Origin of the sequence: Actinospineispora acaciae DSM 45401 (assembly GCF_000620785.1) — a bacterium.
GTDB lineage: Bacteria > Actinomycetota > Actinomycetes > Mycobacteriales > Pseudonocardiaceae > Pseudonocardia > Pseudonocardia acaciae.
In genome coordinates this window covers 1-55,714 of sequence record NZ_JIAI01000021.1, presented here as the reverse complement: position 1 = coordinate 55,714, position 55,714 = coordinate 1, and the positions used below count along the sequence as shown (strand labels likewise).

At 71.8% G+C, this 55,714-nt stretch carries 56 protein-coding genes and 1 pseudogene (1 of these 57 cut by a window edge); 38 read left to right on the top strand and 19 right to left on the bottom strand.

The annotated features are described in order from the left end of the window. Window positions 1–185, bottom strand: the start of a protein-coding gene (locus tag N912_RS0144305) for an acyltransferase (protein WP_169748060.1). Its footprint begins 1,318 nt before the window's first position; only the first 185 of its 1,503 coding nucleotides appear in the window; the start codon lies at window positions 183–185; its stop codon lies beyond the left edge, outside the window. A gap of 238 nt (window positions 186–423) precedes the next feature. Here N912_RS0144305 and N912_RS0144300 point away from each other — a divergent pair, with 238 nt between their 5' ends. Both N912_RS0144300 and N912_RS0144295 read left to right on the top strand, forming a co-directional pair. Next, window positions 424–1,437 (top strand): TIGR03617 family F420-dependent LLM class oxidoreductase, encoded by a 1,014-nt coding sequence (locus tag N912_RS0144300; protein ID WP_028927507.1) that lies wholly within the window; start codon window positions 424–426, stop codon window positions 1,435–1,437. A gap of 149 nt (window positions 1,438–1,586) precedes the next feature. Then, the gene (locus tag N912_RS0144295; RefSeq protein WP_156994381.1) at window positions 1,587–1,967 is read left to right on the top strand and encodes a hypothetical protein; all 381 of its coding nucleotides are present in this window, start codon (window positions 1,587–1,589) and stop codon (window positions 1,965–1,967) included. A gap of 21 nt (window positions 1,968–1,988) precedes the next feature. Here the strand turns inward: N912_RS0144295 and N912_RS0144290 are convergent, their stop codons facing one another. Beyond that, window positions 1,989–3,239, bottom strand: a complete 1,251-nt coding sequence (locus N912_RS0144290; protein WP_028927505.1) for an FAD-dependent oxidoreductase — start codon at window positions 3,237–3,239, stop codon at window positions 1,989–1,991. A gap of 131 nt (window positions 3,240–3,370) precedes the next feature. Here N912_RS0144290 and N912_RS58530 point away from each other — a divergent pair, with 131 nt between their 5' ends. Next, window positions 3,371–4,024 carry a TetR/AcrR family transcriptional regulator gene (locus N912_RS58530; RefSeq protein WP_037069857.1) on the top strand — a complete coding sequence of 218 codons (654 nt, stop codon included), beginning with the start codon at window positions 3,371–3,373 and terminating at the stop codon, window positions 4,022–4,024. 85 nt (window positions 4,025–4,109) lie between these two features. Next, window positions 4,110–4,973, top strand: coding sequence for a siderophore-interacting protein (locus N912_RS0144280; protein WP_028927504.1), 864 nt, complete (start codon window positions 4,110–4,112; stop codon window positions 4,971–4,973). Here the strand turns inward: N912_RS0144280 and N912_RS0144275 are convergent. From N912_RS0144275 to sfnG, 3 genes are all read right to left on the bottom strand, one after another. Beyond that, window positions 4,953–6,269, bottom strand: coding sequence for an MFS transporter (locus N912_RS0144275; RefSeq protein ID WP_028927503.1), 1,317 nt, complete (start codon window positions 6,267–6,269; stop codon window positions 4,953–4,955). The two genes, N912_RS0144280 and N912_RS0144275, sit on opposite strands and share 21 nt — an antisense overlap. Further along, window positions 6,266–7,426 (bottom strand): LLM class flavin-dependent oxidoreductase, encoded by a 1,161-nt coding sequence (locus N912_RS0144270; protein ID WP_028927502.1) that lies wholly within the window; start codon window positions 7,424–7,426, stop codon window positions 6,266–6,268. Before N912_RS0144270 ends, N912_RS0144275 begins: the two co-directional genes overlap by 4 nt. A gap of 62 nt (window positions 7,427–7,488) precedes the next feature. Next, window positions 7,489–8,589, bottom strand: a complete 1,101-nt coding sequence (gene sfnG, locus N912_RS0144265; protein WP_028927501.1) for a dimethylsulfone monooxygenase SfnG — start codon at window positions 8,587–8,589, stop codon at window positions 7,489–7,491. A gap of 257 nt (window positions 8,590–8,846) precedes the next feature. On the opposite strand from sfnG, the gene N912_RS0144260 reads away from it, so the two are divergent. After that, window positions 8,847–9,281 (top strand): SRPBCC family protein, encoded by a 435-nt coding sequence (locus N912_RS0144260; RefSeq protein WP_028927500.1) that lies wholly within the window; start codon window positions 8,847–8,849, stop codon window positions 9,279–9,281. On the opposite strand, the gene N912_RS0144255 is transcribed toward N912_RS0144260, so the two are convergent. The 4 genes from N912_RS0144255 to N912_RS0144240 form a co-directional block, all read right to left on the bottom strand. After that, window positions 9,278–10,744, bottom strand: a complete 1,467-nt coding sequence (locus N912_RS0144255) for a peptide MFS transporter (RefSeq protein ID WP_028927499.1) — start codon at window positions 10,742–10,744, stop codon at window positions 9,278–9,280. The genes N912_RS0144260 and N912_RS0144255 overlap by 4 nt on opposite strands. A 142-nt stretch (window positions 10,745–10,886) precedes the next feature. Further along, window positions 10,887–12,092, bottom strand: coding sequence for a class I SAM-dependent methyltransferase (locus N912_RS58525; RefSeq protein ID WP_037069855.1), 1,206 nt, complete (start codon window positions 12,090–12,092; stop codon window positions 10,887–10,889). Further along, window positions 12,061–13,737 (bottom strand): class I adenylate-forming enzyme family protein, encoded by a 1,677-nt coding sequence (locus tag N912_RS0144245; protein WP_028927498.1) that lies wholly within the window; start codon window positions 13,735–13,737, stop codon window positions 12,061–12,063. Before N912_RS0144245 ends, N912_RS58525 begins: the two co-directional genes overlap by 32 nt. Next, a complete protein-coding gene (locus N912_RS0144240; RefSeq protein ID WP_028927497.1) occupies window positions 13,734–14,687 on the bottom strand; it encodes a cyclase family protein in 954 nt (317 codons plus the stop codon). Before N912_RS0144240 ends, N912_RS0144245 begins: the two co-directional genes overlap by 4 nt. Before the next feature lie 149 nt (window positions 14,688–14,836). On the opposite strand from N912_RS0144240, the gene N912_RS58520 reads away from it, so the two are divergent. From N912_RS58520 to N912_RS58515, 3 genes are all read left to right on the top strand, one after another. Then, window positions 14,837–15,814, top strand: a complete 978-nt coding sequence (locus N912_RS58520) for a TetR-type transcription factor C-terminal domain-containing protein (protein ID WP_064745555.1) — start codon at window positions 14,837–14,839, stop codon at window positions 15,812–15,814. Window positions 15,815–15,870: 56 nt separating this feature from the next. Continuing rightward, window positions 15,871–16,095, top strand: a complete 225-nt coding sequence (locus tag N912_RS0144230) for an FmdB family zinc ribbon protein (RefSeq protein ID WP_028927496.1) — start codon at window positions 15,871–15,873, stop codon at window positions 16,093–16,095. A 165-nt stretch (window positions 16,096–16,260) separates the two neighbouring features. Next, window positions 16,261–17,223 (top strand): glycoside hydrolase family 43 protein, encoded by a 963-nt coding sequence (locus N912_RS58515; protein ID WP_169748059.1) that lies wholly within the window; start codon window positions 16,261–16,263, stop codon window positions 17,221–17,223. Between the two features lie 44 nt (window positions 17,224–17,267). On the opposite strand, the gene N912_RS58510 is transcribed toward N912_RS58515, so the two are convergent. Continuing rightward, window positions 17,268–18,215 (bottom strand): right-handed parallel beta-helix repeat-containing protein, encoded by a 948-nt coding sequence (locus tag N912_RS58510; protein WP_169748058.1) that lies wholly within the window; start codon window positions 18,213–18,215, stop codon window positions 17,268–17,270. Window positions 18,216–18,264: 49 nt separating this feature from the next. Between N912_RS58510 and N912_RS0144210 the strand changes: the two genes are divergently transcribed. The 4 genes from N912_RS0144210 (at window position 18,265) to N912_RS58500 (ending at window position 21,641) form a co-directional block, all read left to right on the top strand. Continuing rightward, window positions 18,265–19,155: a hypothetical protein gene (locus tag N912_RS0144210; RefSeq protein WP_028927495.1), complete on the top strand. Its 891-nt coding sequence runs from the start codon at window positions 18,265–18,267 to the stop codon at window positions 19,153–19,155. Window positions 19,156–19,236: 81 nt separating this feature from the next. Continuing rightward, complete coding sequence (ku, locus tag N912_RS58505; protein WP_037069893.1) at window positions 19,237–20,061, top strand: non-homologous end joining protein Ku; 825 nt, start codon at window positions 19,237–19,239, stop codon at window positions 20,059–20,061. Between the two features lie 137 nt (window positions 20,062–20,198). Further along, on the top strand, window positions 20,199–21,011 hold the full coding sequence (locus tag N912_RS0144200; protein WP_037069854.1) for a hypothetical protein: 813 nt from the start codon (window positions 20,199–20,201) through the stop codon (window positions 21,009–21,011). 93 nt (window positions 21,012–21,104) lie between these two features. Then, entirely contained in the window at window positions 21,105–21,641 is a 537-nt protein-coding gene (locus N912_RS58500) for a DUF4188 domain-containing protein (RefSeq protein ID WP_064745553.1), read from the top strand. A gap of 66 nt (window positions 21,642–21,707) precedes the next feature. Here the strand turns inward: N912_RS58500 and N912_RS0144190 are convergent, their stop codons facing one another. Continuing rightward, window positions 21,708–22,466, bottom strand: coding sequence for a GntR family transcriptional regulator (locus N912_RS0144190; RefSeq protein WP_281176391.1), 759 nt, complete (start codon window positions 22,464–22,466; stop codon window positions 21,708–21,710). A 118-nt stretch (window positions 22,467–22,584) separates the two neighbouring features. Between N912_RS0144190 and iolC the strand changes: the two genes are divergently transcribed. The 8 genes from iolC to N912_RS0144150 all read left to right on the top strand — a co-directional run bounded on the left by iolC (window position 22,585) and on the right by N912_RS0144150 (window position 31,056). Beyond that, the gene (gene iolC, locus N912_RS0144185) at window positions 22,585–23,532 is read left to right on the top strand and encodes a 5-dehydro-2-deoxygluconokinase (protein ID WP_028927492.1); all 948 of its coding nucleotides are present in this window, start codon (window positions 22,585–22,587) and stop codon (window positions 23,530–23,532) included. Further along, window positions 23,522–24,394 (top strand): Cgl0159 family (beta/alpha)8-fold protein, encoded by an 873-nt coding sequence (locus tag N912_RS64195; protein WP_028927491.1) that lies wholly within the window; start codon window positions 23,522–23,524, stop codon window positions 24,392–24,394. The genes iolC and N912_RS64195 overlap by 11 nt, the downstream gene beginning before the upstream one ends. Further along, window positions 24,391–25,254: a 5-deoxy-glucuronate isomerase gene (iolB, locus tag N912_RS0144175; RefSeq protein WP_037069853.1), complete on the top strand. Its 864-nt coding sequence runs from the start codon at window positions 24,391–24,393 to the stop codon at window positions 25,252–25,254. The genes N912_RS64195 and iolB overlap by 4 nt, the downstream gene beginning before the upstream one ends. Beyond that, entirely contained in the window at window positions 25,251–27,158 is a 1,908-nt protein-coding gene (iolD, locus tag N912_RS0144170) for a 3D-(3,5/4)-trihydroxycyclohexane-1,2-dione acylhydrolase (decyclizing) (RefSeq protein WP_028927489.1), read from the top strand. Before iolB ends, iolD begins: the two co-directional genes overlap by 4 nt. Before the next feature lie 24 nt (window positions 27,159–27,182). Next, a complete protein-coding gene (locus N912_RS0144165) occupies window positions 27,183–28,157 on the top strand; it encodes a substrate-binding domain-containing protein (protein WP_028927488.1) in 975 nt (324 codons plus the stop codon). A 90-nt stretch (window positions 28,158–28,247) separates the two neighbouring features. After that, window positions 28,248–29,222 carry an ABC transporter permease gene (locus tag N912_RS0144160; protein WP_425415392.1) on the top strand — a complete coding sequence of 325 codons (975 nt, stop codon included), beginning with the start codon at window positions 28,248–28,250 and terminating at the stop codon, window positions 29,220–29,222. Window positions 29,223–29,230: 8 nt separating this feature from the next. Next, entirely contained in the window at window positions 29,231–30,049 is an 819-nt protein-coding gene (locus tag N912_RS0144155) for an ATP-binding cassette domain-containing protein (protein WP_028927486.1), read from the top strand. Beyond that, window positions 30,046–31,056 (top strand): Gfo/Idh/MocA family protein, encoded by a 1,011-nt coding sequence (locus N912_RS0144150; RefSeq protein WP_245645910.1) that lies wholly within the window; start codon window positions 30,046–30,048, stop codon window positions 31,054–31,056. Before N912_RS0144155 ends, N912_RS0144150 begins: the two co-directional genes overlap by 4 nt. On the opposite strand, the gene N912_RS58495 is transcribed toward N912_RS0144150, so the two are convergent. Then, window positions 31,053–32,072 carry a LacI family DNA-binding transcriptional regulator gene (locus tag N912_RS58495; RefSeq protein WP_245645908.1) on the bottom strand — a complete coding sequence of 340 codons (1,020 nt, stop codon included), beginning with the start codon at window positions 32,070–32,072 and terminating at the stop codon, window positions 31,053–31,055. The genes N912_RS0144150 and N912_RS58495 overlap by 4 nt on opposite strands. A 107-nt stretch (window positions 32,073–32,179) precedes the next feature. Between N912_RS58495 and N912_RS0144140 the strand changes: the two genes are divergently transcribed. From N912_RS0144140 to N912_RS0144105, 8 genes are all read left to right on the top strand, one after another. Then, a complete protein-coding gene (locus N912_RS0144140) occupies window positions 32,180–33,190 on the top strand; it encodes a Gfo/Idh/MocA family protein (RefSeq protein ID WP_028927484.1) in 1,011 nt (336 codons plus the stop codon). Further along, window positions 33,187–34,191, top strand: coding sequence for a Gfo/Idh/MocA family protein (locus N912_RS0144135; RefSeq protein WP_028927483.1), 1,005 nt, complete (start codon window positions 33,187–33,189; stop codon window positions 34,189–34,191). The genes N912_RS0144140 and N912_RS0144135 overlap by 4 nt, the downstream gene beginning before the upstream one ends. Continuing rightward, entirely contained in the window at window positions 34,188–35,066 is an 879-nt protein-coding gene (locus tag N912_RS0144130; RefSeq protein ID WP_028927482.1) for a sugar phosphate isomerase/epimerase family protein, read from the top strand. Before N912_RS0144135 ends, N912_RS0144130 begins: the two co-directional genes overlap by 4 nt. Further along, window positions 35,059–36,126: a fatty acid desaturase family protein gene (locus N912_RS0144125; RefSeq protein ID WP_028927481.1), complete on the top strand. Its 1,068-nt coding sequence runs from the start codon at window positions 35,059–35,061 to the stop codon at window positions 36,124–36,126. The genes N912_RS0144130 and N912_RS0144125 overlap by 8 nt, the downstream gene beginning before the upstream one ends. 10 nt (window positions 36,127–36,136) lie before the next feature. Continuing rightward, window positions 36,137–36,445: a MocE family 2Fe-2S type ferredoxin gene (locus N912_RS0144120; RefSeq protein WP_028927480.1), complete on the top strand. Its 309-nt coding sequence runs from the start codon at window positions 36,137–36,139 to the stop codon at window positions 36,443–36,445. Then, window positions 36,445–37,530, top strand: coding sequence for a phytanoyl-CoA dioxygenase family protein (locus N912_RS0144115; protein ID WP_037069851.1), 1,086 nt, complete (start codon window positions 36,445–36,447; stop codon window positions 37,528–37,530). Before N912_RS0144120 ends, N912_RS0144115 begins: the two co-directional genes overlap by 1 nt. Window positions 37,531–37,641: 111 nt before the next feature. Then, window positions 37,642–38,406, top strand: coding sequence for an SDR family oxidoreductase (locus N912_RS0144110; RefSeq protein WP_028927478.1), 765 nt, complete (start codon window positions 37,642–37,644; stop codon window positions 38,404–38,406). A 171-nt stretch (window positions 38,407–38,577) separates the two neighbouring features. Then, a complete protein-coding gene (locus N912_RS0144105) occupies window positions 38,578–38,943 on the top strand; it encodes a hypothetical protein (RefSeq protein WP_028927477.1) in 366 nt (121 codons plus the stop codon). A gap of 151 nt (window positions 38,944–39,094) precedes the next feature. On the opposite strand, the gene N912_RS58490 is transcribed toward N912_RS0144105, so the two are convergent. After that, window positions 39,095–40,594 (bottom strand): flavin-containing monooxygenase, encoded by a 1,500-nt coding sequence (locus N912_RS58490; RefSeq protein WP_051581649.1) that lies wholly within the window; start codon window positions 40,592–40,594, stop codon window positions 39,095–39,097. A gap of 142 nt (window positions 40,595–40,736) precedes the next feature. On the opposite strand from N912_RS58490, the gene N912_RS0144095 reads away from it, so the two are divergent. From N912_RS0144095 to N912_RS58480, 3 genes are read left to right on the top strand one after another with little or no spacing between them, the layout of a single operon-like run. Continuing rightward, window positions 40,737–41,666 carry a hydroxymethylglutaryl-CoA lyase gene (locus tag N912_RS0144095; protein WP_028927476.1) on the top strand — a complete coding sequence of 310 codons (930 nt, stop codon included), beginning with the start codon at window positions 40,737–40,739 and terminating at the stop codon, window positions 41,664–41,666. Next, complete coding sequence (locus N912_RS58485; protein ID WP_037069850.1) at window positions 41,663–42,034, top strand: BlaI/MecI/CopY family transcriptional regulator; 372 nt, start codon at window positions 41,663–41,665, stop codon at window positions 42,032–42,034. The genes N912_RS0144095 and N912_RS58485 overlap by 4 nt, the downstream gene beginning before the upstream one ends. Next, window positions 42,031–42,891, top strand: a complete 861-nt coding sequence (locus N912_RS58480; protein ID WP_051581648.1) for a M56 family metallopeptidase — start codon at window positions 42,031–42,033, stop codon at window positions 42,889–42,891. Before N912_RS58485 ends, N912_RS58480 begins: the two co-directional genes overlap by 4 nt. Here the strand turns inward: N912_RS58480 and N912_RS58475 are convergent. The 3 genes from N912_RS58475 to N912_RS0144070 form a co-directional block, all read right to left on the bottom strand. After that, the gene (locus N912_RS58475; RefSeq protein ID WP_169748057.1) at window positions 42,869–43,633 is read right to left on the bottom strand and encodes a carbon-nitrogen hydrolase family protein; all 765 of its coding nucleotides are present in this window, start codon (window positions 43,631–43,633) and stop codon (window positions 42,869–42,871) included. The genes N912_RS58480 and N912_RS58475 overlap by 23 nt on opposite strands. Before the next feature lie 17 nt (window positions 43,634–43,650). Further along, window positions 43,651–44,589, bottom strand: coding sequence for a cyclase family protein (locus N912_RS0144075; protein WP_028927475.1), 939 nt, complete (start codon window positions 44,587–44,589; stop codon window positions 43,651–43,653). 61 nt (window positions 44,590–44,650) lie between these two features. Next, window positions 44,651–45,067, bottom strand: coding sequence for a PPOX class F420-dependent oxidoreductase (locus tag N912_RS0144070; RefSeq protein WP_028927474.1), 417 nt, complete (start codon window positions 45,065–45,067; stop codon window positions 44,651–44,653). 110 nt (window positions 45,068–45,177) lie between these two features. Here N912_RS0144070 and N912_RS58470 point away from each other — a divergent pair, with 110 nt between their 5' ends. The 7 genes from N912_RS58470 (at window position 45,178) to N912_RS0144035 (ending at window position 53,243) form a co-directional block, all read left to right on the top strand. Then, window positions 45,178–46,881 carry an ArnT family glycosyltransferase gene (locus tag N912_RS58470; RefSeq protein WP_051581646.1) on the top strand — a complete coding sequence of 568 codons (1,704 nt, stop codon included), beginning with the start codon at window positions 45,178–45,180 and terminating at the stop codon, window positions 46,879–46,881. 54 nt (window positions 46,882–46,935) lie between these two features. Continuing rightward, the gene (locus N912_RS0144060; RefSeq protein ID WP_028927473.1) at window positions 46,936–47,760 is read left to right on the top strand and encodes an alpha/beta hydrolase family protein; all 825 of its coding nucleotides are present in this window, start codon (window positions 46,936–46,938) and stop codon (window positions 47,758–47,760) included. Beyond that, window positions 47,757–48,884: an ABC transporter substrate-binding protein gene (locus N912_RS64190; RefSeq protein ID WP_051581645.1), complete on the top strand. Its 1,128-nt coding sequence runs from the start codon at window positions 47,757–47,759 to the stop codon at window positions 48,882–48,884. The genes N912_RS0144060 and N912_RS64190 overlap by 4 nt, the downstream gene beginning before the upstream one ends. After that, entirely contained in the window at window positions 48,877–50,592 is a 1,716-nt protein-coding gene (locus tag N912_RS0144050; protein WP_064745552.1) for an ABC transporter permease, read from the top strand. Before N912_RS64190 ends, N912_RS0144050 begins: the two co-directional genes overlap by 8 nt. Further along, window positions 50,585–51,658, top strand: coding sequence for an ABC transporter ATP-binding protein (locus N912_RS58460; protein WP_051581644.1), 1,074 nt, complete (start codon window positions 50,585–50,587; stop codon window positions 51,656–51,658). The genes N912_RS0144050 and N912_RS58460 overlap by 8 nt, the downstream gene beginning before the upstream one ends. A 3-nt stretch (window positions 51,659–51,661) precedes the next feature. Beyond that, entirely contained in the window at window positions 51,662–52,723 is a 1,062-nt protein-coding gene (locus N912_RS0144040) for an ArsR/SmtB family transcription factor (protein WP_028927471.1), read from the top strand. A 247-nt stretch (window positions 52,724–52,970) separates the two neighbouring features. Beyond that, window positions 52,971–53,243 (top strand): hypothetical protein, encoded by a 273-nt coding sequence (locus tag N912_RS0144035; RefSeq protein ID WP_028927470.1) that lies wholly within the window; start codon window positions 52,971–52,973, stop codon window positions 53,241–53,243. 67 nt (window positions 53,244–53,310) lie between these two features. Here the strand turns inward: N912_RS0144035 and N912_RS0144030 are convergent, their stop codons facing one another. From N912_RS0144030 to N912_RS65385, 3 genes and pseudogenes are all read right to left on the bottom strand, one after another. Beyond that, window positions 53,311–54,039, bottom strand: a complete 729-nt coding sequence (locus N912_RS0144030) for a TetR/AcrR family transcriptional regulator (RefSeq protein ID WP_051581643.1) — start codon at window positions 54,037–54,039, stop codon at window positions 53,311–53,313. Window positions 54,040–54,050: 11 nt separating this feature from the next. Continuing rightward, on the bottom strand, window positions 54,051–55,334 hold the full coding sequence (locus N912_RS0144025; protein ID WP_028927468.1) for an acyl-CoA dehydrogenase family protein: 1,284 nt from the start codon (window positions 55,332–55,334) through the stop codon (window positions 54,051–54,053). Between the two features lie 120 nt (window positions 55,335–55,454). Next, window positions 55,455–55,714: pseudogene (locus N912_RS65385) on the bottom strand (hypothetical protein); the annotation flags it as partial.

The window sequence follows — 55,714 nt, the reverse complement described above, 5'->3', positions numbered from 1 at the left end:
AGCGCGTGCACCGCCACCACCGAGAAGCAGCTGAGCACCCGCAGCGCGTCGATCTGGTTGAGCCGCCGGGACCTGGACCGCCCGTCCCGTGCTGGCGCCGCTCCTGACGCAGCCGCCGAGCCGGAGCTCGGTTCGCTGGTGCGTTCGCGCACCGCCGTCGCGTGCTCGGAGAGACCGACCGACATCGTTGCGAGCTCCTCCTTCGCCACACACCGTAGTGGTACGCACGCGATCCGCGACCGAGTGCCTCGCCGACCGCACCAGGTTGCCCTATCCACGCTGTGTGCCAACAACCGGGGAGCTGTGTGTCCGATAAGACTCGACGACCGTGTCCCGCCACCGGATGAACGGCACACGTGTGACGGCAGATGTCGCTGGGACGGGTTAGGGTGCAGCGGCGACGACCTGGAGTGGAGGGCGTGCATGAAGATCGACTTCATCCTGGACGGCAAGCCCGGCGACTGGGACACCGCCGCCGAGGCGGAGCGCCGGGGCTACGACGGCGCCTGGCTCAGCGAGGTCAAGCACGACCCGTTCCCGGCGCTCGCGGTGGCCGCCACCCGCACCGAGCGGATCGAGCTCGGCACCTCGATCGCGCTGGCCTTCGCGCGCAACCCGATGTCGCTGGCGGTGCTGGCCAACGACCTGCAGCTGTACTCGGGCGGCCGGTTCATCCTCGGCGTCGGCTCGCAGATCAAGCCGCACATCACCAAGCGGTTCTCCATGCCGTGGTCGGCCCCGGCCGCCCGGATGCGCGAGTACCTGCTCGCGGTGCGCGCGATCTGGGCGTCCTGGCAGAGCGGCGAGCGGTTGCGTTTCGTCGGTGAGTACTACACCCACACGCTGATGACGCCGTTCTTCGACCCCGGGCCGAACCCGCACGGCAACCCGCCGATCCTGCTGGCCGGCGTTGGCCCTCGGATGACCGGCGTGGCCGGCGAGGTCGCCGACGGGTTCTTCGTGCACGGCTTCACCACCGAGCGCTACCTGCGCGAGGCCACCCTGCCGGCGCTGCTCGAGGGCCGGAAGGCGGCCGGCCACGACGGCCTGGACGGCTTCCAGGTCAGCGGGCTGCCGTTCATCGTGACCGGATCCTCCGACGCCGAGATGGCGGAGGCGGACGCCGCGGTGCGCAAGCAGATCGCGTTCTACGGCTCCACCCCGTCCTACTGGCCGGTGTTCGAGCTGCACGGCTGGGACACGCTCGGACCGGAGCTGAACGGGCTGTCCAAGCGCGGCGAGTGGGACGAGATGGGCCGGCGGATCACCGACGAGGTGCTCGACGCGTTCGCCGTGGTGGCCCCGCCCGACCAGGTCGCGCCCCGCCTCCTCGAACGGTACGGCGACATCTTCACCCGGATGAGCTTCTACACCCCGTACCCCGTGGCCGACGGTCTCTGGGAGCCCGCGATCCGCGATCTCAAGGCGACCGGCTGAGCCGTTCAGGCACCCTCGACCAACCGACTCGGGAATGTGCCGAACACCCCCACACGTGTGAGCGAAAGTGCCACACTTCGAGGCAAATGGCCTGGTGCGAACGCGGGGGCGTGATGGGACGGGTGTGGGCGCTGGCGACGATAGTTCTCGTGCTGTCGCTCGCGGCCGGCACACCGTCGGCGACCGCCGCCCAACCACCGAACCCCGATCCCTTCTCGTTCGAGGCATGCGCTTCAAAGACGAAGCCCGGCTGCGCGAAGGCGCTGGCGGCCGCCGGTGAACAAACGGCACGGCTGCGTCAGCAGATCAAGCAGAGTTCCGACCCGGGTAGGTTCGGCGCCGTTCTCAAGGCGGCCGACGCGCTCGACGAGAGCATCGCGAAGACCAAGGCGCAGGCCTGTGGTGACCTGGCGCCGGGGCCGAGCCCGGACCCGATGGCCGCGGCGCCGTGCTTGGGCCTGACGGGCGACTTGGTACTCGACTGGGGCAGCCTTGCTTCAGCGGTGGACTCCGCCAACTCGGGGAAGTAGCCGCGCCGCTTCCCTGGGACCTCACGAGCCGAGGCCCGCGAACAGGGCGCGCTTGAGCGGCGGGACGGCCTGCGCGATCTTCAGCGTGGTGCCGAACGCCAGGCGGGGCAGCCGGGCGTCGGACGCGGCCTGGCGGGCGTTGCGCAGGGATTGGGCGATTGCGCGGTTGGCGTAGCCGCGCATCTGCTCTTCGTAGGCGGTGACGGCGGCCAGTACGTCGTCGGGGCCGGCGTCGGTGAGCGCGCGGGTGAGCACGGCGGCGTCACGCAGCGCGGTGTTCGCGCCGATCCCGGCCATCGGCGTCATGTTGTGGATGGCATCGCCGATCAGGGTGACGGTGGTGGACGGCCACGGCCGCAGCGTCGGCATGCTCTTCAGCGCGAGCGCGTTCACCGAGGCCAGGTCGGCGCCGGTGACCAGGATCCGCAGCGCGTCGGCCCAGCCGTCGATCCGCTCGCTCACCAGGGCGCGGAGGGCCTCACCGTCCAGGTCGTGCAGGTCCGGCGGGAAGGCCGAGCGCGCGGCGGAGTAGCCCCAGAGCACGTAGTCGCCGGTGTCCACCGAGCCGGCTTTGCCGACACCCGTCCTCGGACCGCCACGCCAGGTGGCCGCGAACAGCGAGTCCGACCTCGGCGTCAGGATGCTCGCCGCACCGCTGGTCAGCTCGACAGGCAGGCGCGCCTCGCTCTCCGCCGTCAACGGATACCGCCCGGCGATCGCAACCACCCCCGTGTCGAACCGCCGCAGCTCCGGCAAATACTGCTGGCGCACCCGAGAGTTGGCCCCGTCCGCGCCGACCAGCAGGTCCCCCACCGCGGTCCCCCCGTCGGCGAAGTGCGCGCGCAGCCGCCCGTCCTCGGTGTGCTCGTACCGCACGAACTCCCGCCCCTCGTGCAACGCCTCCCCCAGCCCGTCCAGCAGCACCTCGCGCAGCCGCATCCGGCTCACCGAACGGTGCCGCCCCACCGGGTCGTCCGCCGCCGGGGTGAGCATCTCCGGTTCGAGCAGGGCCAGCCGCCGCAGCCGCCGGTCGTAGAAGCCGAACCCGCCGCCCGCGTCCCCGGCCGTCGAGTCGAACGCCGCCCACCCCCGCGCCGGCAGGCACCGGTGCAGCGCCCGGCAGCCGTCCGGGTTGATGTGGATCCGATAGCCCTGCAGCCAGTCGGTGCGCGCCCGCGTCCGCTCGTACACCCCCACGTCGATGCCGGCGCCCCGCAGCCCGTGCGCCAGGCACAACCCGCCGATCCCGCCACCAATGATCATCACTCGCATCACACCGCTCCTCACCGCTCGTCGCCGTTGCCTCCACAACTATCAATCGTACGAATGACTCTGTCAATCGTTTAGATGAAACTGTCATCGCGACGACTGAACGGCCCGAGAACGAGCTAGCATCGACATCCGTGCCAGCCCGCCGCCCCGAGACCGACACCGACACCGGCCGCCCGCGCCGCTCGCGCCGCTCGCCCGACGAGACGCAGCGCCGCCGGGACCCGGAGCGCACCAGGGAGCGGATCCTGGGCGCGGCCGTGGAGGAGTTCGGCGAGCACGGCTTCGCCGGCGCCCGGGTGAGCCGGATCGCCGCGCGCGCCGGCGTGAACGCCCAGCTGATCTCGTACTACTTCGACGGCAAGGCCGGCCTCTACCGGGCGCTGATGCGCAAATGGCGGGCGGTCGTGACCGACATCAGCCGCCCGGACCGGCCGCTGGACCAGGTCGCCGCCGACTACGTCATCGCCACCGAGGAACACCGCTCGTGGGCCCGACTGATGGCCTGGGAGGCGCTCGGCGGCACCCCGCCCGTCGACGAGCAGCCCGACGAACCCGACTTCCTGGTCGAGCAGCTCGCCGAGATACGCCGGCGCCAGGCGGCCGGCGAGCTGGCCCCCGACCTGGACCCCGCGCACGTCATGCTCGCGCTGTTCGGAGCGGCGGCCGCACCCACGCTGCTGCCCCAGATCGCCCGCCGGATCGTGGCCGCCGAGCCGGACTCCGCGGAGTTCCTCACCGCGTATCGTGATCAGATAGCACGAATGGTGCGCCACCTGGCGCCATGACCCGGTCGGTGGGTGGCACCCCACGGCCGCGAGCGGGTAGAAAAGAGTGAGTTAGGCTAGCCTAAGTCAACGGATGGGAGCTGGCATGGCGGACCGAGGACCTCGCAAGGCACCAGCCACGACCAGACTACTGGTTCGCCGGACCGAGCGGGTCACCCCGCACATGATCCGCGTGGTCGCCGCCCCGGACGACCCGGGCGCGCTCGCCCGCTTCGCGGAGAGCCCGCACACCGACGCCTACGTCAAGGTCGTGTTCCGCCGGCCCGAGGTCGGCTACCCGGAGCCGTTCGACATGGAGCGGGTGCGCGCCGAGCTGCCCCGCGAGCACTGGCCGGCGCTGCGCACGTACACCATCCGCGCGGTGGACACCGAGGCCGGCGAGGTCACCATCGACTTCGTGCACCACGGCGACGAGGGCCTGGCCGGCCCGTGGGCCGCGACCGCCGGCCCCGGCACCGAGCTGCTGGTGCTCGGCCCCGGCGGCGCGTACTCGCCGGACCCCACCGCGGACTGGCACCTGTTCGTGGGGGACGAGGCCGCGCTGCCGGCCATCGCCGCCGCGCTGGCCAGGGTCCCGAGCGGGGTGCCGGCGTACGCGTTCGTCGAGGTCGAGGACGCCGCCGAGCGCCAGGACCTGCCCTGCCCCGGTGACCTGCGGCTTCGCTGGCTGCTGCGCTCGGAGGCCGGCCAGGACGCGATCCTCGACGAGGTGCGCGGGTTCGACTTCCCGGCCGGCCGGGTGCACGCGTTCGTGCACGGCGAGGCGAACGCGGTCAAGCTGCTGCGCCGCCACCTGCTGCACGAGCGCGGCCTGACCATGGACCAGCTGTCCATCTCCGGCTACTGGCGCCGAGGCTTCGACGACGAGTCCTACCGCGCCGTGAAACGCGCCGACCTGGAGGCCGAGGCCAAGCGCGACGCCGAGCTCTCAGCGGCGGGCCGTCGGTAGCCAGCGGTACATCGCCAGCACGGCGAGCAGGCTGAGTACGGAGACCGCCGCCAGGTACACACCGGGCGCCCAGGGGGCGCCGTTGGCGGCGGCCAGCAGCGCGGTGAGGATCACCGGGGTGAGGCCGGACGCCCACACGCCGGAGCCCTGGAACACCAGCGACATGCCGGTGTAGCGGACCTTCGCGTCGAACAGCTCGGCGAAAAGGGTGGCCTCCGCCCCGGTCATCAGCGCGTAGCCGATGCCGAGCTGACCGACCAGCACCACCGTCGCCAGCACCGTCGACCCGGAGCGCAGCGCATAGAACGACGGCAGCACCGTCACCCCGAACGCCACCACCCCGGCCGCGAACACCGCCCGCCTGCCGTACCGATCCGCCAGCGCGCCCGCGACCGGCGTGAGCGCGGCCATCAGCAACGCCCCCGCCGTGACCGCCAACAGCACGTCCACCTTGTTCAACCGCACGGTCGTGGTGGCGTAGCTGATCGCGAACACCGCCCAGGTGTTGAACGACGCCCCCTCCGCCCAGCGCGCCAGCATGCCCAGCCCCAGCCCGCGCCGATGCTCCCTGGTGCGAAACACCTCCACCGCCGGCACCCGGGCCAGCCCGCCGGACGTCGCCAGCCGCCGGAACTCCGGGGTCTCCAACACCCGCAGCCGCACCACCAGCCCCACCGCGACCAGCACCACGCTGAGCACGAACGCGATCCGCCAGCCGTAGGACGCGAACGCCTCCCGCCCGAGCGCCTCGCCGAGCAGCGCGAACACGCCAGTGCCCAGCGCCAGCCCGAGCCCCAGCCCGACCTGCGGCACGCTGCCGAACCGGCCGATCTTCCCGGGCGGGGCGTTCTCGGTGGCCAGCAGCACCGCGCCGCCCCACTCCCCGCCGACCGCCAGCCCCTGCAGGATCCGCAGCACCACCAGCAGCACCGGCGCGGCCAGCCCGATCGTGGCCACCCCCGGCAACAGCCCGATCAGCGCGGTCGCCGCGCCCATCAGCACCATCGTGGCCACCAGCGTCCGCTTGCGCCCGAGCCGGTCGCCGATGTGCCCGAACAGCAGCCCGCCGATCGGCCGCGCCACGAACCCGACCGCGAACGTGCCGAACGCCAGCAGCGTGCCGACCACCGGATCGTCCGCCGGGAAGAACAGCGCGGGGAACACCAGGCTCGCCGCCGTGGCGTAGAGGAAGAAGTCGTACCACTCCACCGTGGTACCGACCAGGCTGGCCAGCAGGATCGTCCGCGCCGATGCCGGCGGCCGCTCGCCGGTCGCGGGTAAGGCGACGGTGGTCATCGTGCCCGCGCGAACGGGACGGCCGCCGTCTCCGCCCCGGCGTGCGCGACCGACCCGGCCGGCGGCTCCCACAGGCCACGCGCGCGCAGCACCGGCAGCACGCCCTCGCCCACCCACCAGGCCTCCTCCAGGTGCGGGTGGCCGGAGAGCACGAACTCGTCGATGCCCAGCGCGTGGTACTCCGCGATCCGGTCGGCCACCTCGGTGTGGCTGCCCACCAGCGCGGTGCCCGCCCCGCCCCGGACCAGCCCGATGCCGGCCCACAGGTTCGGCGCCACCTCCAGCCGCTCGGTCGAGCCGTTGTGCAGCGCGCGCATCCGCCGCTGGCCCTCGGACTCCGAGCGGGCCAGCCCGGCCTGCACCGCCTCGATCGCGGCCGGGTCCAGCGCGTCCAGCGTCTGCTGGGCCACCGCCCAGGCCGCCTCCGAGGTGTCGCGGGCGATCACGTGCAGCCGGATCCCGAAGCGCAGCGTGCGCCCCCTCTCGGCGGCCAGCTTGCGCACCCAGGCCAGCTTCTCGGCGACCTGGTCGGGCGGTTCGCCCCAGGTCAGGTAGGTGTCGACGTGCTCGGCGGCCACCTCGCCGGCGGCCGCCGAGGACCCGCCGAAGTACACCGGCGGCACCGGGTCCGGCGTGCGCAGCAGCGACGCGCCCTGGACCCGCACGTGCCGCCCGTCGAAGTCCACCGTCTCGCCGCGCCACAGCGCCCGTACGACGTGCAGGAACTCGCCGGTGCGCGCGTAGCGGTCGTCCTTGGACAGGAAGTCGCCGTAGGCGCGCTGCTCGGTCGGCTCGCCGCCGGTCACGATGTTGAGCAGCAGCCGCCCGCCGGTGTGCCGCTGGTAGGTGGCCGCCATCTGCGCCGCCAGCGTCGGCGTCAACATCCCCGGCCGGAACGCGACGAGAAACTTCAACCGCTCGGTGGTCTGCGACAACATCGCGGTCGTCAACCAGGCGTCCTCACACCACATGCCCGTCGGGGTCAACGCCGCCTCAAACCCCAACTGCTCCGCCGCCCGCGCGACCTGCGTCAAATACCCCAAGGTCGCCGGCCGCACCCCACCGGCCGACCCCACCGCCACCCCATGCCCCCCGCCCACCGGCTGCCGCCCGTCCCCGTACGTCGGAAGGAACCAGTGCACCCGCACGCCACTCATGTCCGTACCTCCAAAACCCGCCCGCGAGTCGGGATTTCTGTCAGGGTGAGTCGGGGTTTCCGTCAGACCGACACCGACTCCCGCGCCGGCGACGACGCCTCCAGCTCGCGCACCAGCGGCAGCACCCGACGGCCGAAGTACTCGACCTCCTCGTGGTAGTGCAGGAAGCCGAGCAGCATCAGGTCCACGCCCAGCGCCTTGTAGCGCACGATCCGCTCCGCGACCTGCTCGGGCGTGCCGATCAGCTGGGTCCGGAACCCGTCGTTGTACTGCACCAGGTCCTCGAACGAGCTGTCCGCCCACATCCCCTTGCCGTCCGATGTGGACTTCCCGGCCTGGGTCACCGCGTCCCGGAAGCCCTCCACCGACGGCCGGTGCGCCCTGGCGACGATCTCGCGCAGCGTCTCGCGCGCCTCCGCCTCGGTGTCCCGCGCGATCAGGAACCCGTTCAGCCCGAACCGCACCGACCGCCCCTCCGAGGCGGCGCTGGCGTGGACGTCACGCAGCTGCTCGACCACCCCGTCGAAGTCCTTGCCGTTGCTGAAGTACCAGTCCGACACCCGCCCGGCCATCCGCCGGGCCGCCGTCGAGTTGCCGCCCTGGAAGATCTCCGGGTGCGGCCGGTCGGGACCCCGAACCGGCTTCGGCTTGAGCGAGAAGTCCCGGATCCGGTAAAAGTCACCGCCAAGCGAGAACCCGTCCTCGGTCCAGATGCCGCGCAGCGCACGGATGAACTCCTCGGAGCGGCGGTAGCGCTCGTCGTGCTCCAGCCACGGCTCGCCGAGCGCGGTGAACTCGCCCTTGAACCAGCCGCTGACCACGTTCACCGCGAACCGGCCGTGCGAGAGGTGGTCGGCGGTCGCGCCCAGCTTGGCCAGCACGCCCGGGTGCCACAGCCCGGGGTGCACGGCGGCGATGACCTTCAGCCGCTCGGTGGCAAGCAGCAGCGCGAGGCTGAAGCTGGTGGACTCGTGCTGGTACTCCGCGCCGTAGCTGGCCATGTAGCGGACCTGCGAGAGCGCGTAGTCGAAGCCGTTGTTCTCCGCGAGCACCGCCAGCTCGCGGTTGTAGTCGTAGCCCCAGTCGGTGCGCTGGTCGATCGTGCTGGTGACCAGGCCGCCGCTCACGTTGGGCACCCAGTAGGCGAACTTGATCTCTGACATGTCTGAACTCCCCGGGAGGCGTGTGCCTGATGTGTCGGGTTGGGTTCAGAGACGACAGGCCTGCGAGCTGACCAGCGCGAAGTCGACGTGACGTCGCTGGGTGAGCGGCGGCCGGTGCATGTGACTTAATCCATCAGAATAGTCAACAAGTGTCAACGCCCGGGTGACCGGTCACACCACGGGCTGCCAAAACCCGCGACTCACCCTGACAGAAATCCCGACTCGCGGATGGGGTGGGCGGGCGTAAGTTTGGCGGCGTGCGGTATGAGATCGCGGTCGACGTGGACGGGTCGGTTGAGCGGGTGTGGGACGTGCTCGCGGATGTGGAGAGCTGGCCCGGGTGGACGCCGACGATGACGAGCGTGCGGCGGTTGGAGGACGGGGCGTTCGGGCTGGACAGCACCGCGGAGGTGCGGCAGCCGAAGCTCGGGCGCAACGTCTGGCGGGTCAGCGGGTGGGAGCCGGGGCGGCGGTTCGAGTGGACGACGAACGGCCCGGGCGTCACCACCCGGGCCGACCACCGCATCGAGGCGCTGGACGGTGGCCGGTCCCGGGTGACGCTGGAGGTCGAGATGACCGGCCCGCTGGCCGGGGTGGTCTCGCTGTTGGCCGGCGGCATGACCCGCCGGTTCGTCGACACCGAGGCGGCCAGCCTCAAGAAGCACTGTGAGGCTGGGAGCCCCGGCGCCTAGTGCACGCCCTGCATGTGTCGGGAGATCCACGGGTTGAGGGCGGCGACGATCACGCCGATCACGATGGTGATCGCGCCGCACAGGCCGAAGTAGGCGAACTCGTGCTCCGGTGAGTAGAACTTGGCGAGCACGCCGGCGTTCGAGGTGCCCAGGCCGACGGAGAAGAAGTACAGCGCCATCATCTGCGCGCGGAACGTCGCGGGCGCCAGCTTGGTGGTCACCGACAGCCCGATCGGCGAGAGCAGCAGCTCGGAGATCGCGAACACCAGCATGATCCCGAGCACCGCCAGCGCCGGGCTGGTCTTGCCGGTGCTGCCCGCCATCGGCAGGAACAGCAGGAACGCGACGCCCATGCCGATCACACCCAGCGAGAACTTGATCGGCGTGGCCGGCGCGCGGGTGCCCATCTTGGTCCACATGGCGGCGAACACAGGGGCCAGCAGGATGATCCAGATCGGTTCCTCGGACTGGATCCAGGCCGGCGGCGCCTGCCAGCCGAAGATGTTCCAGTTCATCCGCTCGTCGGAGTACACCGCGAGCATGGTGAACAGCTGCTGGAACAACGACCAGAACGCGGCGTTGGCGATGAACAGCGGGATGAACGCGCGCACCCGCGCGCGCTCGACCGGCTCGACCTTCTTGCTGGTCAGCATCACCACGAAGTAGGCGATCGAGGCGACCGCGATCACCCCGGTGGTGACCCTGGCCAGGTTCGCGAGCGTGACCACGCCGGTGAACAGCACGGCCACCACGACCACCAGGATGGCCACGCCGATCCCGGCCGCCTTGACCCGCGCGGCGTCGGGGAGCGGGTTGGTCGGCTCCCGGCCGGCGGTGCCCAGGTTGCGGCGGAACACCACGTACTGCCCCAGCCCCAGCCCCATCCCGACCGCGGCCAGCCCGAACCCGTAGTGGAACCCGAACTCGATCTGGAAGAACCCGGTGAGCAACGGCCCGAAGAACGCGCCGAGGTTGATGCCCATGTAGAACAGCGTGAAGCCGCCGTCCGCGCGCGGGTCACCGGTGGTGTAGAGCCGCCCGAGCAGCGAGGACGCGTTCGCCTTGAGCGCGCCGCTGCCCAGCGCGACACACACCAGGCCGACCCCGACGCCGGTCATGCCGGGCACCACGGCCAGCGCGATGTGCCCGATCATCACCACGAACCCGCCGTAGAACACCATGCGTTCCATGCCGAGCAACCGGTCGGCCATCCAGCCGCCGAGCACGGTGGCCAGGTAGACCAGGCCGCCGTAGGCGCCGGTGATGCTGGTGGCGGTGGCCTGCGGCAGCCCGAGGCCGCCGTCGGTCAGCGAGTAGTACAGGTAGTAGATGAGGATGCCGAGCATCCCGTAGTACGAGAACCGTTCCCAGAGCTCGACCCCGAACAGGTTGGTTAACCCGATCGGATGACCGAAGACCGTCCGATTCTCCGGACGTTCGACGGTCCCTGCCACATCGGACATGTTGCGTCCTCCCCTCCCCAGGGGCACGGATGTGATTCTCCGCACCCAAAGTGGGACGGAGCGTACTGCCGAGTAACGGAACGCGCATTAGCGGTTACGCGCGAATTGAGGACCGGTGTTGTCGGGTCCGACAACGACGCTCTCAGGAACGCCCGGCCACCGGTTCGCAGAGCAGCGCCCACGGGCGGTCGTTCACCCGGGTCATCACCAGCACCCCTGGTCGGTCGCCGGTGGTCTTGAGCCGCCGCCGCAGCGCGTCGACGTCCCCGGCCAGGCCGCGGCGGCGGATGTCCAGCGGGCCGATGCGGTGCGCGCGCAGCCGGGCGGGCAGCTCCTTCTCCCGCCACGGGCCGTCGTCGAGCACCCGCAGCGTCCGGCCGAACGGGGTGTGCGGGGGGTGTTCGGCGGACAGGAACGCGATCCTCGGGTCGATCTTCCAGGCGCCCAGCTCGCGGGCCAGCTCCTCGACCAGGCCGGCGCGGGTGACCGCCGGGCTCGGGTCGAGGAGGTACGGCCCTGGCGGGCGGCACGGGACCGGGTCGCCGGGTGACGGGAGCAGCTGGTGGCCGCCGGGCAGGACGGTGGCCCTGGTCGCCTTGCCGGTCGCGAAGGCGGGCGACCAGATCACCGCCTCCTTCAGCTCGCGCCCGTCGGCGACGAACTCCGTCTCCCAGCCGGACGGCACCAGCGAGCGGTCCAGGCCGGGCGCGGCCTTGACGGCGACGTGGGGGGTACGGGCGGTCAGGGCCAGGCACCAGTCCAGCGGCGGCTCGCTGTCCCCGGTGCGCAGCCGCCGCCCGCCGGCCCGCCGCGCGGGGTCCACGAACGCCGCGTCCATGCCGTCCAGGTCCGCGTCCCGGACGTCGGCCCGCGAGGTGTCCACCGCGCCCGCCACGTCGTAGGCCGCCGCGTTCAAGGTGGCCATCCGCAGGTGCACCGGGTCGAGGTCCACCCCGCGCACGTCCGCGCCCGCGCCGGCCAGCGCGACCAGGTCACCGCCGATGCCGCAGCACAGGTCGGCCACCCGCACGCGCCCGGCCGCCGCGAACCGTCCGGCCCGGTGCGCGGCCACCGGCTCGGCGGAGGCCTGCTCCAGCCCGTCGCGGGTGAAGAACATCCGCCCCGCCCTGGAGAACTTCGCGCGGGCGCGCACCCGCAGCTCGTGCTGCCCCAGCGCGGCGGTGACCAGCTCGGCCGGGAACTCCCTGCGCAGCGCCGAGGCCAGCCTCAGCTCGTCCGTCGCGCTCACGTCCGTACCGTCCAGCCGGTCCAACAGCGCGCGCCCGGCCGGCGATGTCAGCAGGTCCAGCCCGTCCTCAGCCCGCCGCTGCCCCGTCTCGAAGCTCACGCCGCAGGATCTTGCCAGTCGTGGTCTTGGGCAGTTCGTCGATGAACTCCACCGACCTCGGGTACTTGTACGCGGCCATCCGCTGCCGGCAGAAGTCGATCAGCTCCTGCTCGGTCGTCTCGACGCCAGGGCGCAGCGAGACGAACGCCTTGACGGTCTCGCCCCGGTACTCGTCGGGCACCCCGACCACGGCGGCCTCCCGCACCGCCGGGTGCCCGTACAACACGTCCTCCACCTCGCGCGGCCACACCTTGTACCCGGCCGCGTTGATCATGTCCTTCTTGCGGTCGACAATGTAGAACCAGCCGTCGGCGTCCATGAAGCCGACGTCGCCGGTGCGCAGCTCGCCGCCGGGCAGCGACTCGGCGGTGGCCTCCGGCTTGTTCCAGTAGCCGGGCACCACCTCGGGTCCGGAGGTGGCGATCTCGCCGACCTCGCCGACCGGCAGCTCGTTGCCCTCCTCGTCCAGGATCCGCACCACGGTGTTGAACACCGGCACGCCGATGGACAGCGCCCCGGAGTTCGGGTCCACCGGCGCCCGCGCCCCGAGCGGCACCCCGTGCGAGGGCGAGCTGGTCTCGGTCAAGCCGTAGATGTTGTGGATGTACAGGCCGGTCTGCTCCTCGAAGCGGTCGGTGACCGCGGGCGCGATCGGGGCGCCGCCGGAGTAGAGCATGCGGAACGAGGCGAAGTCCTCCTTGCCCACGCCGTCCACGCCCGCGAGCGCGATGAACACGGTGATCGCGCCGACGGTGAAGGTCGGGCGGTGCTCGCGGATCGCGTCGATCACCACGTTCGGCTCGAACCGGTGCGCGAGCACCAGCGGGCAGGGCAGCAACAGCGCGACCCCGACGTGCCCGACCAGGCCGGTGATGTGGAACAGCGGCGCCACGCCGAGCACGCTGTCCTCGGGCGTCAGGCCCATCCACTCGCGGTAGGTCTGGGAGTTGAACGCCAGGTTGGCGTGGGTGTTCATGGCACCCTTGGGAACGCCGGTGGTGCCCGAGGTGTAGGTCAGGATGGCCACGTCGTCGGGCTGGGGGGCGGGCGCGTGCGGGTGGCGGCCGGCGTAGTCGTCGAGCAGTTCCAGCAGGTCGAACGTGCCGAGCGGGCGTTTCGTGCCCTGAGCGCCGGCGAACAGCCGGGGGTCGCCCCGGGTCTGCCAGTCCAGGGCCGAGCAGGTGATCACGGTGTGTACCTGGACGCCCTCGCCCTCGCGCACCACGTCCCTGGCCACCGACTCGTACAGCTCGTCGAGGCAGAGCAGCGCGCTGGCCCCGGAGTCGGCGAGCAGGTACGTCAGCTCGCGGGCCTTGTTCATCGGGTTGATCGCCACCGCGGCGCCGCCGGCCTTCCAGGCGCCGAGCAGGGCGATCACGAACGCCGGGTTGTTCTGGGTGTACACCGCCAGCCGGTCGCCGGCGGCGAACCCGTGCGCGGCCAGCGCCACGGCCAGCGAGTCGGACGCCGCGTCCAGCTCGGCCACGGTGAGCACGCCGTCGAAGTAGCGGATCGCCTCGGTGTCCGGGGCGCGCGCCACCGAGGCCCGGAACAGCTCCAGCATGGTGGCGTGATCGGCGGTGATGTCCGCCGGCAGCCCGTCGGTGTACCGCCCGAGCCAGGGCCGGTCCGTGTAGACGGTCATTTGATCGCCAGCGGGTTGACCGGCGAGCCGGCGGCGCGGTGCACCTTGAGCGGGGCGGCGGCGTAGAGGAACGTGTACTGGCCGTCCTCGGCGCAGCTCGCGGCCAGCTTCTCCAGGTCGCAGATCTCGGTCAGGGTGACGCCCAGGTTGCGCATGAGCGCGCAGTGCAGGGGCAGCGCGATGCCGGTGGCCGGCTCGTAGGTCACCTCGTTGGCCATGGTGTCGGTGACCAGGTTGGGGATCTCCCGGTCGGCGAACCAGCGGACCAGCTCCGGGCTGTAGGTGAGGCCGGGCTCGACGAAGTCCTGGTAGAACTCCTCGCCCCTGTCGAAGAACAGCTTGAGGAAGTTGGTGCGGATGAGCAGCACGTCGTGCGGCTCGATGGTGTGGCCCTGGGCCTTGGCGCACGCCTCGAGGTCCTCGTGGGTGAACGTCTCGCCGTTGTCCAGGTGCTCCTTGCCCCGGAACCGGGCGATGTCGAGCAGCACGCCCCGCCCGACCACGCCGCGCTCGGCGATCGGCTCGACGCTGGCGATGTCCAGCCCGCCGACGGTGGTGCGCGCGTCGTGCCCGTTCCAGATCGTGCCGTCGTACCAGACGTGGCCCAGCGCGTCGTACTGCGTGGAGCCCTGCAGGAAGGCGTTGATCTTGTCGTCGGCGTAGTGCAGGCCGCCCGGGAAGGCCGGCGCGTCGTCGCCGTCCCAGGTGGACTCGTCGACGATCATCGTGCGCTCCGCCGGCGTGCGGCCGGGCCAGCACGGGTCGCCCTTCGGGTCGTTGATCAGCCGCTGCAGGGTGAACACCGTGCCCGACCTGACGTGCGCGACGCCGCGCAGCACCTCGGCCGGGGTCAGGTAGTTCAGCGCGCCGACCTCGTCGTCGTCGCCCCACTTGCCCCAGTTCTTCGGGGCGTCGCGCAACAGCTCGGACATGGTCTTCGGCTCAGCCACCCCGGCCACCTTCTCCGCTCGTCCAGCACTGACCGACCGCTCGTTCGGCCGGCACTATGACGTGCCACACTTTTCCATCGGCCGGGTGGGCGTGCAATGGGAAGAACGGTGGAGCCGGACGGACCGTGTGTTCAGTTATCCTGAACAGCATGACCGGCCACACGGTGCGGGAGTCGCGGCTGGTCGCCGGGCTGTCGCTGCGCGAGCTGGCCCGCCGGATCGGGGTGAGCCCGGCGACGTTGAGCGCGATCGAGACCGGCAGGACCGGGCTGGAGGTCGGCCGGCTGCACGACATCGCCGCCGCGCTGGGCACCACCCCCGATCGACTGCTCGCCCCCGGCCGCGGCCCGGCCCCGCCGCCCGACGAGACGCCGCCGCCCGGATCGGCGGCGGACTGGCGGACGTTCGCGCCGCTGCCCATCGACCCGGTGCTGGCCGCCGCGATCACCGCGTTCGTCCGCACCGGCTACCACGGCGCCACCATGCGCTCCATCGCCCGGCTGGCCCGGATGAGCGTGCCCGGCGTGTACCACCACTACCGCAGCAAGCAGGAGCTGCTGGTCACCACGCTGGACCTGACCATGGCCGACCTGATCTGGCGGATGCACGCGGCGGACCGGGAGGCCCTCGGCGACGAGCACAGCCGAGGCGGCGTCGCCAGGGTGCGGCTGATGGTGCAGGCGCTCGCGCTGTTCCACACCCACCGCCGGGAGCTGGCCGCGATCGGCGCCAGCGAGATGCGCGGGCTGGAGCCGGCCAACCGCCGCCGCATCGCCGGGCTGCGCAACGACGTGCAGCACCTGCTCGACACCGCCATCGACCACGCCATCGCGGACGGCGACCTGCACACCACCAGCCCCCGCCACGCCGGCCGCGCGATCGCCACCATGTGCACCTCGCTCACGCAATGGTTTCGCCCCACCGGCCCCGACACGCCCGAGCGGATCGCCATCGAGTACGCCCGGTTCGCCCTGGGATTACTCGGCCACCGCAATACCACAGAACACCGGGTGAATGCAGGTCCGTTCGGGGTCAAAGCCGCGACAACAATCCCGGCGAGCCCTCTTGACACGCCGCCGGAAGGTCGGGATCACGAATGCCACACGCGTACCGACCGTATTTCCTGAAAAGAATAACGTTGCACGTCGTCCCCCTGTGAGGCGACCGGCGCTAGGATGCTCGGATGCCCCGCTACGAGTTCCGCTGCCGCGACTGCGTCGCACTCGGCGCCGACGGCGTGTTCGAGGTGTCCCGCCCGATGAGTGCCGCTCGCGAGCCCGCGACCTGCCCTGATGGCCACCAGGACACCGTCAAGCTGCTCTCCACCGTGGCCATGACGGGCACCGCGCCGGCGGCGGTCGGCGGCGGCGGGGGTGGCTGCTGCGGCGGCGCCTGCGGATGCGGCTGACCGGCGGGCCCTAACTCATCGATCGCGGTAAGTAACAGCCCTCAAGCCAAGGTTCATACTTTCGAGTAAAACGACTCAAGTCCGCGTCGACCGGCAAGCTACTGTCTGTTCCTGATGTCTCCCATTCCTCGCGGCGGCTGGGCTCGCCTGCTAACAACCGGTCCCGTGGTCGCAGCCGTTGTGGCCGCCACCACGGCGGCGACGGGCGGGGCAATTCAGCCGGTCATTGCGCGTGACTTTCCCGACCCCGCCGTGCTGGCCGTAGGTAGCACCTACTACGCCTATTCCACCGGGAGCAGCTACAACAAGCAGGTCTGGCACGTGCCGGTGCAGAAGTCCCCGAGCCTGACCGGCAGGTGGACCGAGGTCGGCGACGCGCTGCCCGAGCTGCCCGCCTGGGTGAACAAGGAGGGCGTCGGGCACGGCAACGTGTGGGCGCCCGAGGTGGCCGCGCGCAGCGACGGCAGCTACATCCTCTACTTCACCGCGCGAGCGGCCAACCAGAACGTGCAGTGCATCGGCGTCGCGCTGGCCTCCTCGCCGCAGGGGCCGTTCAAGCCGGTCGGGTCCAAGCCGCTGGTCTGCCGGCCCGAGGACGTCGACAGCATCGACCCGAAGGCGTTCACCGACACCGACGGCAAGCAGTACCTGCTCTACACCAGCGGCCGGGGCAGGTCCACGATCTGGCTGCAGCAGGTCTCGGTCGACGGCATGACCTCGGTGGGCGAGCGGCGGGCGCTGATCCAGTCCGACCGGCCGGAGGAAGGCAACATCATCGAGGCGCCGACCCTGGTCCACCACGGCGACAGGTACGTGCTGTTCTACTCCGGCAACGCCTACAACAGCGGCAAGTACTTCGTGAACTACGCGACGTCGGAGTCGCTGGCCAGCACGTTCGTCAAGCACCCCGGCCAGTTCCTGAACAAGGACACCCTCGGCGGCGCGATGACCAACCCCGGCGGCCAGGACGTGATCCCCGGCTCGAAGCACGACTACCTGCTGTTCCACGCCTACACCGGCGGCGAGTCGCGGGCCATGTTCGCCTCCGGCCTGAGCTGGGACTCGGACGGCAACCCGGTCCTCGAGCTGAACAACGTGGCGAAGGCGCCCACCCGACGTGCCCCCTGACCGTGAGTGGTTAGGGCCGTCATGGCGGCCCTAACCACTCACGACTAGGGGGCGCCGCCCGGCTCCGGTCCCTGGTAGCCGGACCGCGACGAGCGGTCCATGCCCACCTCGTAGCGTACCGACCGCGCCTTGTTTCCGTTGACCACCGCGTTGGTCGCCTTGTTCTGCAGCGCGAACGCGTGGTTGATGTCGCCCACGATCTCGTTGCCGGTGATCACCGCATGGTCGGTGTCGTCGATCAGGACGGCCTGGGCGGCCTTGTTCTCGCAGTAGTTGTTGCTGAACGTGATGTTCCTGGTCTCGCCGTCGCCGCTGCCGTCGCCGGCCTCGCTGTTCGGCCCCTCCACGATCAGGCAGTTGTTGTCGATCTTCTCGCAGCGGTTGCTGTCGATCAGGACGTCCTGGCTGGCCGGGTTGTCGTCGTCGGTGGCGAAGGTCTGCATGCAGTCCGCGTGCGCGCCCTTGGCGTTGCGGGTGTCGGTGATCGTGTTGTGCTCGATCCTGATGTTGCTGCCCCAGAACCGGATGCCGTCCCCGTCGTCGCGGCGCGGGCCGTTGATCGCGGTGTTGCGCAGCGTGATGTTGCTGCCCTTCAGCGACGCGCCCGGCGCCTTGGGCTCGTCGGCCACGAAGCCGTCCACCACCACGTTGTCCGCGGCCACGCTGATGCCCTTGACCTTGGTCCGGCCGTCGCCGAGCACCCGCAGCGGGGACGACTCCGAGCCGCCCTTGTCGATCTTGAGGCGGGCGTCGCCGAGGTCGCCGGTCACGCACACGACGTCGCCGGACGAGGCCTCGGACAGCGCCCGCTCCAGGCCGGAGGCGTCGGTGGCCTTCTTGGTGCAGTTGGTCTGCGGTTCGGGCGTGCCCACGCCGGCGGGGCCGCTCGGGCCGGGCGGCGAGCTGGTCGAGCCGTGCTTGCCGCAACCGGCCAGGACGACCACGGCGGCCAGCCCCACCGCCACCGCCAGGCACCGCCTCCGCAAGGTCACCGAACCGATGCTAGCGGCGTCACATCACGGGACATGACAAGCTGGGCGGGTGGATCTCGACGAGGTGGCCGACGAGCTGTACGGGCTGCCTCGCGACGAGTTCACCAAGGCACGGGACGAGCGCGCCAAGCGGGCGAAGTCCGAGGGCGAACGGGACCTGGCCGCCGCGATCGGCCGGTTGCGCCGCCCGACGGTGGCCGCCTGGCTGGTCAACCAGCTCGCGCGGCAACAACCGGAGCGGCTGGTCGAGCTGGCCGAGCTGGGTGAGGCGATGCGCGGCGCGCACGCCAACCTGGACGGGGCGGAGCTGCGCCGGCTGTCCGGGCGGCGGCGCGAGCTGATCGCGGAGCTGACCGGGCTCACCAGGGAGCTGGGGGAACCGGTCAGCGAGTCGGTCGGTCGCGAGCTGGAGGACACGTTCGCCGCCGCCCTGACCACGCCGGAGGCGGCGCGGGCGCTGGCCCGAGGGCGGCTGGCCTCGCCCAAGGAGCTGGCCGACGCGGACAAGGCCGCCGACCCCGGCGCGGTGACCTGGCCGTCCGCAACCCCCGGCGCCACGCCCGCGCCCAAGCCAGCCGCCGCCCCCAGACCGGCCGAGCGCCCCAAGGAGCCACCCGCCGCGCGCCCGGCCACGCCCAGCTCGACCCTGCTGCGCGCCCGCGCCGAGCTGGACCGCACCGAGTCGGCGGTGGCCGACGCCGAAGACAGGCACGCCGCCGCGCAACGGGCCCACGACGACGCCGCCGCCGAAGAGACCGCCGCTCACCAGAAGGTGGCCGACCTGCGGGCCGAGCTGGTGGCCGCCGAGCGGGCCGAACGGGACGCCCGGCTGCGCGCCCGCACCGCCCGCCGCGACCGCGAGGACACCGACCGCGCCCTGCGCGAGGCACTGCGCCGCCGCGCCGTCGCCCAGGACCGGCTGGCCGCACTGGAGCCCTGAACCCGCCCATTGACCAGGCGGAACGCCCTTGCGCAACCCCCACTGACCCCGGACGCTTGATACAAACGGGAGGAGAGAACCGTGCCACGCGCAATCTGGACCGGCTCGATCACATTCGGGCTGGTGACCGTCCCGGTGGGGCTCTACAGCGCCACCGAGGACCACTCGGTGCACTTCCACCAGTATCAACGGGGCACCACCGACCGGATCCGCTACCAACGGATCAACGAACGCACCGGCGAGGAGGTGGCGTTCCGGGACATCGTGCGCGGCCTCGAGGAGAACGACGGGCAGACGATCATCATCGACCCCGCCGAGCTGGACGACATCGCGCCGGGCCGGTCGCACTCGATCGAGGTGACCGCGTTCGTCGACCTCGACGAGATCGACCCGATCTTCTACCAGAAGACCTACTGGCTGGCCCCGACCAAGGAGGAGAACGGCAAGGTCTACGCCCTGCTCGCGGCCGCCATGGCGGCCACCAACCGGGTCGCGATCGCCACCTTCGTGATGCGCGGCAAGCAGTACCTGTGCGCGGTGCGCTCGGAGAACGGGGTGCTCTCGCTGGAGACGCTGTACTACGCCGACGAGATCCGCGAACCGCGCGAACAGCTCGACTTCCTTCCCGAGCCGTCCGAGCTCGGCGAGGACAGCAGGGAGCTGGACATGGCCCGCACGCTGATCGAGTCGATGGGCGCGCCGTGGCAGCCCGAGGACTACCGGGACAGCCACACCGACCGGGTGAAGCAGCTGATCGAGGACAAGCGCGCCGGGAACGAGGTCGTCGCCGAGTCCGCGCCACCGGAGGCGACCGAGGTGACCGACCTGCTGGAGGCGCTGCGCCGCAGCGTGGAGGCCCGCAAGGGCGGCTCCGGGTCGGGGGACGACAGCGCGAGAGCGTCCTGACGCGCCCCCGTGACGGGGTGTGCCCGGAGTAACCGACGCCGTCGGGCGGTACCGAAACCGTGACCCGATCGTGTCCGAGAATCCCCCTCCGGTAGGTTGCCCCGGCGTGCACAACCCGTCACGAAGGGTGAATACCGTTGACCTATGACTCACTCTTCGGCGGCCCGACCGAGCGGATGCCCGAGGCCCCGACCGAGCAGATGTCGGGGGTCCCGGCCCGGGGCGGTCTGGTGGCCGGCATCGTCGCGCTGGTGCTTGCGCTGGCCTGCGCCGCCGCGGTGGCCGTCCCGCAGACCCGGCTGATCGGCCTCGGCGCGGTGCCCATCCTCGCGGTGCCGCTGGCGATCATCTGGCGCCGCGAGCGGGGCTCGCGCGGGTTCGTGCTGGCCTCCGCCGCGCTGGGGGTGCTCTGCCTGGCGTTCGCGGGCGGGTTCGTGGTCACCCTGGTCAGCGGGATGCCGGAGCGCACGCTGTTCGGCACGCCGTCGCCGGCCTCGGCACCGGCCGCCCCGGCGGCACCGCCCGTGCTCTCCCCGGGGTCCGCCAACCCGCCGGCCGCCAACGCCCCGGCACCGGACCCGATCCCGGACGCGATCCCGACGGCCGCCGCGCCCCCTCCGGTCGCGCCGCAGGCACCGGCCGTCCCGCAGGCGCCGGCCAAGCCCGCTCCCGCCGTGCCCACGCCCACCCAGTCCTCCGGTTCCTCCGGGTCCTCGAGCGAGGACAGCGACGAGGGGACCGACGACGAGTCCGGGCGCGGCGCCACCGGCCAGCGGCGCCACCCCGCGACGCCCAGGCCGAACCCGAGCGTCGGCAAGACCTGCGAGCCGGGGCCGCCCGCCCGCGGCTCGAACGGCGAGTCGCTGGTGTGCGCGCCGGTCGGCGGCGGCGAGTTCGCCTGGCGGCGCTCGGACAGCGGCGGGTACGGCGGGTTCTGGGGCGGCTTCTAGCGCTCTCACTCCATCGGTAACGAGGTTATAGACAACGCCGGGTTCTTCGCGGCACAGTTGTGCGCAGCCGTACCGAGGAAGAGGAGAGATCCCATGGGCGGACCTCGGGTGTTCCCTGGGCGCTACACCGCCGAGCTGGGCGCCGACGGCATGGTCGTGGTGCTGATCGGCATGCGGTTCAACCACTGGTGGCGGGTGGACAAGTGGCTGTTCGTGATGCTCGCGATGTTCCGCAGCCTGCGCCACCTCGCCGACCGCGACGAGGGCCTGCTCGCCAACTACACCTTCCTCGGCGGCCGCACCACGCTGATGGTCCAGTACTGGCGGAGCATGGACGAGCTGCAGAAGTTCGCCTCCAACCCGGACGCCCCGCACCTCGCGGCCTGGCGCAGGTACGTGCGCCGGATCGGCAACGACGGCAGCGTCGGCGCGTACCACGAGGCCTACCAGGTCCGCCCCGGCGGCACCGACGTCGTCTACGTGAACATGCCGGCCTTCGGCCTGGCCGGCGCCACCGCCCCCGTCAAGGTCGACGCCGGCCGCAACACCGCCCGCCAGCGCGTCTCCTACGGAACCCCCGAACCCCCACCCGCGAGTCGGGCGTCCGAGCACACCGAGTCGGGCGTTTGAGCACATCGGCGGTGTGCCGGATCGCGCGACTCACTGTGCTGAGAGCCCCGACTCGCGGGCGGGGGGTTAGCTGGTGAGGGTGAGTTCGAAGGAGTACCTGCTCGCGCGGTAGATGTGCGAGCCGTACTCGACGGCGCGGCCGGTGGCGTCCCAGGCGGTGCGGGTCATGGTGAGCATGGGGGCGCCTCGGTGGTCGCCGAGGAGCTTGGCCTCGGAGGCGGTGGCCGCCTTGGCGCCGACCGTCTGGTTGGCCATCCGAGGGATGTGGCCGGCGGCGCGGAGCAGTTGGTAGAGGCCGTGCTCGGCCAGGTCGGCCCGGCGCAGGGCGAGCACGTCCAGCGGGACCGCGTTGTGCATGAGCGCGAGCGGCTCGTCGTCGGCGAACCGCAGCCGCTCCAGCCAGTTGATCTCCGACCCGAACGGGATGCCCAGCGCCTCGGCGATGGCGTCGGGCGCGGGCCGGATCTCCAGCAGCTTGATCTCGGTACGCGGGCGCTGGCCGGCCTTCACCAGGTCGTCGTAGAGGCTGGTCAGCTCGACCGGCCGGCGCACCTTGGGGTGCACGATCTGGGTGCCCACACCGCGCTTGCGCACCAGCATGCCGCGCTCGACCAGGTAGCCGATCGCGCGGCGCATGGTCGGCCGGGACACCCCGAGCCGGTCGGCCAGCTCGACCTCGTTCTCCAGCCGCCCGCCCACCGGCAGCTCGCCGTCCTCGATGAGCTGCTGCAACCTGCTGGCGACCTGGAAGTACAGCGGCACCGGGCTGGTGCGGTCCAACGACACCCTCGGCACCAGCCCCCAGACCGTCGTTCGCTCAGGCACCGCTGCCCCCGTCTCCGCGCTTTTGTCGTTACAAAGTATGTAAAGACAAAGTATTGACGTGCTGGTGACGTGAGGGTACACCTTTGGCGCACGGCCGTGGCCGGACGGAAGAGGTGGCATGGACGCTGGCGGGGCACCGGAGGTGCTCACGATGGGACGGCTCGGGGTGGACATCTACCCGCTGCAGACGGGGGTCTCGCTGCGCCGGGTCACCTCGTTCGGGAAGTACCTGGGCGGCACGGCGGCGAACGTGGCGGTGGCGGCGGCGCGCTACGGCCGGCGCGCCGCGCTGATCTCCCGCACCGGGACCGACCCGTTCGGCGAGTACCTGCACGACGCGCTGCGCGGCTTCGGGGTGGACGACAGGTTCGTCACCCCGGTGACGCGGTATCCGACGCCCGTGACGTTCTGCGAGATCTTCCCTCCGGACGACTTCCCGATCTACTTCTACCGGCTGCCCAAGGCGCCCGACCTGGAGATCTACCCCGACGAGCTGGACCTGGACGCGGTACGAGACGCCGACGTGTTCTGGGTGACCGGTACCGGGCTGTCCGCCGAGCCCAGCCGGGAGGCCACGCTGCACGCTCTGGAAGCGCGCGGCCGGCGCGGCATCACGGTGCTGGACATGGACTACCGGCCGGTGTTCTGGCCGTCCAGGGAGGCCGCGCGCGCCGAGTACGCCAAGGCGTTGGCGCACGTCACGGTCGCGGTCGGCAACCTCGACGAGTGCGACACCGCCGTCGGCACCCGGGAGCCGAGGGCGGCGGCCCGCGCGCTGCACGAACTGGGCGTCGAGCTGGCCGTGGTCAAGCAGGGTCCGCGCGGCGTGCTGGCCTCGCAACGCGGCAAAGAGGTGGAGGTGCCGCCGGTAGAGGTGGAGGTGGTGAACGGGCTGGGCGCCGGCGATGCGTTCGGCGGCGCGCTGTGCCACGGGCTGCTCGCCGGCTGGGACCTGGAGCGGACCATGCGGTTCGCCAACACCGCCGGCGCGATCGTGGCGTCGAGACTGGCCTGCGCGGACGCCATGCCCACCTTCGACGAGGTGGAGGCCGTCCGTGCGCGCTGACCGAGGCAAGATCGTCGACACCCGCGTGCACCGGCCGGCCGCCGTGGCCGAGGCCGCCGCGAACCGCCGCCGCCCGGCGTCCCTGCTCGGCGAGCACGGCAGGCTCATGATGATCGCCGCCGACCACCCGGCCCGTGGCGCGCTGCGCGCCGGCGACCGCCCGCTGGCCATGGGCGACCGGATCGACCTGCTGGACCGGCTGGCCGAGGCGCTGTCCCGGCCGGGGGTGAACGGCGTGCTCGGCACCCCGGACATCCTGGAGGACCTGCTGCTGCTCGGCGCCCTGGACGGCAAGGTGGTGGTCGGCTCGATGAACCGGGGCGGGCTGGCCGGCACCGCGTTCGAGATCGACGACAGGTTCACCGCGTACGACGCCGCGTCCCTCGCGTCGGCGGGGTTCGAGGGCGGCAAGATGCTGACCCGCATCGACCCGACCGACCCGGGAACGGTGGCCACCCTGGTCGCGGCCGGCCACGCGGTCAGCGAGCTGGCCCGGCACCGGCTGATGGCCATGGTCGAGCCGTTCATCTCGCACCGCGTGGACGGCCGGGTCCGCAACGAGCTGACCGCCGAGGCCATGATCAGGGCCATGACGGTGGCCGCTGGCCTGGGCACCACCTCGGCGTACACCTGGCTGAAGGTGCCGATCGTCGACGACATGGAACGGGCCATGGAGGCCACCACGCTGCCCGCGCTGGTGCTCGGCGGCGAGGTGGCTACCAATCAGGACGCCGCACTCACCGCATGGAGCAAGGCGCTCGCGCTACCCACCGTCCAGGGCCTGGTGATCGGCCGCAGCCTGCTCTTCCCACCAGGGGACGACGTGGCTTCAGCCGTGGACGCGGCGGTGAGCCTGCTGTGAGCCTTATACGTAGAGGAGAGACGACGGACGGCGCGTTCGAGCTCGTCATCACCCCCGAACGGGCCGGCTGGGGGTACAGCGGGCTGCGGGTGCTGACGCTGCCGCCCGGCGGGTCCTCGGAGTTCGACACCGGCGCGGACGAGATGGTCCTGCTCCCCCTGGAGGGCGCCGCCGACGTGCGCTGCGACGGCGAGACGTTCGAGCTGGCCGGGCGCCGCAACGTGTTCTCCCGGGTGAGCGACTTCGCCTACCTGCCCCGCGACGCGCACGCCCGGGTGTCCTCCCGCACCGGCGGCCGGTTCGCGCTGCCCAGCGCCCGCGCCACCCGCCGGCTCGCCCCCCGCTACGGCCCCGCCGAGGGCGTCGCGGTCGAGCTGCGCGGCGCCGGCCAGGCCAGCCGGCAGGTGAACAACTTCTGCAACCCGGACACCTTCGAGGCCGACAAGCTGATCGCCGTCGAGGTGCTCACCCCGGCCGGAAACTGGTCGTCCTGGCCGCCCCACAAGCACGACCAGCACCGCCCCGGCGAGTCCGTCCTGGAGGAGATCTACTACTTCGAGGTCGGCGGCGTCGGCGTGGGCTACCAGCGGGTCTACGGCTCCGGCCCCGGCCGCGAGATCGACATCTGCGCCGAGGTCCGCACCGGCGACACGGTCCTCATACCGCACGGCTGGCACGGCCCGTCGATGTCCGCCCCCGGCTACCCCCTCTACTACCTCAACGTCATGGCCGGCCCCGACCCCGAGCGCGCCTGGCTGATCTGCGACGACCCCGCGCACGCCTGGGTCCGCGACACGTGGCCCGACCAGCCCGCCGACCCCCGCCTCCCACTCACCACCACCCAGGAGCGCCCCCAATGAGACTCACCGTGTCCCAGGCGCTCGTAAACTTCCTGACCGCCCAATACACCGAACGCGACGGGTCCGAGCAAAGACTCATCCCCGCCGTGCTCGGAATCTTCGGCCACGGAAACGTCGCCGGCCTCGCCCAAGCCCTCCTAGAACCGCCCGCGAGTCGGGGATTTTGTCAGGGTGAGTCGCGGATTTCGTCAGGGCTCCCCTACCACCTGGCACGCAACGAGCAGGGCATGGTGCACACCGCCGTCGGCTACGCCCGCATGCGCAACCGCCTGTCCACCCTGGCCTGCACCACGTCCATCGGCCCCGGTGCGACGAACATGCTCACCGGCGCCGCGCTCGCCACCATCAACCGAATCCCGGTGCTCCTTCTCCCCAGCGACCACTTCGCCACCCGAGTGGCCACCCCGGTGCTCCAAGAACTGGAGGACCCGCGCGGCCACGACATCTCCGTCAACGACGCCTTCCGCCCGCTGTCGAAGTACTTCGACCGGGTGCAGCGCCCGGAGCAGCTGCCGTCCGCGCTGCTCGCCGCCATGCGGGTGCTCACCGACCCGGCCGAGACCGGCGCGGTGACCCTCGCGCTCCCCCAGGACGTGCAGGCCGAGGCGTACGACTGGCCGGACGAGCTGTTCGCGAAACGTGTCTGGCACATCCCCAGGCCGGTGCCCGAGCCCGCCGCGCTGCACCGCGCCGCCGCCCTCCTCCGGTCCGCACACCGACCGTTGATCATCGCCGGCGGCGGGGTGATCTACAGCGAGGCGAGCGCGGCGCTGCGCCGGTTCGCCGAGGTCACCGGCATCCCGGTGGCGGACACCCAGGCCGGCAAGGGCGCCGTGCCCTGGGACCACCCTGCCGCGGTCGGCGGGATCGGCGCGACCGGCTCCCCGGTGGCCAACGAGCTGGCCCGCGACGCCGACGTCGTCCTCGGCATCGGCACCCGCTACAGCGACTTCACCACGGCGTCCCGGACCGTGTTCGCGCACCCGGACGTGCGGTTCGTGAACCTCAACGTAGCCCGGTTCGACGCGGCCAAGCACGCCGGCGAGATGCTGGTGGCAGACGCCCGCGCGGGCCTGGAGGCGCTCACCGAACTTCTGACGGAATCCGCGACTCACCCTGACAAAATCCCCGACTCGCGGAAGCGGTACGAAGGCGCGCGGGCGCGGTGGAACGCGGTGGTGGACCACGCGTACCGGCTCGGGCTCGCGCCGGTGCCGGCGCAGACGGAGGTTCTTGGCGCGTTGAATGAGGTGCTCGAACCCACGGACGTGGTGGTGCAGGCGGCGGGGAGTTTGCCGGGGGACTTGCAGCGGTTGTGGCGGGCGCGTGATGACAAGGCGTACCACGTGGAGTACGGGTACTCGTGCATGGGGTATGAGATCGCCGGGGCGCTCGGGGTGAAGATGGCGGCGCCGGAGCGCGAGGTGTTTGCGCTGGTCGGGGATGGTTCGTACCTGATGATGGCGCAGGAGATCGTGACGGCGGTGTCCGAAGGCGTCAAGCTGAACATCGTGATCGTGCAGAACCACGGGTTCGCCTCGATCGGGGCGCTGTCCGAGTCGGTCGGGTCGCAGCGGTTCGGGACGGCGTACCGGTACCGGTCGGAGGAGACCGGGCGGTTGGACGGCGACAGGCTGCCGGTGGACCTGGCGGCGAACGCCGCGAGCCTGGGCGCGGACGTCATCCGGGCCCGGACCATCGCCGAGTTCCGCGACGCCATCGCCACCGCGCGCGCCGCCACCCGCACCACCGTGGTGCACATCGAGACCGACCCGCTCGCGCCGTCCCCGGACTCGGGCGCCTGGTGGGACGTCCCGGTCGCCGAGGTCTCCACGCTGGAGTCCACCCAAGGCGCCCGCAAGACCTACGAACAGCACATGACCGCGCAGCGCCCCCTGATCTAGGGGTCCCCGAGAGAGGAATGCTCAATGAGGAGTACTCGCCTTCTGGTCCGCGCCCTGGCGGTCACCGCGACGCTCGCCATCGCCCTGACCGCGTGCAGCAGCAAGGGGGGCGCGCGCAACGAGGCCGGCCCCGCCACCGGCCAGCGCTTCACCGTCGCGATGGTCACCCACGAGAAGCCCGGCGACGCGTTCTGGGACAAGATCCGCGCGGGCGCCCAGGCGGCGGCCAACCAGCTCAACGTCGAGCTGAAGTACAGCTCCGACCCCGAGCCGGGCAAGCAGGCCACCCTGGTCCGCAACGCCATCGACTCGAAGGTCAACGGCATCGCGGTGACGCTGGCGAAGCCGGAGGCGGTCGGCCCGGTGGTGCAGCAGGCGCGCCAGGCCGGCATCCCGGTGGTGGCGTTCAACTCCGGTGACAAGGAATGGCAGAAATACGACGCGCAGATGTACTTCGGCTCCGACGAGGAGGTCGCGGGCCAGGCGGTGGGCAGCCGGATCAGCTCGGCCGGCGGCGGCAAGACGATCTGCGTGATCCAGGAGCAGGGCCACGTCGCGCTGGAGGCCCGCTGCGCCGGGGTGAAGAAGAACCACCCGGACACCGAGGTGCTCTACGTCGACTCGGAGAACCTGCCGGCGGTCAAGGCCACCATCGGCGCCAAGCTCCAGCAGGACCCGTCCATCGGCTACGTGGTCACCCTGGGCGCCCCGATCGCGCTGGCCGCGCTCCAGTCCAAGCAGGAGACGCAGGCCAAGGCCAAGATCGTGACCTTCGACCTGAGCACCGACGTGGCCCAGAAGATCCAGTCCGGGGATATCGAGTTCTCCGTGGACCAGCAGCCCTACGTGCAGGGCTACATGTCGGTCGCCTCGCTGTGGCTGAACCTGACCAACGGCAACGACATCGGCGGCGGCCGCTCCGTGCTGACCGGTCCGTCCTACGTGGACAAGACCAACATCGCCAAGATCGCCGACTACGCGCAGCGCAACACTCGTTGACGGGAGGCTGGCATGAGTACGTCAGTGGTGACGCCGCCGTCACCGGCCACGGAACCTGTACGGGTGCAACGTTCGCTGGTGTCCCGGGTGATGGCGCGGCCGGAGGTGGGGGCGCTGGTCGCGGCCGTCGCGATCTTCCTGCTGTTCTTCGCCATCGCCGAGCCGTTCCGGACCACGGCGGCGCTGTCCACCGTGCTCTACGCCAGCTCCACGATCGGCATCGTCGCGGTCGGGGTGGCGCTGCTGATGATCGGCGGGGAGTTCGACCTGTCCACCGGCGTCGCGGTGACCACCGCGTCGCTGGCCTCCACCATGATCAGCTTCCAGCTCAGCCTGAACGCCTGGGTCGGCGTCATCGTCAGCCTGCTGATCGCGTTGGGGATCGGGTTCGTGAACGGCTACCTGCGGATGCGGACCGGGATACCGAGCTTCCTGGTCACGTTGAGCACGTTCTTCATGCTGGCCGGGATCAACCTCGGGGTGACCAAGCTGGTCACGGGCACGGTGGCCACCCCGAACCCCTCGGAGCTGGACGGCTTCGCGTCGGCGGAGGCGGTGTTCGCCTCGGACATCCCGCTCGGGTTCATGACCGTCAACATCAGCGTGCTGTGGTGGATCGTGTTCATGCTGGTGGCGACCTGGATCCTGCTGCGGACCCGGGTCGGGAACTGGATCTTCGCGGTGGGCGGGAACGCGGACAGCGCCCGGGCTGTCGGGGTGCCGGTGCGGAAGACCAAGATCGGTTTGTTCATGGGCGTCGCGTTCACCACCTGGTTCCTGGGCCAGCACCAGCTGTTCGAGCTGAAGGTCGTGCAGTCCGGGGTGGGCGTGGGCAACGAGTTCATCTACATCATCGCGGCGGTGGTGGGCGGGTGCCTGCTCACCGGCGGATACGGCTCGGTGATCGGCGCGGCGCTGGGGGCGTTCATCTTCGGCATGACCACCCAGGGCATCGTCTACGCCGGTTGGGACCCGAACTGGTTCAAGACGTTCCTGGGCGCGATGTTGCTGCTCGCGGTGCTGGTCAACCTGTACGTCAAGAACTACGCGTCTACCCGTAGGTGAGGTCCACGATGACCGACACGATCGCCGAACACGCCGCCCGCGACCTGGAGGTCGGAACCCCGCTGGTCGAGATGGAGGGCGTGGGCAAGGCCTACGGCGCCATCCGCGCGCTGGAGGGCATCAACCTGACGGTCAACGCCGGCGAGGTGGCCTGCGTGCTCGGCGACAACGGCGCCGGCAAGTCCACCTTGATCAAGATCATCTCGGGGTTGCATCCGCATACCGAGGGCGTCCTGAAGGTGGACGGCGTCGAGACCCGGTTCGGCTCGCCGCGCGAGTCCCTGGACCGGGGCATCGCCACCGTGTACCAGGACCTCGCCGTGGTGGGCCTGATGGAGGTGTGGCGGAACTTCTTCCTCGGCTCGGAGATCCGGCGCGGGCGTTATCCGCTGGCGCCGCTGGACATCGCCGCGATGAAGGAGATCGCGGACGCCGAGCTGAAGAAGATGGGCATCCACGTCAAGGACATCAACCAGCCGATCGGCACGCTCTCCGGTGGCCAGCGCCAGTGCGTGGCGATCGCGCGCGCGGTGTACTTCGGCGCGCGGGTGCTGATCCTGGACGAGCCGACGGCGGCGCTGGGCGTCAAGCAGTCCGGGGTCGTGTTGAAATACACCGCCGCGGCGCGGGACGCCGGGCTCGGCGTCGTGTTCATCACGCACAACCCGCACCACGCCTACCTGGTCGGCGACCACTTCGTCATCCTCAAGCTCGGCCGGCGCGTGCTGGACAAGCGCCGCGCCGAGGTCACCCTCGAGGAGCTGACCGCCGAGATGGCCGGCGGCCAGGAGCTCACCGAGCTGTCCCACGAACTGCGCGGATCATGATCAACGTCGGTGTGATCGGCGTGGGGGCGATCGGGCGGGACCACGTGCGGCGGCTGACGCACGTGCTGGCCGGGGTGCGGGTGTCGGCGGTCACGGACGTCGACCTCGACCGGGCGGGCGCGGTGGCCGGCGGGGTCGGTGCGGGGGTGGCACGGACCGGCGCGGAGCTGATCGCGGACCCTGGCGTGGACGCGGTGGTGGTGACCTCGTGGGGGGCCACGCACGCCGAGTACGTGCTGGCCGCGATCGCGGCGGGCAAGCCGGTGTTCTGCGAGAAGCCGCTGGCCGCCACCTCGGCCGACTGCTCGGCGATCCTGGACGCGGAGGTCGGCGCCGGGCGGCGGTTCGTACAGGTCGGGTTCATGCGCCGCTACGACCCGGCGTACCGCTCGCTGCGCTCGACGGTGGCCGGTGGCTCGCTGGGGGCGCCGCTGCTCATGCACGCCGCGCACCGCAACATGTCGCTGCCGGCGCACTTCACCGGCGACATGCTGATCACCGACAGCGCGGTGCACGAGTTCGACCTGGCCCGCTGGCTGTTCTCGGACGAGATAGCGGCGGTCACCGCGCTCACCCCGCGCCGCAACCGGCGGGCCTCGGATGATTTCCCCGATCCGTTGGTGTTACTGGTGGAGATGGCCGGCGGGATCCTGGTAGACGTCGAGATCCTGGCGAACGCGCGCTTCGGCTACGACATCCGGGGCGAGGTCGTGTGCGAGGACGGGACCGTGGCGCTGTCCGAGAGCGCCGGCGTCGTGGTCAAGAGGTCGGGCTCGTACGCGGGCCCGGTTCCGACGGACTGGCGGGAGCGGTTCGCCGAGGCGTTCGACGCGGAGTTCCGGTCCTGGCTGGACACGGTGGCCGCCGGCGCCCAACCGACCGGCCCGAGCGCCTGGGACGGCTACGCGGCGGCCGTCTGCACGGACGCCGGCCTGACCGCGCTGCACAGCCGTGCCCGGGCGGAGGTCACGCTGCGCGAACGGCCCGATTTGTACAAGCCGGCCTAGTTTGGGCGGGGCTCGCCCGTGGTGTTGCGGACGACCAGGTACGGCGGGAGGACGACCTCGCGGTGCTCGCCCCTGTCGCCGTCGAGGCGTTCCACGATCGCGGCGACGGCGTGCTCGGCCAGCCGGCCGGTGTCCTGGCCGACGGTGGTCAGGGCGACGTGCGCGAGCCGGGACAGCGGGTCGTCGTCGTAGCCGACCACGGACACGGTGCCGGGCACGGCCACCCCGCCCCGGATGAAGACGTCGAGCAGGCCGACCGCGCACCTGTCGTTGAAGCAGACCACGGCGGTCGGCAGGCCGGCGCCGTCGAGCAGCTCGCGGGCCGCGCGCATGCCGGCGGCCTCGTCCTTGTCGCCGGGCAGGACCCGCGCGCGGGCGGTGAGGCCGGCCTCGCGCATCGCCCGCTGGTAGCCGCGGCGGCGGTCGGCGGCGATCATGCCGGGGCCGCCGTCCAGGTAGGCGATGTCGCGGTGGCCGAGGTCGGTGAGGTGCTCGACGGCGCGCGCCACGCCGGCGTCGTCGGCGACCCGCACCACGTCCACCCCGGGCGTGGGCACCCGGCGGCTGACCGCGACCACCGGCAGCTGGCGGTCCAGCGCGGCCAGCCGCGCGGCGGACGCCTCGGGGCCGAGCAGGATCAGGGCCTCGCAGCGCGAGTCCAGCAGGGTCTCCACCGCGCGCTGTTCGGTGCGGCCCCGGGTGATCGTGGCCAGCACCAGCTCGTAGCCGTGCTGCTCCACCGTCTCGTGCAGGTCTTCGACGATCTGGGCGTGGAACGAGCTGCGCACGTCCAGCAGCACGCCGATCAGCCGGCTGCGGCGGCGCGCGAGCAGGCTCGCCGCCCGGTCCGGCCGGTAGCCGAGCCGGGTGGCCGCCTCCAGCACCCGCTCCCGGGTCGCCGCGCTCGGGCCTGGCACGCCGCGCAGCACCAGCGACACCGACGCGGTGGACAGCCCGACCGCCGCCGCGACGTCCTCCAGGCGGACCCGCCGCCCCGCGTTCACCTCGTTCGCCAAGACCCTCCCCCGGCCCCTTGACAGAACCTTGACAGAACCGCCCGGTGCTCGGGATAGTACTAGTGCTTAAAGCGCTTTAAGACGCCGGCCTCACAGGGGAGCTGCCGATGACCAGTAGCGAGCCACTGCGGATCGGGCTGCTCGGCGCGGCCCGGATCTCCGACCGGGCGCTGGTCGCCCCCGCCGCCACCACCGGCGACCGGCTGGTGGCGGTGGCCTCCCGCGACCGCGCGCGGGCCGAGCGGTTCGCCGCCGAGCACCGCGTCGAGCGCGTGCTGGACGACTACGCCGCGCTGGTCGCCGACGACGAGGTCGACGTGGTCTACAACCCGCTGGCCAACGGCCTGCACGGGCCGTGGAACCTGGCGGCGATCGCGGCCGGCAAGCACGTGCTGAGCGAGAAGCCGTTCGCCAGCAACGCCGCCGAAGCTCGTGAGGTGGCCGCCGCCGCCCGCGCGGCCGGGGTCACCGTCGTCGAGGCGTTCCACTACGTGCACCACCCGGTGATGCGCCGGATGCACGAGCTGCTGGAAACCGGCGAGCTGGGCGAGCTGACCAGGGTGGAGGCGTACTTCACCATGCCGGCACCGGCGCCGGAGAACCCGCGCTGGCTGTTCGAGCTGGCCGGCGGCGCGCTGATGGACGTGGGCTGCTACTGCCTGCACGCGCACCGGACGCTGGCGCCCTGGGCCGGCGGCGAGCCGACCGTGGTGGCCGCGCGCGGCGGCGAGCGGGCCGGCCAGCCGGGCGTGGACGAGTGGCTGGAGGCCGACCTGGCCTTCCCCGGCGGCGCCACCGGGTTCGCCCGCTGCTCGATGAACGACCGGTCGCGGGTCACCCTGCGCCTGGTCGGCACCGAGGGCGAGGCCACCGCGTACAACTTCGCGGTGCCGCACCGCGACGACCGGATCCTGGTCGCCACGAAGGCGGGAGGCGAGCGGACCGAGCACCTGGGCACCCGCACGTCGTACACCTACCAACTGGAGGCGTTCCGGGCGCAGGTCCGAGGCGGTGTCCCACCGACGCTGGACGACGCGGTCGCGAACGCCGAGCTGATCGACGCCGCGTACACCGCCGCCGGGTTCCCGCCGCGGCCGACGTTCGGGAGGACGCCATGAGGCTCGGGCTGATCGGACTGGGCAGGATCGGCGCGTTCCACGCCCGCACCCTGTCCGAGCTGGACACCGTGGACTCGCTGGTGGTCACCGACGCGATGGCCGCCCGCACCGAGCGGGTGGCGTCCGAGCTGAACGCCGAGCCGGCCGAGTCGGCGGAGAAGCTGCTGGCCGCCGGCGTGGACGGGGTGCTGATCGCGGCGGCCACCGACACGCACCCGGAGCTGCTGGCCGCCGCCGTGGACGCCGGCCTCCCGGTGTTCTGCGAGAAGCCGATCGCCGCCGACATCGCCGACGCGGTGGACCTGGCCCGGCGCCTGGCCGGCCGCGACCACCGCGTCCAGATCGGCTACCCAAGACGATTCGACGCCGGCTACGCGGCCGCCCGCGCCGCCGTCGCCGCCGGAGAGCTGGGCTGGCTGCACACCGTGCGGGCCACCACCCTGGACCCGGCGCCGCCGCCGGCCGACTACCTGCGGGTGTCCGGCGGGATCTTCCGGGACTGCTCGGTGCACGACTTCGACGCCATCCGCTGGGTGACCGGCCGGGAGGTGGTCGAGGTCTACGCGGCCGGCGGCAACCGGGGCGACGAGCTGTTCGCTTCGGTGAACGACGTGGACACCGCCGCGGTCACCCTGACCCTGGACGACGGCACGCTCGCGCTGGTGTCCAACAGCCGGTACAACCCGCGCGGCTACGACGTGCGCCTGGAGCTGCACGGCTCGCGGGACAGCATCGCGGTCGGGTTGGACGACGGGTTGCCGCTGCGGTCGGTGGAGCCGGGCGTGAGCTTTCCGCACGGGCGCCCGCACCACTTCTTCATGGACCGGCTGGCGGCCGCGTTCCGCGCCGAGCTGGCCGCGTTCACCGAGCTGGTCGCGGGCGAGCGCGAGTCGCCGTGCACGGTCGCCGACGCGCTGGCCGCGAGCTGGATCGCCGAGGCGGCCACCCGCTCCCGTGCGGAGCACCGCCCGGTCCGTATGGAAGAGGTGGTGAACACATGACGAACAAGATCGCCGGAGCGCCGATCTCCTGGGGGGTCTGCGAGGTCCCTGGATGGGGATACCAGCTCGCGCCGGATCGGGTGCTCACCGAGATGGTCGAGGTCGGGCTGGCCGCCACCGAGTTCGGCCCGGCGGGGTTCCTGCCGGACGAGCCGGGCGCGCTGGCGTCCGTGCTGGCCGACCACCACCTGGACGCGGTCGGAGGGTTCACCCCGCTGCTGCTGCACGTCGCCGGGCACGACCCGGTGCCACAGGTGCGGCGGCTGCTCGCGGGCTACGACGCGGCGCGCGCGGGCACCCTGGTGCTGTCGGCGGTCACGGGCGCGGACGGGTATGACTCGCGCCCCGAGCTGGACGACGACGGCTGGCGGACGCTGCTGTCCAACCTGGACCGGGCGGCGGCGGTCGCGGACGAGCACGGCGTGCGCGCGGTGCTGCACCCGCACGTCGGCACCATGGTCGAGACCCCGGCCGACGTGCAGCGCGTCCTGTCAGGTTCGACGATCGCCCTGTGCCTTGACACCGGGCACCTGCTCATCGGCGGCACCGACCCCGCCGAGCTGACCCGCCAGGCCCCCGACCGGATCGCGCACACCCACCTCAAGGACGTGGACGCCGGGCTGGCGCGCGCCGTACAGGACGGCCGCCGCTCGTACACCGAGGCCGTCCGCGCCGGCATGTACCGCCCGCTGGGCACCGGCGACGTGGACGTGCCGGCCATCGTCGGCCACCTCCGGGACCGCGGCTACGACGGCTGGTACGTCCTGGAGCAGGACACCATCCTCACCGAGGAGCCCACCGGCGTCGGCCCGGTCGCGGACGTGCACACCAGCGTCGAACACCTCCATTCTTTGTTGGCGGCTCGCGATGGGTAAGGAACGGTTGGCGCGCTACGACCTGGCCGGTCCCGAAGGCGCCCGCGCCGAAGCCGCCGGGTTGACCGACGGCGGATGGTTCCGCAGCGACGTGCCGCGCAAGCGCATGAAGGAGCTGATGCGCCGCACCGACGGCCCTGCGCTGCGAGACACCGCCATCTGGCTCGGCCTGCTCGCGGTGTCCGGCACCCTCGGCGGCCTGCTGTGGGGCACCTGGCTGGCCGTCCCGTGCTTCCTCGTGTACGGCCTGCTGTACGGCTCCGCGGGCGACTCGCGCTGGCACGAGAGCGGCCACGGCACCGCGTTCCGCACCCGCTGGATGGCGAACGCGGTCTACCAGATCGCCTCGTTCATGATGATGCGCGACCCGACGGTCTGGCGCTGGAGCCACACCCGCCACCACACCGACACGCTCATCGTGGGCCGCGACCCGGAGATCCAGGTGATGCGCCCGGCCCGGCTGGCCAGGCTGCTGGCCAACTTCCTCGGCCTCTACGACGTCCCCAAGGCACTACGCGACCTGGTGCTGCACGCGTCCGGCCGCCTCACCGCCGAGGAGGTCACCTTCATCCCCGAGCAGGAACGCCCCAAGGTCTACCGGACCGCCCGGATCAGCCTGGCGATCTACCTGGCCACGGCGACGGCGTGCGTCCTCACCGGGTCGGTCCTGCCGCTGATGTACATCGGCGGGCCACGGGTGTACGGCACGTTCATGCACGTGGTCTACGGCCTGACCCAGCACGCCGGGATGGGCGAGAACGTGCTGGACCACCGGCTGAACACCCGCACCGTGAAGATGTGCCGGATCAACCGGTTCCTGTACTGGAACATGAACTACCACGTGGAACACCACATGTTCCCGATGGTCCCGTACCACCGGCTGCCCGAGCTGCACGACGAGATCAAGGCCGACCTGGCTCCGGCGTACCCGTCCCTCTGGGCGGCCTACAAGGAGCTGGTCCCCGCCGTCCTGCGCCAGCTGCGCGACCAGAGCTACTACGTGCGCCGCACCCTGCCCGACGGCGCTCCGCCGTTCCACGAGGGCCAGCCCGCCCGGTAAGGAGACGACGATGTGGATCGCCGCCTGCAAGGAGGACGACGTCGAGCCGGACGACGTGATCGGGTTCGCCCACGACGGCGTGGACTACGCGATCTTCCGCTCGCCCGACGACGAGTACTACGCCACCGCCGGGCACTGCACGCACGAGCGCGAGCTGCTCTGCGACGGCCTGGTAATGGACGGCGAGATCGAGTGCCCGCGCCACCTCGGCCGCTTCAACTACGCCACCGGCCGGGCCCAGGGCGCGCCGGTGCTGGTCGACCTGCGCACCTACCCCGTCAAGATCGAGGACGGCATCGTCTACCTGGACGTGAGCTGATGGACTGCAGGCTGGACGACCTGGTCACGGTGGTCGCTTCGGGGACGGACCCGGCGGACTACCCACACGCCGGCGACATCCGAGACGGCGTGCTCGTCTACGACGCCGACGCGCTGCGCACGACCCCGTCGACCGAGCTGACCCGAGCGCTGGCCGACGGCCCGGGCATCGTGATCGTCCGCGATGCCTTCGACCCCGCCGTCGTCTCCCGCGCGTCCGAGGAGTTCGCCGCGATCATCGCCGAGCAGCAGGCGGCCGGCGCGGTCAGCGGCGACCACTTCGCCCGCCCCGGCGCCAACGACCGGATCTGGAACGCGCTGGAGAAGCTGGCCGTCCGCGCCCCGGCCACCTTCGTGGAGTACTACGACAACGACGCGCTGGCCCGGGTCAGCGAGGCCTGGCTGGGCCCCGGCTACCAGGTCACCTCGCAGGTGAACGTGGTCAACCCGGGCGGCGCCGGGCAGGTCGGGCACCGTGACTACCACCTCGGCTTCCTGCCCGCCGCCCAGATCTCGTGCTACCCGGAGCACGTGCACCGGCTCTCCCCGGTCCTGACCCTGCAGGGCGCCGTGGCGCACTCGGACATGCCCGTCGAGACCGGCCCGACCTGCTACCTGCCGCACTCGCAGAAGTACCTGCCCGGATACCTGGCCACCGAGCGCCCGGAGTTCCGCCGGTACTTCGACGAACACCACGTCCAGCTGCCGCTGCGCCTGGGCGACGCGGTGTTCTTCAACCCGGCAGTGATCCACGGCGCCGGCACCAACCGCACCCCCGACGTGCGCCGGATGGCCAACCTGCTGCAGGTCTCGTCCGCGTTCGGCCGCGCCATGGAGACCGTCGACCGCCGCCGGGTCTGCACCGCCATCTACCCCGCGCTGCTCGGCCACCCCGAACCAGCCAACGCCGTGGCCGCCGCCGCCGAGGGCTACCCCTTCCCCACCGACCTGGACCGCGACCCGCCGCTGGACGGCCTCGCCCCACCCAGCCAGGCCGACCTCGTACGGCAAGCACTGGCCCAGCGGTGGCCCCCCGACCGGCTGGAATCCGAGCTGGCCGCGCACGCCGCACGCAGGTCCCCGTGACCATGGCTCATACGTCCCGGTGGCCGCGCACGCCCGGCCGGGTGACTCCGGAGTGTCGCTGCACCCGGCCAACGAGCGCCGAAGTACCCAAAAACGAAAAGAGGCACAGGCATGGGCCTGCTTGACGACCGCGTGGTGCTCATCAGCGGGGGCACCCAGGGGGTCGGCGCGGCGGTGGCACGGGCGGCCACCGCGCAGGGCGCCACCGTCGCGGTCACCGGCCGCCGACCGGAGCCGGGCGAGGCACTGGTCGCCGCCGGCCACGCCGCGCGGTACGTCCCCTGCGACGTCGCCGACGTCACCTCCGCCCGCGCCGCCGTGGCCGCCGTGATCGCCGAATTCGGCCGCGTCGACCACCTGGTGAACGCCGCCGGCCTGACCACCAGGGGCAGCCTGCTGGACACCACGCCCGAGCTGTTCGACGCGCACATCGCGGTCAACCTGCGCGGCCCGTTCTTCCTCATGCAGGCCGTGGTGGCCGACCTGCGCCGACGGGGCGCCCCGGGCAGCATCGTCAACGTGATCACCTCGTCCGAGCTGGGCGGACAGCCCTACCTCGCGGGCTACGTGGCCGCCAAGGCCGGCCTGGCCGGCCTGACCCGCAACGCCGCGCACGCGCACCGCTGGGACCGGATCCGGATCAACGGGCTGGACATCGGCTGGACCGACACCGAGGGCGAGGACGACATCCAGCGCCGCTTCCACGACGCCGGCGACGACTGGCGCGAGCTTGCCGCCAAGCGCCTGCCGATGGGCAAGCTCGGCCAGGTCGACGAGATCGCCGAGTTCGTGGTCTTCCTGCTCTCCGACCGCAGCGGCGTGGTGACCGGCTCGGTGATCGACTGGGACCAGAACGTCTTCGGCGGCCTGGACTGACGCCGAGCTCCGACGCCGGCCCGTGTCCGGTCCGTAATACGTCCGTGATCGTATTTGCGCTGCTCCCGGCGGGTGAGCCCAACCCGGTATTCGGTACGCCATTTGGCGTCCCCTAGCCTCTGCCGTTGCCGTACCAACCGCGTGCGGTTCGACCCAGAGGAGGATTGCCCTATGCAGCGTCGTCTGCGCATCACCCTGGCGGTCACGGCCGCAACCGGAGCCATCCTTGCCGGCGCCGGCACCGCGTCCGCCGACGTGGTCGGGGACCTTGGTAAGGGCCTGCTCCCCGGCACCACCAGCGAGTCCAGCGACCAGGGCACGACCGAGGAGGACCTGGGCGACAAGCCGACCAAGGCGAAGGACGGCTTGGACGAGGACTCGCTCAACAGCAAGGAATCGACGGGCACGTCGGACGACAAGGACACGTCCAAGGACGGCAAGAAGTCCAAGGACAACGACAAGTCCAAGGGCAACTCCGGCTCGCACGGCTCCAGCTCGAGCTCGTCCGGCGGCTCGAGCAGCAACAGCGACAAGTGACGCTCCCAGACTGAACGTCCGCTCCCCAGCAGTACCCCGACGGAGCGCCGGCAGGGCACCCAGCCCCGGCCGGCGCTCCGTCGTATGCGCAGGTCACCACCCGTGAGTGGCTAGGGGCGCTATGACGCCCCTAGCCACTCACGGGTTCTGGTCAGGCGTTTTGCTCGGCGGACACCGGCCGGTCGTCGCCGCCACCGCCGGGTCCCGGGCGGGCGATGAGCCGGTACTCGTCCGGGTCGAGGCGTTTGGTGCGGGCGGCGTACTCGCCCATGTAGCCGGGCCAGTTGGCGATGAACCGCCCGGCCCGGTCGCGGTACCACGAGCTGCAGGCCGCCCACGCCGTGCCGGCGAACCGGGACTGCAGGTCGCGGTCGCTGGCCCGCTCGACCTCGGCGCGCACCTCGATGGCCGCCGCGTCCCGCTCGCGGACCCGCTGCAGCGCCTGCCGCACGTATCCGGCCTGCTTCTCCAGGTAGAAGATGATCGAGCCGCCGGAGGTGTTCGTGTTCGGGCCGTAGAGGATGAACATGGACGGGAACCCCGGCACGGTCATGCCGAGGTGCGCGTGCGCCCCGCCGGCCCACTCCTCGCGCAGCGTCCGCCCGCCGGCGCCGGTGATCTCCATCGGGAACATGAAGTCGTTGGTCCTGAACCCGGTGCCGTAGATGACGCAGTCCACCTCGTGGCGGCGCCCGTCGGCGGTCACCGGCCCGGACGGATCCATCCGCTCGATCGCCTCGGTGACCAGCTCCACGTTCGGACGCTGCAACGCCGGCAGGTACTCCGAGCTGAACAGCACGCGCTTGCAGCCGAAGGTGTAGTCCGGCCAGGCCTTGCGCCGCACGTCCTTGTCCCGCAGCTGCCGGCGCATGAACGCCGCCGAGCGCATGGCCAGCAGCCGCCCGACGGTGTCCGGGTTGCGGATGGCGGCGGTGAGCGTGTCCCCGTAGTGGTAGACGAACCGGCGCCGGACCCGCTGCAGGCCCGGGACGTGCTGGAACGCGGCCTTGATCGGCCGGGGGTAGGCGCGGTTGCGGCGCGCCAGGAACCAGTTGCCGGTGCGCTGGAAGATCGTCAGCGCCGCGGCCTGGCGGGCCACGGCGGGCACGAACTGCACGGCGCTGGCCCCGGTGCCGATCACCGCGACCCGCTTGCCGGTCAGGTCGTAGTCGTGGTCCCAGCGCGCGGAGTGGAAGCTGTGCCCGGCGAAGTCGTCCAGCCCGGCGATCCCGGGCAGCGCCGGGCGGTTCAGCTGCCCGGTGGCCAGCACCAGCGCCTCGGCCTCGCGGGCGGTGCCGTCCTCGGTGCGCACCGTCCACCGGCACGCCGCCTCGTCCCACTCGCAGCCGGTCACCGTGCTGTTCGGGACCACCAGGCCGGCGACGTCGTGGTCGCTGGCCACCCCGCGCAGGTAGTCCAGGATCTCCGCTTGCGGCGAGCACAGCCGCGACCAGTCCCGCCGCTGCGCGTAGGAGAACGAGTAGAAGTGGCTCGGCACGTCGCAGGTGGCGCCCGGGTAGCTGTTGTAGTGCCAGGTGCCGCCGAGCTCGGGGGCCGCCTCCAACAGAGTGACCTCATTGAAGCCGTGGCGACGCAGCTCGATCGCGGTGGCGATACCGCCGAAACCGGCTCCGACCACGATCACCCGCATCGGCACTGCGCTCCCCGTGATAGCGACAAACGATATGCGGGATAGTAGAAGGGTCAACTGTGTGACGGGTGGTACACAAACCACAACGTTGTACGCATGCGTTGTACGACACGGCCGGTAGGCCGGGCATAGGCTTGCCGGCATGCCGGGGTACGGAACGACGCCGCTGGACGGGCTGCCGGCTCGGGTCACCGTCTGCGAGGTCGGACCCCGCGACGGGCTGCAGAACGAGTCGGCGGTGCTGCCCACCGAGGTGAAGGTGGAGTTCATCGAGCGGCTGGTGGACGCGGGCCACCGGGTCGTGGAGGCGACCAGCTTCGTGCACCCGCGCTGGGTGCCGCAGTTGGCCGACGCCGCCGAGGTGCTCGCCGCGTTGGACCGCAAGGACGGCGTGCGCTACCCGGTGCTGGTGCCCAACGAGCGCGGCCTGGAGCGCGCGCTGGACGCCGGGGTCGGCGAGGTGGCCGTGTTCGGCAGCGCCACCGAGGCGTTCGCCCGGCGCAACCTGAACCGGACGGTGGACCAGTCGCTGGAGATGTTCGCGCCGGTGGTGGCCAGGGCGCGGGCCGCCGGGCTGCCGGTGCGGGCGTACCTGTCGATGTGCTTCGGCGACCCGTGGGAGGGCGAGGTGCCCGTGGCCCAGGTGGTGTCGGTGGCGCGGCGGATGATGGCGCTGGGCTGCACCGAGCTGAGCCTCGGCGACACCATCGGGGTGGCCACCGCCGGGCGGGTGGTCGCGCTGCTGGACGCGCTGGTCGCCGACGGGGTCGCGGTGGAGCGGATCGCCGTGCACTTCCACGACACCTACGGCCAGGCCCTGGCCAACACGCTGGCCGCGCTCGGGCGCGGGGTCGGGATCGTGGACGCGTCGGCCGGCGGCCTTGGCGGCTGCCCGTACGCCAGGAGCGCCACCGGGAACCTGGCCACCGAGGACCTGGTCTGGGCGCTGCACGGGCTGGGCATCGAGACCGGCATCGACCTGGACAAGCTGGTGGCGACCAGCGCCTGGATGGCGCAGCGGCTGGGCCGGCCGAGCCCGTCGCGGGTGGTGCGCGCGTTGGTGGGCTCATGAGGCCGAGCCTCGGTGAGCTGGAGCGGGTGGTGATGGACCGGCTCTGGGACGCCGGCCGCCCGCTGCTGGTGCGGGAGGTGGCCGACGCGCTCGCCGACAGGTCGCTGGCCTACACCACGGTGCTGACCGTGCTGGACCGGCTGGCCCGCAAGGGCTTCGCCCGCCGCGAGCGGGACGGCCGGGCCTGGCGGTACGCGCCGGCCGCGAGCCGCGACCAGTACGTGGCCACCCTGATGCTGGACGCCCTGGACCTGACCGGCGACCGGGACGCCGCGCTGACCCGGTTCGCCCGCTCGGTGCCCGCGCCGGACGCCGAGGCCCTGGGTCGCGCGCTCGCCGACCTTGACCGGCCGCCCGACCAGCCGTGACGATCGCCCTGGTGCACTTCCTGACCGCGCTGGTCCTGGCCGCCGCGGCGGTGCCGGCTTTGCTTCGAGCCCGCTGGGTCCGCCGCTGCCCGCTGACCGCCGTGCTGACCTGGCACCTGGTGGCCCTGACCGTGCCGCTGTCGCTGATCGGCGCGCTGCTCACCCTCGGCCTGACACCGTACGAAACCGGCATGCCGCGAGCCGTGCTCACCGCCGCGTCCGAGCTCCCGACCGGCCGTGCCCCCGACGGTTTCACCGCCTGGCACGCCACACCGCTGCTCACCGCCCTCGCCCTGGCCACGGTCCTCGTCGCCGCCGTGGTGACCTCCGCACTGGCCGCCCGGCGCACCCGGCACCGGCACCGGGACCTGCTCGCGCTGGTGGCCCGCCCCGAGCCCGGCCTGCCCGGCGTGCTCGTGCTCGACCACCCCGGCCCGACCGCGTACTGCGTCCCGGGCCGCCCGCCGCGAATGGTGGTCAGCGCCGGCGCGCTGGACGCCCTGAGCCGCGTCGAGCTGGCCGCCGTGCTCGCTCACGAGCGGGCACATGCGCGCGAACGCCACCACCTCGCGCTGCTGCCGTTCGCCGCGCTGCGCCGGCTGGCGCCGAGGTGGCGGGCCCCGGAGACGATCTTCGCCGCGGTCGCGCTGCTGCTGGAGATGCGCGCGGACGACACGGCCCGCCGCACCCAGCCCGCCGAGGCCCTGGCCACCGCGCTGCGCCGCTTCGACCGCCAGGGCGCGCTGGACCGGCTCACCGGCCGCGCCGCCGGCCTGCCGCTCGCCGTCCGCCTGCTCGTGCTCGGCACCGCCGCCACCGTGGCGGCCACCCCGGTCAGCTTCTTCCTGCCGTGGTGACGGGAACGTCGACCGTGAGCACCCCTTCTCGCCAGTCCGGGAGCCGGTCGGTCACCTCACCGGCCGGGCTCACCAGCGCCGCGAGCCCGGGAAAGTCCTCGTCGACGGTGGAACCGGCCTGGCCGGCCGAGGCGACCCAGATCCCCAGGCGGGCGGCGTGGCGGCGCGCATCGCCCAGGCTCTCGCCTTCCCACCAGCCGAAACCGGACCGCCACGAGGCCTCGTCGGTGCGCCGTCCGTACAGCCCGGGCGCGGCCGGAAAGAGGACCAGCCGCGCCCCGGCCGCCGCCGCCGAGTCGAACGGCGCATCGAACCCCGACTCGGCGCAGATGGCCACGCCGAACCTGACGCCCGCGTGATCGAACGTCTCCGACGCGGTGCCCGCCGTGAACGCCTCCTCGCCCTCGCCGAGATGCCGCTTGCGCTGAACACCCGCGACCGCGCCGCCCGTCGCGACCACCTGGGTGATGTACGGGTCGCCGTCCGCCGAGCGCTCCGCCATCCCGAAGCAGACGCCGACCTCCCCGCTCGCCCGCGCCAGCCGTGCCACGGCGGCGTGGTCCAGGGACATCAACCGCTCCGGTGACACGGCGGGGTCGACCGATCCCGTCAGCGACATCTCCGGGAAGAGCACCAGGTCACATCCGGCCGAGCCGGCTGCCCCGACCAGCCGCAGGTGGGACGCGAGGTTCCCTTCGACGTCGCCCTTCTCGCACCGGATCGCCGCCAGCATCATGCGCATGCCGACCATTCTCGGCCCTACTTGATCGCGAGCGGGTTGATCGGGGAGCCGACCGCGCGGCGGAACTTGATCGGCGGCGCGGTGAGGAAGAAGTCGTAGCGGCCGTCCGCCGCGCAGTCCTCGGAGAGCTCCTCGAAGTCCAGGATCTCGCCGAGCGTCATGCCCATATCCCTGATCAGCACCATGTGCACCGGCAGGATCACGTTCTCGTCCTCGCCGGGCAGCGCCTCCACCGCCCAGTTGTCCGAGCACACCGCCGCCACCTCGTGCCGGTGCAGCCACTCGCAGCTGGCCAGCCCGAGCCCCGGCTCGCCGGCCATGAACGACGCCGGGTCGCCCTCGGTGAGGAACTTGCGGCGCCAGCCGGTACGGACGGCCACTATGTCGCCGCCCCGCAGCTCCACACCCTGCGCGGCGAGCACCTCGTCCAGCTCGTCCGGGGTGATCACCTCACCGGCCGCCAGCCAGTCCACGCCCCGGTGGCGGGCCACGTCGACCAGCACGCCGCGCCCGACGATGCCCTTGGCCTGGGTCTCGATGGACAGGTGCTTGGCCCCGTGCGGGGTCACGTCGGTGGCCGGGAAGCCGTTGAACATCTGCCCGTCGTAGTGGATGTGCGCCAGCCCGTCCCACTGCGACGCGCTCTGCAGCGGCATGAACACGTAGTCGTCGGCGAAGTGCATGCCGCCGGGGAAGTCCTGGTCGGCGCCGGTCTCGGCGAGCAGCAGGATGGGGTTGATCCGCCCCGGCCCGCCGGCCCCGCCGCCCGGCTGCGGCCCGTCCGAGCCCAACGGGATGCCCAGGTCGAACACCTTGCCCTCGCGGGCCAGCCGGGCGGCCGCCGCGACCCGCTCCGGGGTGATCAGGTTCGTGGTGCCCCGCTCGTCGCGCTGCCCGTCGGCGTCCCACCGGCCCCAGTTCGACAGCCGCCTGCCGACCTCTCGAAAGTCGTCCATGATCCCCCTCGTTCTCTCTGGTGACACTCTCACGTCGTCGCGGCCGGGCCGGTCCGGACCCTCAGTCGTCGGCCACCGGCGGCCAGAGGTAGACCTTCTCCGGGGTGATCCGCACGATCAGCCGCTCGGCCTCGGGCTCCGGCGGCGGGGTCGCGCCACCCATGTACCTGTCGTACATCTCGTGGAGCATGGTCTTCTCCGGGTCCTCGGTGATCTCCACCCGGCCCCGGATCTCGACGTAGAACGACCCCGGCTCGTCCTCCGCGGTGCTGTGGACCAGCAGGCTGACCCGGGGGTCGCGCGTCATGTTGCGCGTCTTCAGCCGCCCCTTGATGGTGCTGAACACCACCTGGTCGCCGTCCCGCTTGACGAAGATCACCGAGGACTGCGGGCGGCCGTCGGCGTTGGCGGTGGCCAGGACCGACAGGTGCGGCCCGTCCAGCAGGCCCCGGGCCGCCTTGTTCAGCGTGACGCTCATCGAAGGTCTCCTTCCGTTCGTGACGCCCATGCAGACCCCCAGGACCGGTCGAAGGAATCGGTCCGGACTCGAGAAGTTCTACTACGAGTAGTAGTACTACGCTCTGTCGTATGAACCGGTGGCTGGTAGCGCTCGGGGCGGGGGTGCTGTATGCGTGGGGCGCGAGCCGGGGCGCCGAGCACTACTACTACGCGGCCGCCGTGCGCTCGATGAGCGAGAGCTGGCACGCGTTCGCGTTCGGCGCGCTGGACCCGACCGGCGCGATCACGGTGGACAAGCTGCCCGGGATGCTCTGGGTGCAGGCGCTGTGCGTGCGGGCGTTCGGGTTCTCCCCGGCGGTGCTGCTGGCGCCGCACGCGGTGGGCGCGACCGCCACGGTGCTCGCGCTGTACGGCTCGGTGCGGCGGTGGGCGGGTGAGCGGGCCGCCCTGCTCGCGGCCGCGGCGCTGGCGCTGACGCCGATCACGTTCGCGACCGCCGCCGGGACGCTGCCGGACACGTTCCTGGCCTGCTGCCTGGTGGTCGCGGCGTACCTGCTGACCCGGGGGTTGGAGTCGGGAAGTCCGGGCTGGCTGGTCGGCGCCGGGCTGATGATCGGGCTGGGCTTCCACATGAAGATGCTCGCCGCGCTCGTGCCGCTGCCAGCATTCGTGGCGGCGCTGGTCGTAGGGGGCCGCGCCAGGCTGGCCCGCGCGGGATTGCTGACGGCCGTCTCCGCTGCCGCCTGCCTGCCGTGGCTGCTGCTGGTCGCCGCGACCCCGCCCACCGAGCGCCCCTGGCTGGACGGCACCGCCACGAACTCGGTCTGGGAGCTGGTCCTCGTGCGCAACGGCCTGGACCGGGCCGGCACCGGCACCGCCCCGTTCGGCGGCGAGCCCGGGCTGGGCCGGCTGCTCAACGCCCAGCTCGGCGGCCAGATCGGCTGGCTGCTGCCGCTCGCGCTGGCCGGCGTCATCGCGGCAGCCCTGACCCGACGTATACGCCGCGACCCGCACTGGGTCCTGTGGGCCGGCTGGCTCGCACTGGGCGCGGCGGTGATCAGTGCTGCGGGAGGCGTGCATCCGTACTACACCACGCTGCTGGCCCCGCCGGTCGCCGCGCTCGCCGCCGCCGGCATTCCGCTACTGACCCGCCACGGCCTGCCGCTCGCGGTCCTGGCCACCGGGGCCTGCGCGGCGTTCCTGGCCTGGCGCGCCGCCGAAACCGCGACCGCCGTCCTCCTCCTCGCCGCCGCACTACTCGCCGCCACGTTCGCGCACCACCGGGCCGGCCCCGCGCTCGCACTACTGGCCGCGCTCGCCGGCCCGGCCATCTGGATCGCCCGCACCCCGCCGCTGGCCCCGCACACCCTGCAGACCACGAACCCGGTGGCCGGCCCGTACCGCGAGGACGTCGTGTTCGGCCACCTCCCACCCCGCACGCTCATGTCCAGGCTCTACGGCACGCCACCCGCCGGCCCGGTGACCACCCGACTACCCGGCCTCGACCCCGACCCGGCGCTGCTCGCCCTCCTCCTGCGCCAACCCCCGGACCGCCGCTACCTGCTGGCCACCGGCGACGCCAGCAGCGCCACCCCGTACCTGGCCGCCGGCTACCGGGTGCTGCCGATGGGCGGGTTCACCGCCGACTCGCCCGCGCCCGACCTCGCCACGCTGTCCCGGCTGGTCGCCACCGGCGAGCTGCGCTACATCGCGGTGTACCCGATGCCCGCGGGCCCCGCCGCCGCCCGCACCGCCTGGGTCCGCACCCACTGCACGCCCGCCCGGCCGCCCCTCTACGACTGTGCCGTCCCCAAAGCCCTCATTGACCATTAACGGTCCCCCGTCAATCGTCTTGATCGCCGCCCGCGCCGGCACCAGACTACGCAAATGCCGGATCCCCAAGGGTTTTATCTGACCGGAAGGACAACCGTCTTCGCCTCCCGCGACGACCAACGTTTCTCGTACTGCCTCTACCTTCCGGCCCGGGAAGCCGACGCCACGGTCAAGGTGCCGCTGGTCGTGATCATGCACGGCACCGGACGCACGAACGTCGCATACCGGGACGCTTTCGCCGACTTCGCCGAAAAACACGGCTGCGCAATCCTGGCGCCGTTGTTCCCGGCCGGGATCGGCGACCCCGAGGATCTGCACAACTTCAAGTTCATCTCCTACGGCGACATTCGCTTCGACCGCGTCCTGCTCGCCATCGTCGCCGAGGTCGGCGAGCGGTTCGGCATCGACACCGAGCGGTTCTGCCTGCACGGCTTCTCCGGCGGCGGCCAGTTCACCCACCGCTTCTTCTACCTGCACCCCGAGCGGCTGTCGGCGGTGTCCATCGGCGCCCCGGGCCGGGTGACCCTGCTCGACGGGTCCAGGCCGTGGTGGCTGGGCACGGACGGGTTCGCCGAGCGGTTCGGCCGGGACATCGATGTCGAACGGATGCGCGAGGTCCCGGTGCAGATGGTCGTCGGCGACCGCGACGTGGAGACCTGGGAGATCAACAACCCCGGGCACTCCAACTGGATGGACGGCGCCGAGCTGGCCGGTCGCACCCGCATCGAGCGGCTGCACACGCTCGCGGAGAGCTTCCGCGCGGCCGGCATCGCGGTGCGGCTGGACGTCGTCCCCGGGGTCGACCACAACGGCCACGGCGTGCTCCCGGCCGTCAAGGACTTCTTCGCCGGCGTGCTGACCGGGGAGCTCATCCGGTGACCGCCGGGGTGGGCCGCCGCCACTTCCTCACCGGGATGGCCGCCGGGGCGCTGCTCGCCGGCTGCGCCCCACCCTCGGACTCGGTCAACGAGGCGGTGCCGCCGCTGCCCCGGCCGCCGTACTACCCCGCCGACTACGACCGGATAGTGGACGCCTCGAAGGCCGAGCGCCGGCTGGTCATCTACTCCAACATGGACGCCTTCAACTGGCGGCCGGTGATCGACGGGTTCCGCACGCACTACCCGTGGGTCGAGGACATCCTGACCACGAACCTGGGCAGCTCGCAGGTCTTCCAGCGGCACAACGCCGAGGACGCCGCCGGGCGCCCGCAGGCCAGCTTCCTGGTCTCCGGCTCCCCGCAGAACTGGCTGGACTTCGCGAACGCCGGCCAGGCACTGGACTACGTCTCGCCGGAGCTGGGCCAGCTCCCCGGCTTCGCCCGCACCCGCCCCGGCCTGTACACGTTCTCCTCGGACGCGATCATCATGACGTACAACAAGGTCCTGCTGCGGCCGGAGGAACGCCCGCGCGGCCTGGCCGACCTGATCACCCTGGTCCGCTCGAACCCGGACCGGTTCCGCCACAGGATCACCACGTACTCCGCCGGGATCAGCTTCGGACTGGCCATCCAGTACTCCTATTTCCTGGCCAGGAACCGAAACTGGTCGGCCTTCGACGCACTGTTGCCCTACACCAGGGCGGAGAATTCGTCCGGCCCGATGTTGGACAAGATATCGTCCGGCGAATACCTGATCGGATACTTCGCGTCCGGCCCGGTGATCCTGCCGCAGATGACCCAGTACAACAAGGTGGTCGGCTGGAACCTCATTTCGGACGCCACGCCGCTGTTCCTGCGCGGCATGGCCATTCCGGCGAAATCGCCGCACCCGAACACCGGCAAGCTCATGCTCGACTACATCCTGTCCGCCGAGGGCCAGGCCAACATCGCCGGCGGCGGGTTCACCCCGTACCGCTCGGGCGTGCACGCCCCCGCCGGCCGCCCGACCTATGACAGCGTCGTCTCCGACGTCGGCAAGGACAACGTGGTGCTCATCGGCTACGACCTGGGCCCGGAGGCCGAACAGGACAGGTTCGCCAAGGACTGGGAGGCCCGCCTTGGCTGAGTTCGTGAACCCCCGGTACCAGCGCCTGCTGGGCCGCCCGCGCGAGGTCTGGATCCAGTACGGGGTGTTCCTCCCGCTGGCGCTGCTCGTGCTCGCCCCGGTGGTCGTCGCGCTGGTGCAGTCGTTCGCCAGCCGCCCGCTGTACGAGGCGGGCGCGTTCGACCCGACCGCCTACGTGCGCCTGTTCGCCGACGAGGCGTTCGGCACCGTCATCCTGAACAGCCTGGCGCTGGCCGCGCTGACCACGCTGATCTCGGTGGTGCTCGGCGTGCTGCTCGCGGTGGTGCTGGTGCGGGTGCGGGTGCCCGGCGCGGCGGCCATGGGCGGGATGGTGCTCTGGCCGATCTACATCTCGCCGCTGGTGCTCGCGTTCGGCTGGATCATCCTGTACGGGCCGGCGGGCTACGTCACCCGGCTGGTGGCCGCCGTGCTCGGCGGCCGCCCCTGGAACCTCTACTCCCTCGTCGGCATGGCGCTGACCTCGTCGGTCGCCTTCGTCCCGATCGTCTACCTGTACTGCTCGAACGCGCTGCGGGTGGCCGACTCCTCGCTGGAGAACGCCGCGCGCACCTGCGGCGCCCGGCCGCTGCGGGTGATCCGGTCGGTGATCCTGCCGCTGCTGCGCCCGGCGATCATGTACAGCGGGCTGCTGGTGTTCACCGGCTCGCTGGAGGAGCTGAGCGTCCCGCTGCTCTACGGCCAGCCGGTGCGGATCGAGCTGTTCGGCAGCTTCCTCTACGACTACGGCCTGGACCGGCCCAACCCCGACTACGGCGTGCTCGGCGCGGCCGCCGTGCTGTTCCTGTTGTTCCTGGCGGTGCTGGTGACCGCGCAGGGCCTGGTGCTGCGCAACAGCCGGCGGTTCATCGCGGTGCGCGGCAAGGCCAGCAGGGTGGCGCGGTTCGACATCGGCGCGCTGCGCTGGGTCGGGTTCGCGGTGGCGGTCGGGTACCTGGTGCTGGGGCCGCTGCTGCCGCTGGCCGGGCTGGTCGCGCGGGCGTTCACCCAGGTGCTCTCGCCGCTGCTCAACCCGTTCGAGGTGGTCTCGCTCGGGAACTTCCAGATCATCCTGGGCTACCCGCAGTACGCCGGGTCGATCGGCAACAGCCTGCTGGTGGCGCTGGTCGGGGCGGTGCTGACCACGGTGGTCGCCGCGCTCGCGGTGCTCACCGCGCGGCGCTCCAGGTTCCGGTTCGCCCGCGCCACCGAGGTGGCCTCGCTGGCCCCGCAGGCGCTGCCGGGCGTGATCGTCGGCCTGGGGTTCTTCTGGACTATCCTGTTCATCCCGCCGCTGCGCCCGCTGCAGGGTTCGCTGGCCACGATCATGGTCGCGTTCGGGGTGTGCGCGCTGCCGGCCGCGTTCAGCGCGATCGCGCCGATGGTCATGCAGATCGGCGAGGAGCTGGACCACGCGGCGCGGTCGGTGGGCGCGGACTGGTGGCGCACGTTCAGCCGGGTGCTCGCGCGGCTGCTCGCACCCGCGCTGCTCACCTCGTTCCTGCTGGTGTTCGTGACCATGATCAAGGCGTACTCCGCCGCCGTGTTCCTGGGCAACGCGGACAGCGAGGTCATCGGCACCACCTCGCTGATCCTCTGGTCGAACGGCAACACCGGTGCCGTCGCCGCGCTGTCCTGCCTGCAGATCGCCATCACCGCGCTGGTCGTGTTCCTCGCGGGTCGAACCTTCAAGGTGAATGCCCATGCCTGAGCTCATCGTCGAGCACCTGACCAAGCGGTACCCCGGGGCGGGGCGGGCGGCCGTGGACGACGTGTCGTTCACTGTCGCGGACGGTGAGTTCTTCACGCTGCTCGGCCCCAGCGGCTGCGGGAAGTCCACCACGCTCGCGGCCATCGCCGGGCTGGAGGCGCCGTCCGGCGGGCGGATCGCGGCCGGTTCGCTGGTGTACTCCGACGGCTCGACGTTCCTCGCGCCGGAGGAGCGCAACCTGGGCATGGTGTTCCAGTCCTACGCGCTGTGGCCGCACATGACGGTGGCCGCCAACCTGGAGCTGCCGCTGAAACTGCGCAAGCTGCCCCGCGAGGAGCGCGACCGGCGCATCGACGACGTCCTCGGCCAGGTCGGGTTGAGCGACTGCCGGTCCCGGTTCCCGCACCAGATGTCCGGCGGCCAGCAGCAGCGGGTGGCGCTGGCCCGCGCGCTGGTCTACTCGCCGACCCTGCTGCTGCTCGACGAGCCGCTGTCCAACCTGGACGCACAGCTGCGCCAGCAGGCCCGCGCCTGGCTCAAGGAGCTGCAGCGCTCGGTCGGCATCACCACGGTCTACGTCACCCACGACCAGGCCGAGGCGCTGACCCTCAGCGACCGGATAGCCGTGCTGCGCGACGGGAAGGTCCTGCAGCTCGGCACCCCGGAGGAGATCTACGAGCGGCCCGCGATCCCGGCCGTCGCCGACTTCATCGGCCGCTGCAACTTCCTGCCGGCCACCGTGCTGTCCGCCCGCGACGGCAGCGTGCGGCTGCGGGTGCAGGCCACCGGGACGGAGCTGTCCGTCGACGTCCGGGACGGCTCGCACCGGGCCGGCGACGAGGTGACGCTGGGCATCCGCACCGAGCGGTTCGCACTGCCGGGTTCGGAGAACGCGCTGCCGGTGAAGTTGACCAAGCGGCTCTACTCCGGTTCCTGGTACGAGTACGAGCTGGACTGCGGCGGTCACACGCTGTTCGCCAGGCACACCGCGCGGGTCGACCCCGGCGAGCTGATGCTCGGCGTGCCCCGCGACGGTGCCTACGTCTTCGCCGGCGGCCTACCATGAGCCGTGGCGGTCACCGTGGTCCTGTCGGGTTCGACGGCTGACCGCTGCGCCGTGCGGGTCTCCCCGCTGGCCGAGCTGTGCGCCTGCCTGCACGCCCTCAACGATCACGGACACCACCCGGACAGCCGGTCCTTCGCCCGGTCCGCGCGCGCCGCGCTGAGCCACGACCTGGATGCGGAGATGCGGGAATGGGCGCCGATGTGGGGCTCGCGGCGGGCCCGGTTCCTGTTCCCGTTCGAGCCCGGGCCCGGCCTGGGCGCCGAGCGCGGGCTGGACGCCGAGCTCGCGGCCGTCTCGCGGCTCGCCCTCGACTCGTTCGCCGCGATGGCCGCCGCCGCGATCGTCGACGGCAAGACCCCCTCGGCGGTCAGGGCCACGTTCATCGAGCAGGCCAGGCGGATGTCACCGGAGCGGCTGGCGCTGGCCGAGCGGTTGGTCGACGACCCGGAGGAGCTGCGCGGGCGGCTGGTCGCGTTCCTGTCGCGGTTCGGCGGGCGGGTGTTCGAGCCGGAGTGGCGGCGGGTGGCGCCCGTCCTGCGTGAGGACGCCGACCGGCGCCGCCGCGAGCTGGACCGCGACGGCCTGGCCGCGATCGCCCGGATCACCCCCACCGCGAAGGAGGCGCATGACCCCCATCGGGTGGTTTTCGACAAGCTCTATGACGCCACCGCGCGCCTTCGTGACGACCCCTGCGTGCTGCTGCCCTCGGCCCACGGCGGCCCGCACGTGACGATCAAACACGTGCGCGGGCGGCCGATCGCCATCCAGTACCCGGTCGGCTCCCGCCGGGAGACCTCGTTCGAGGACGTCGACCGGCGGATCAGGGCGCTCGCCGACCCGTCCCGGGTACGCATCTGTCGAGAAGTCCTCCGAGGTCGGCGCACCACCGTTGACCTCGCTCAGTACACCAAAATGGCCGAGCCCCAGGTGTCCCGCCACCTCCGCCGACTGCGCGAGGCCGGCCTGGTCCGCACCAGCCGCGAGGGCCGAATGGTCTACTACGAGCTGGACGCCGAGGCGCTCAAAAGCATCGGCCAGGACCTGTTTGACGCCCTTTGGCGCTGATTGGCTGACGGCCCGCGACCGTCCGCTGACGGTCGGTCACATTTGCCGGGCGGGATTGCGGGAGCGGCGGTGATCTACCACATCCATCCCGGATGTCCTACTCTGTCCGAGGCAATCGCTCCCCCGGAGGCCGTGCTCCAAATGAGTGTGATGGTACCGCGTGCAATCACCCACATGGCCTCCTCTAGCATTGCCTCCGCTGTCACACCAGACACACATGCACACAACCCCCGAGAGGACAGACAGCATGCAGCGACGTCTGCGTAACACCCTGGCCATCGCCATCGCCGGCGGGGCCGTCATCCTGGGCACCGGCACCGCCTTCGCCGCGACGCCCGACCTGCCCGCGACCGACGACGTGGCCGGCACGGTCTCCAAGACCGCCGACAAGGGCGGCGACGACGGCAAGGAGCACAAGGGCGACAAGAAGAAGTCGGACGCCCCGACCGACACGCTCGGCGGCGCCGGCCTGCCGGACGCCAGCAGCCTCACCGGCAACCTCCCCGCGCTCACCGGGTGACCCCCGGGCCGGTCGCACCCTGACCGGCCCGGCGTAGTACCGCATTTACGGAAACGGCCAGCCGGCCTCAGGATCGGCTGGCCGTTTCCGTGTCTGTGCGCTTGCGCAGCAGCTCCAGGGTCCGCGCGCTCAGCGGGGCGGTGAGCAGCGCCGCGACCAGGTCGGTGAGCTGGCTGGCGAACAGCCTGTCGTCCCGCCGGGGCGGTGGCTGCCGCACCCGGCGGCCCAGCTCCACGTACACGAACCGCATCGCCGCGAACCTGCGGTGCAGCCGCCCCGCCGCGTCGGCCGACAGGAACGGCTCCACCAGCTCGGCCCACCCGTGGTTCGGCGAGATCAACATGGCGATCGGGCTGCCCGGCTCGAAGATCCAGTCGCTGCGGTTGACCACCTCCGCCGCGACCCGCAGGAACTCCGGCCCGCCGTCCGCGCAGTCCAGCTCGGCGCACAGCGGCATCACCAGCACGTCGGCCAGCTCGCGCAGCCGGTCGCCCGGCTCGGCCGGCGGGTCCTCCCGGTAGCGCTCCAGCAGCGTCTGGTGCCGCACCCGCACGTGCTCCAGGTGATGCCCGAGCACCGCGCGCAACAACCCGTCCCGCGAGCCGAAGTGGTAGGTCACCGCCGTCACGTTGCGCTGCCCGGCGTCCCTGGTGATCTGCCGCAGCGACACCCCGTCCACGCCGTGCGCCGCGAACAACCGCTCCGCCGTCCGCCGCAACCTGGCCACCGTGCCGTCCCCCGGCCCGTCCGGATCGGTGACACGATCCTGGTCGGACGCCCTCGTCGAGCTGGTCATCGCATCGGGGCTCAGGCGTTCGCGGTGGCCAGCGAGAGCTGCTCGGCGAACTTGCGGCGGGCCGCCTCGCGGCGGGTCGGGACGTGCTCGGTCGGCACCTCGGTCGGGGCGTAGCCGCGCAGGATCCGCCGCGCCACCGACTCCTTGTGCACCTCGTCCGGGCCGTCGTAGATCCGCGCCGCCCTGGCCGACCGGTACATCTGCTCCAGCGGCAGGTCGCCGGAGAACCCCAGCGACCCGTGCACCTGGATCGCCCTGTCGATCACGTCGTGCAGCACCCGCGCGCCCCAATACTTGATCATGCCGATCTCGATGCGCGCGTTCGAGGCCCCCACCTGGTCCATCGTCCACGCCGCGTGCAGGGTCATCAGCCGGGCCGCCTGCATCTCCGCCGCCGAGGTGGCCACCCAGTCCTGCACCATCTGCTTGTCCGCCAGCCGCGACCCGTGCGCGTGCCGGCTGACCGCCCGCTCGCACAACATGTCGAACGCCCGCCGCGACTGCCCCAGCCACCGCATCGCATGATGAATCCGCCCCGGCCCGAGCCGCTGCTGCGCCAGCCGGAACCCGTCACCCGGATTCCCCACCAGGTTCTCCCTCGGCACCCGCACGTCGTTGTAGACGACCTCGGCGTGCCCCGCATCCAGCCCGACGTGCAGCGGATGGTCCATCACCGGGATGTCGCGCAGAATGTTGACCCCCGGCGTGTCCGTCGGAACGACGATCATCGACGACCCCTGGTACGGGCTCACGTCCGGATCCGTCACCGCCATCACGATGAGGAAGTCCGCCCGCGAGGCGTTGGTCGAGAACCACTTGTGCCCGTTGATCACATACTGGTCGCCGTCCAACACCGCGCGAGTGGTCAACATCGTCGGGTCCGCCCCCGCGCCCGGCTCGGTCATCGAGAACGAGCTGCGCAGCTCCCCGCGCAGCAGCGGGTGCATCCACCGCTCCTTCTGCTCCGGACTACCCCCGATGGCCAGCAGCTCCGCGTTCCCCGAGTCCGGCGCCTGGTTCCCGAACACCCCCGGCGCATACCGGCACTGCCCCAGGATCTCGTGCATCAGCCCGAGCTTGACCTGCCCGAACCCACCCCCGCCCAGCTCGGGCGGCAGGTGCGCCGCCCACAGCCCGCGCTCCTTGACCTGCTCCTTGAGCGGCGCCGTGATCCGCGCGAACGTCTCCCAGTCCAGCTCCAGGGTCTCCAACGGAATGATCTCGTCGCGGACGAACCCGCGCATCCACTCCAGCTTCGCCTCGAACTCCGGTTCGGTCGAGAAGTCCCACGCCATCGCCGCCTACCGCCCTTCCCCGTCGTCTACGTCGACCGCATCAGACAGTAGTGCACATGCATTAACAACGACAGGCCAACGGTTGGCCAGTTGCTGACGTCTCGCTTCGCCGAGGTGCGTTCAGAACGGTGGTGGGTCTGGGTCGTCGTCGGGCTCGGGTAGTGGGGTGATGATGGGTTCGCCTTGGGTGGTGTGGGTTTGGCCGAGTGGGGTGTGCCAGGTGAACGTTCCGGGTTCGGGTTGTTCGAGTCGCCAGCCTCCCTTCGTTTTGAGGTCGTGGTCGTGGTTGCAGACGTTGCCGCCGTTGATCTGGATGGTGGGTCCGCCGTGGCGGTAGTCGTGGGTGTGGTCGTACTCGGTTTTGGTTGTGGACAGGCGGC

Bases quoted from the DNA above. Each gene is read 5' to 3' on its own strand.
- N912_RS58490 (WP_051581649.1), bottom strand. From the start codon at position 40,594: ATGCGGGTGATCGTGGTCGGAGCCGGTTTCGGCGGTATCGCCACCGCG.
- N912_RS0144025 (WP_028927468.1), bottom strand. From the start codon at position 55,334: ATGGCGTGGGACTTCTCGACCGAACCGGAGTTCGAGGCGAAGCTGGAG.
- N912_RS58520 (WP_064745555.1), top strand. From the start codon at position 14,837: ATGACCGGCCACACGGTGCGGGAGTCGCGGCTGGTCGCCGGGCTGTCG.
- N912_RS58470 (WP_051581646.1), top strand. From the start codon at position 45,178: ATGAACCGGTGGCTGGTAGCGCTCGGGGCGGGGGTGCTGTATGCGTGG.
- N912_RS0144120 (WP_028927480.1), top strand. From the start codon at position 36,137: ATGTGGATCGCCGCCTGCAAGGAGGACGACGTCGAGCCGGACGACGTG.
- N912_RS0144135 (WP_028927483.1), top strand. From the start codon at position 33,187: ATGAGGCTCGGGCTGATCGGACTGGGCAGGATCGGCGCGTTCCACGCC.
- N912_RS0144270 (WP_028927502.1), bottom strand. From the start codon at position 7,426: ATGAGTGGCGTGCGGGTGCACTGGTTCCTTCCGACGTACGGGGACGGG.
- N912_RS58475 (WP_169748057.1), bottom strand. From the start codon at position 43,633: ATGCGCATGATGCTGGCGGCGATCCGGTGCGAGAAGGGCGACGTCGAA.
- N912_RS0144130 (WP_028927482.1), top strand. From the start codon at position 34,188: ATGACGAACAAGATCGCCGGAGCGCCGATCTCCTGGGGGGTCTGCGAG.
- N912_RS58500 (WP_064745553.1), top strand. From the start codon at position 21,105: ATGGGCGGACCTCGGGTGTTCCCTGGGCGCTACACCGCCGAGCTGGGC.
- N912_RS0144275 (WP_028927503.1), bottom strand. From the start codon at position 6,269: ATGACCACCGTCGCCTTACCCGCGACCGGCGAGCGGCCGCCGGCATCG.
- N912_RS0144290 (WP_028927505.1), bottom strand. From the start codon at position 3,239: ATGCGAGTGATGATCATTGGTGGCGGGATCGGCGGGTTGTGCCTGGCG.
- N912_RS0144160 (WP_425415392.1), top strand. From the start codon at position 28,248: ATGGCGCGGCCGGAGGTGGGGGCGCTGGTCGCGGCCGTCGCGATCTTC.
- N912_RS58460 (WP_051581644.1), top strand. From the start codon at position 50,585: ATGCCTGAGCTCATCGTCGAGCACCTGACCAAGCGGTACCCCGGGGCG.
- N912_RS0144230 (WP_028927496.1), top strand. From the start codon at position 15,871: ATGCCCCGCTACGAGTTCCGCTGCCGCGACTGCGTCGCACTCGGCGCC.
- N912_RS0144070 (WP_028927474.1), bottom strand. From the start codon at position 45,067: ATGAGCGTCACGCTGAACAAGGCGGCCCGGGGCCTGCTGGACGGGCCG.
- N912_RS0144245 (WP_028927498.1), bottom strand. From the start codon at position 13,737: ATGACCGTCTACACGGACCGGCCCTGGCTCGGGCGGTACACCGACGGG.
- N912_RS0144060 (WP_028927473.1), top strand. From the start codon at position 46,936: ATGCCGGATCCCCAAGGGTTTTATCTGACCGGAAGGACAACCGTCTTC.
- N912_RS0144075 (WP_028927475.1), bottom strand. From the start codon at position 44,589: ATGGACGACTTTCGAGAGGTCGGCAGGCGGCTGTCGAACTGGGGCCGG.
- N912_RS0144255 (WP_028927499.1), bottom strand. From the start codon at position 10,744: ATGTCCGATGTGGCAGGGACCGTCGAACGTCCGGAGAATCGGACGGTC.
- N912_RS0144125 (WP_028927481.1), top strand. From the start codon at position 35,059: ATGGGTAAGGAACGGTTGGCGCGCTACGACCTGGCCGGTCCCGAAGGC.
- N912_RS0144110 (WP_028927478.1), top strand. From the start codon at position 37,642: ATGGGCCTGCTTGACGACCGCGTGGTGCTCATCAGCGGGGGCACCCAG.
- N912_RS0144150 (WP_245645910.1), top strand. From the start codon at position 30,046: ATGATCAACGTCGGTGTGATCGGCGTGGGGGCGATCGGGCGGGACCAC.
- N912_RS0144035 (WP_028927470.1), top strand. From the start codon at position 52,971: ATGCAGCGACGTCTGCGTAACACCCTGGCCATCGCCATCGCCGGCGGG.
- N912_RS0144095 (WP_028927476.1), top strand. From the start codon at position 40,737: ATGCCGGGGTACGGAACGACGCCGCTGGACGGGCTGCCGGCTCGGGTC.
- N912_RS0144115 (WP_037069851.1), top strand. From the start codon at position 36,445: ATGGACTGCAGGCTGGACGACCTGGTCACGGTGGTCGCTTCGGGGACG.
- N912_RS58485 (WP_037069850.1), top strand. From the start codon at position 41,663: ATGAGGCCGAGCCTCGGTGAGCTGGAGCGGGTGGTGATGGACCGGCTC.
- N912_RS0144300 (WP_028927507.1), top strand. From the start codon at position 424: ATGAAGATCGACTTCATCCTGGACGGCAAGCCCGGCGACTGGGACACC.
- N912_RS0144030 (WP_051581643.1), bottom strand. From the start codon at position 54,039: ATGACCAGCTCGACGAGGGCGTCCGACCAGGATCGTGTCACCGATCCG.
- iolC (WP_028927492.1), top strand. From the start codon at position 22,585: ATGGACGCTGGCGGGGCACCGGAGGTGCTCACGATGGGACGGCTCGGG.
- sfnG (WP_028927501.1), bottom strand. From the start codon at position 8,589: ATGTCAGAGATCAAGTTCGCCTACTGGGTGCCCAACGTGAGCGGCGGC.
- iolD (WP_028927489.1), top strand. From the start codon at position 25,251: ATGAGACTCACCGTGTCCCAGGCGCTCGTAAACTTCCTGACCGCCCAA.
- N912_RS0144165 (WP_028927488.1), top strand. From the start codon at position 27,183: ATGAGGAGTACTCGCCTTCTGGTCCGCGCCCTGGCGGTCACCGCGACG.
- N912_RS0144140 (WP_028927484.1), top strand. From the start codon at position 32,180: ATGACCAGTAGCGAGCCACTGCGGATCGGGCTGCTCGGCGCGGCCCGG.
- N912_RS0144155 (WP_028927486.1), top strand. From the start codon at position 29,231: ATGACCGACACGATCGCCGAACACGCCGCCCGCGACCTGGAGGTCGGA.
- N912_RS0144105 (WP_028927477.1), top strand. From the start codon at position 38,578: ATGCAGCGTCGTCTGCGCATCACCCTGGCGGTCACGGCCGCAACCGGA.
- N912_RS0144280 (WP_028927504.1), top strand. From the start codon at position 4,110: ATGGCGGACCGAGGACCTCGCAAGGCACCAGCCACGACCAGACTACTG.